This is a genomic window from Streptomyces sp. 4N124 (assembly GCF_052245395.1).
Taxonomy (GTDB): Bacteria; Actinomycetota; Actinomycetes; order Streptomycetales; family Streptomycetaceae; genus Streptomyces.
The window spans coordinates 1-56,929 of record NZ_JBQQBS010000026.1 but is presented as its reverse complement, the minus strand read 5'-3'; the positions used below and the strand labels follow the sequence as shown (position 1 = coordinate 56,929).

General features: G+C 70.6%; 50 protein-coding genes and 1 pseudogene (1 of these 51 cut by a window edge). 19 read left to right on the top strand and 32 right to left on the bottom strand.

Features of this window, described 5'->3' with window-relative positions:
- On the bottom strand, window positions 1–3,472 hold the 5' portion of the coding sequence (locus ACTWQO_RS25330) for a hypothetical protein (protein WP_443239649.1). Its footprint begins 1,607 nt before the window's first position; only the first 3,472 of its 5,079 coding nucleotides appear in the window; the start codon lies at window positions 3,470–3,472; the stop codon falls past the left edge of the window.
- A gap of 221 nt (window positions 3,473–3,693) precedes the next feature.
- Between ACTWQO_RS25330 and ACTWQO_RS25325 the strand changes: the two genes are divergently transcribed.
- From ACTWQO_RS25325 to ACTWQO_RS25305, 5 genes are all read left to right on the top strand, one after another.
- On the top strand, window positions 3,694–4,608 hold the full coding sequence (locus ACTWQO_RS25325) for a TIGR03619 family F420-dependent LLM class oxidoreductase (RefSeq protein WP_443239648.1): 915 nt from the start codon (window positions 3,694–3,696) through the stop codon (window positions 4,606–4,608).
- A gap of 17 nt (window positions 4,609–4,625) precedes the next feature.
- Window positions 4,626–5,396 (top strand): SDR family NAD(P)-dependent oxidoreductase, encoded by a 771-nt coding sequence (locus ACTWQO_RS25320; RefSeq protein WP_443239647.1) that lies wholly within the window; start codon window positions 4,626–4,628, stop codon window positions 5,394–5,396.
- Between the two features lie 104 nt (window positions 5,397–5,500).
- Window positions 5,501–6,619, top strand: a complete 1,119-nt coding sequence (locus ACTWQO_RS25315) for an LLM class flavin-dependent oxidoreductase (protein WP_443239646.1) — start codon at window positions 5,501–5,503, stop codon at window positions 6,617–6,619.
- A 95-nt stretch (window positions 6,620–6,714) separates the two neighbouring features.
- Complete coding sequence (locus ACTWQO_RS25310; protein WP_443239645.1) at window positions 6,715–8,445, top strand: N-acyl-D-amino-acid deacylase family protein; 1,731 nt, start codon at window positions 6,715–6,717, stop codon at window positions 8,443–8,445.
- Window positions 8,442–9,893 carry an aldehyde dehydrogenase family protein gene (locus ACTWQO_RS25305; RefSeq protein ID WP_443239644.1) on the top strand — a complete coding sequence of 484 codons (1,452 nt, stop codon included), beginning with the start codon at window positions 8,442–8,444 and terminating at the stop codon, window positions 9,891–9,893. The genes ACTWQO_RS25310 and ACTWQO_RS25305 overlap by 4 nt, the downstream gene beginning before the upstream one ends.
- 6 nt (window positions 9,894–9,899) lie before the next feature.
- Here the strand turns inward: ACTWQO_RS25305 and ACTWQO_RS25300 are convergent, their stop codons facing one another.
- The 3 genes from ACTWQO_RS25300 to ACTWQO_RS25290 all read right to left on the bottom strand — a co-directional run bounded on the left by ACTWQO_RS25300 (window position 9,900) and on the right by ACTWQO_RS25290 (window position 13,116).
- A complete protein-coding gene (locus ACTWQO_RS25300) occupies window positions 9,900–12,254 on the bottom strand; it encodes a caspase, EACC1-associated type (RefSeq protein ID WP_443239643.1) in 2,355 nt (784 codons plus the stop codon).
- Entirely contained in the window at window positions 12,238–12,615 is a 378-nt protein-coding gene (locus ACTWQO_RS25295; RefSeq protein ID WP_443239642.1) for an effector-associated constant component EACC1, read from the bottom strand. The genes ACTWQO_RS25300 and ACTWQO_RS25295 overlap by 17 nt, the downstream gene beginning before the upstream one ends.
- A gap of 108 nt (window positions 12,616–12,723) precedes the next feature.
- Window positions 12,724–13,116 carry a nitroreductase/quinone reductase family protein gene (locus tag ACTWQO_RS25290; protein ID WP_443239641.1) on the bottom strand — a complete coding sequence of 131 codons (393 nt, stop codon included), beginning with the start codon at window positions 13,114–13,116 and terminating at the stop codon, window positions 12,724–12,726.
- Between the two features lie 91 nt (window positions 13,117–13,207).
- On the opposite strand from ACTWQO_RS25290, the gene ACTWQO_RS25285 reads away from it, so the two are divergent.
- Both ACTWQO_RS25285 and ACTWQO_RS25280 read left to right on the top strand, forming a co-directional pair.
- Entirely contained in the window at window positions 13,208–14,029 is an 822-nt protein-coding gene (locus tag ACTWQO_RS25285; RefSeq protein ID WP_443239640.1) for an endonuclease/exonuclease/phosphatase family protein, read from the top strand.
- A gap of 55 nt (window positions 14,030–14,084) precedes the next feature.
- The gene (locus tag ACTWQO_RS25280) at window positions 14,085–14,954 is read left to right on the top strand and encodes an NmrA family NAD(P)-binding protein (protein ID WP_443239639.1); all 870 of its coding nucleotides are present in this window, start codon (window positions 14,085–14,087) and stop codon (window positions 14,952–14,954) included.
- An 83-nt stretch (window positions 14,955–15,037) separates the two neighbouring features.
- Here the strand turns inward: ACTWQO_RS25280 and ACTWQO_RS25275 are convergent.
- Window positions 15,038–15,466 (bottom strand): annotated as a pseudogene (locus ACTWQO_RS25275) (metal-dependent transcriptional regulator); the annotation flags it as partial.
- Window positions 15,467–15,474: 8 nt separating this feature from the next.
- Window positions 15,475–16,014, bottom strand: a complete 540-nt coding sequence (locus ACTWQO_RS25270; RefSeq protein ID WP_443239638.1) for a YbhB/YbcL family Raf kinase inhibitor-like protein — start codon at window positions 16,012–16,014, stop codon at window positions 15,475–15,477.
- Window positions 16,015–16,094: 80 nt separating this feature from the next.
- Between ACTWQO_RS25270 and ACTWQO_RS25265 the strand changes: the two genes are divergently transcribed.
- Entirely contained in the window at window positions 16,095–16,772 is a 678-nt protein-coding gene (locus ACTWQO_RS25265; RefSeq protein WP_443239637.1) for a GntR family transcriptional regulator, read from the top strand.
- A 90-nt stretch (window positions 16,773–16,862) separates the two neighbouring features.
- Here ACTWQO_RS25265 and ACTWQO_RS25260 read toward each other — a convergent pair whose 3' ends face one another.
- Window positions 16,863–18,374 (bottom strand): CehA/McbA family metallohydrolase, encoded by a 1,512-nt coding sequence (locus ACTWQO_RS25260; RefSeq protein WP_443239636.1) that lies wholly within the window; start codon window positions 18,372–18,374, stop codon window positions 16,863–16,865.
- A 133-nt stretch (window positions 18,375–18,507) separates the two neighbouring features.
- Between ACTWQO_RS25260 and ACTWQO_RS25255 the strand changes: the two genes are divergently transcribed.
- From ACTWQO_RS25255 to ACTWQO_RS25245, 3 genes are all read left to right on the top strand, one after another.
- Window positions 18,508–19,353 (top strand): LLM class F420-dependent oxidoreductase, encoded by an 846-nt coding sequence (locus ACTWQO_RS25255; protein WP_443239635.1) that lies wholly within the window; start codon window positions 18,508–18,510, stop codon window positions 19,351–19,353.
- Window positions 19,354–19,492: 139 nt separating this feature from the next.
- On the top strand, window positions 19,493–22,078 hold the full coding sequence (locus tag ACTWQO_RS25250; RefSeq protein WP_443239634.1) for a bifunctional FO biosynthesis protein CofGH: 2,586 nt from the start codon (window positions 19,493–19,495) through the stop codon (window positions 22,076–22,078).
- A 78-nt stretch (window positions 22,079–22,156) separates the two neighbouring features.
- Window positions 22,157–22,708, top strand: a complete 552-nt coding sequence (locus ACTWQO_RS25245) for a hypothetical protein (RefSeq protein WP_443239633.1) — start codon at window positions 22,157–22,159, stop codon at window positions 22,706–22,708.
- A 9-nt stretch (window positions 22,709–22,717) separates the two neighbouring features.
- Here ACTWQO_RS25245 and ACTWQO_RS25240 read toward each other — a convergent pair whose 3' ends face one another.
- The gene (locus ACTWQO_RS25240; protein ID WP_443239632.1) at window positions 22,718–23,032 is read right to left on the bottom strand and encodes a hypothetical protein; all 315 of its coding nucleotides are present in this window, start codon (window positions 23,030–23,032) and stop codon (window positions 22,718–22,720) included.
- Between the two features lie 190 nt (window positions 23,033–23,222).
- Window positions 23,223–23,723, bottom strand: a complete 501-nt coding sequence (locus tag ACTWQO_RS25235; RefSeq protein ID WP_443239631.1) for a DUF2165 domain-containing protein — start codon at window positions 23,721–23,723, stop codon at window positions 23,223–23,225.
- A gap of 661 nt (window positions 23,724–24,384) precedes the next feature.
- On the opposite strand from ACTWQO_RS25235, the gene ACTWQO_RS25230 reads away from it, so the two are divergent.
- Complete coding sequence (locus tag ACTWQO_RS25230) at window positions 24,385–25,500, top strand: ADP-ribosylglycohydrolase family protein (RefSeq protein WP_443239630.1); 1,116 nt, start codon at window positions 24,385–24,387, stop codon at window positions 25,498–25,500.
- Window positions 25,501–25,508: 8 nt separating this feature from the next.
- Here the strand turns inward: ACTWQO_RS25230 and ACTWQO_RS25225 are convergent, their stop codons facing one another.
- Both ACTWQO_RS25225 and ACTWQO_RS25220 read right to left on the bottom strand, forming a co-directional pair.
- A complete protein-coding gene (locus ACTWQO_RS25225) occupies window positions 25,509–27,083 on the bottom strand; it encodes a sodium:solute symporter family protein (RefSeq protein WP_443239629.1) in 1,575 nt (524 codons plus the stop codon).
- 147 nt (window positions 27,084–27,230) lie between these two features.
- Entirely contained in the window at window positions 27,231–28,016 is a 786-nt protein-coding gene (locus ACTWQO_RS25220; RefSeq protein WP_443239628.1) for an SDR family oxidoreductase, read from the bottom strand.
- Between the two features lie 75 nt (window positions 28,017–28,091).
- Between ACTWQO_RS25220 and ACTWQO_RS25215 the strand changes: the two genes are divergently transcribed.
- Window positions 28,092–28,931, top strand: a complete 840-nt coding sequence (locus tag ACTWQO_RS25215; protein WP_443239627.1) for a hypothetical protein — start codon at window positions 28,092–28,094, stop codon at window positions 28,929–28,931.
- A gap of 108 nt (window positions 28,932–29,039) precedes the next feature.
- Here ACTWQO_RS25215 and ACTWQO_RS25210 read toward each other — a convergent pair whose 3' ends face one another.
- The 4 genes from ACTWQO_RS25210 to ACTWQO_RS25195 all read right to left on the bottom strand — a co-directional run bounded on the left by ACTWQO_RS25210 (window position 29,040) and on the right by ACTWQO_RS25195 (window position 31,411).
- Entirely contained in the window at window positions 29,040–29,249 is a 210-nt protein-coding gene (locus ACTWQO_RS25210; protein WP_155056542.1) for a DUF397 domain-containing protein, read from the bottom strand.
- Between the two features lie 209 nt (window positions 29,250–29,458).
- On the bottom strand, window positions 29,459–30,316 hold the full coding sequence (locus ACTWQO_RS25205) for a helix-turn-helix domain-containing protein (RefSeq protein ID WP_443239626.1): 858 nt from the start codon (window positions 30,314–30,316) through the stop codon (window positions 29,459–29,461).
- Between the two features lie 218 nt (window positions 30,317–30,534).
- Complete coding sequence (locus ACTWQO_RS25200; protein ID WP_443239625.1) at window positions 30,535–30,672, bottom strand: hypothetical protein; 138 nt, start codon at window positions 30,670–30,672, stop codon at window positions 30,535–30,537.
- A complete protein-coding gene (locus ACTWQO_RS25195; protein ID WP_301981770.1) occupies window positions 30,656–31,411 on the bottom strand; it encodes a GOLPH3/VPS74 family protein in 756 nt (251 codons plus the stop codon). The genes ACTWQO_RS25200 and ACTWQO_RS25195 overlap by 17 nt, the downstream gene beginning before the upstream one ends.
- 216 nt (window positions 31,412–31,627) lie before the next feature.
- Here ACTWQO_RS25195 and ACTWQO_RS25190 point away from each other — a divergent pair, with 216 nt between their 5' ends.
- On the top strand, window positions 31,628–34,579 hold the full coding sequence (locus ACTWQO_RS25190) for a D-alanyl-D-alanine carboxypeptidase (protein ID WP_443239624.1): 2,952 nt from the start codon (window positions 31,628–31,630) through the stop codon (window positions 34,577–34,579).
- A gap of 206 nt (window positions 34,580–34,785) precedes the next feature.
- Window positions 34,786–36,630 carry an MFS transporter gene (locus ACTWQO_RS25185; protein WP_443239623.1) on the top strand — a complete coding sequence of 615 codons (1,845 nt, stop codon included), beginning with the start codon at window positions 34,786–34,788 and terminating at the stop codon, window positions 36,628–36,630.
- Here the strand turns inward: ACTWQO_RS25185 and ACTWQO_RS25180 are convergent, their stop codons facing one another.
- From ACTWQO_RS25180 to ACTWQO_RS25170, 3 genes are all read right to left on the bottom strand, one after another.
- Window positions 36,631–37,488 carry a MerR family transcriptional regulator gene (locus ACTWQO_RS25180; RefSeq protein ID WP_443239710.1) on the bottom strand — a complete coding sequence of 286 codons (858 nt, stop codon included), beginning with the start codon at window positions 37,486–37,488 and terminating at the stop codon, window positions 36,631–36,633.
- A gap of 120 nt (window positions 37,489–37,608) precedes the next feature.
- Window positions 37,609–38,115, bottom strand: coding sequence for a glutathione peroxidase (locus tag ACTWQO_RS25175; RefSeq protein WP_443239622.1), 507 nt, complete (start codon window positions 38,113–38,115; stop codon window positions 37,609–37,611).
- Window positions 38,116–38,124: 9 nt separating this feature from the next.
- Window positions 38,125–39,102 carry a winged helix-turn-helix domain-containing protein gene (locus ACTWQO_RS25170; protein WP_443239621.1) on the bottom strand — a complete coding sequence of 326 codons (978 nt, stop codon included), beginning with the start codon at window positions 39,100–39,102 and terminating at the stop codon, window positions 38,125–38,127.
- 70 nt (window positions 39,103–39,172) lie between these two features.
- Here ACTWQO_RS25170 and ACTWQO_RS25165 point away from each other — a divergent pair, with 70 nt between their 5' ends.
- A complete protein-coding gene (locus ACTWQO_RS25165) occupies window positions 39,173–40,366 on the top strand; it encodes an MFS transporter (protein ID WP_443239620.1) in 1,194 nt (397 codons plus the stop codon).
- Here the strand turns inward: ACTWQO_RS25165 and ACTWQO_RS25160 are convergent.
- Window positions 40,339–41,151, bottom strand: coding sequence for an SAM-dependent methyltransferase (locus ACTWQO_RS25160; RefSeq protein ID WP_443239619.1), 813 nt, complete (start codon window positions 41,149–41,151; stop codon window positions 40,339–40,341). The genes ACTWQO_RS25165 and ACTWQO_RS25160 overlap by 28 nt on opposite strands.
- Window positions 41,152–41,358: 207 nt before the next feature.
- Between ACTWQO_RS25160 and ACTWQO_RS25155 the strand changes: the two genes are divergently transcribed.
- Window positions 41,359–43,014: a cellulase family glycosylhydrolase gene (locus ACTWQO_RS25155; protein WP_443239618.1), complete on the top strand. Its 1,656-nt coding sequence runs from the start codon at window positions 41,359–41,361 to the stop codon at window positions 43,012–43,014.
- Between the two features lie 26 nt (window positions 43,015–43,040).
- Here the strand turns inward: ACTWQO_RS25155 and ACTWQO_RS25150 are convergent, their stop codons facing one another.
- From ACTWQO_RS25150 to ACTWQO_RS25140, 3 genes are all read right to left on the bottom strand, one after another.
- Window positions 43,041–43,874: a hypothetical protein gene (locus ACTWQO_RS25150; protein WP_443239617.1), complete on the bottom strand. Its 834-nt coding sequence runs from the start codon at window positions 43,872–43,874 to the stop codon at window positions 43,041–43,043.
- 925 nt (window positions 43,875–44,799) lie between these two features.
- Window positions 44,800–45,552 (bottom strand): PP2C family protein-serine/threonine phosphatase, encoded by a 753-nt coding sequence (locus tag ACTWQO_RS25145; RefSeq protein ID WP_443239616.1) that lies wholly within the window; start codon window positions 45,550–45,552, stop codon window positions 44,800–44,802.
- 43 nt (window positions 45,553–45,595) lie between these two features.
- Complete coding sequence (locus ACTWQO_RS25140; RefSeq protein WP_443239615.1) at window positions 45,596–46,027, bottom strand: SRPBCC family protein; 432 nt, start codon at window positions 46,025–46,027, stop codon at window positions 45,596–45,598.
- A 208-nt stretch (window positions 46,028–46,235) separates the two neighbouring features.
- Here ACTWQO_RS25140 and ACTWQO_RS25135 point away from each other — a divergent pair, with 208 nt between their 5' ends.
- A complete protein-coding gene (locus ACTWQO_RS25135) occupies window positions 46,236–46,514 on the top strand; it encodes a hypothetical protein (protein ID WP_443239614.1) in 279 nt (92 codons plus the stop codon).
- Between the two features lie 109 nt (window positions 46,515–46,623).
- Here the strand turns inward: ACTWQO_RS25135 and ACTWQO_RS25130 are convergent, their stop codons facing one another.
- The 10 genes from ACTWQO_RS25130 to ACTWQO_RS25085 all read right to left on the bottom strand — a co-directional run bounded on the left by ACTWQO_RS25130 (window position 46,624) and on the right by ACTWQO_RS25085 (window position 56,064).
- A complete protein-coding gene (locus ACTWQO_RS25130) occupies window positions 46,624–48,204 on the bottom strand; it encodes a phosphodiester glycosidase family protein (protein ID WP_443239613.1) in 1,581 nt (526 codons plus the stop codon).
- 186 nt (window positions 48,205–48,390) lie between these two features.
- Window positions 48,391–48,897, bottom strand: coding sequence for a MarR family winged helix-turn-helix transcriptional regulator (locus tag ACTWQO_RS25125; RefSeq protein ID WP_443239612.1), 507 nt, complete (start codon window positions 48,895–48,897; stop codon window positions 48,391–48,393).
- Between the two features lie 45 nt (window positions 48,898–48,942).
- Window positions 48,943–49,989 carry a branched-chain amino acid ABC transporter permease gene (locus tag ACTWQO_RS25120; RefSeq protein WP_443239611.1) on the bottom strand — a complete coding sequence of 349 codons (1,047 nt, stop codon included), beginning with the start codon at window positions 49,987–49,989 and terminating at the stop codon, window positions 48,943–48,945.
- Window positions 49,986–50,858, bottom strand: coding sequence for a branched-chain amino acid ABC transporter permease (locus tag ACTWQO_RS25115; RefSeq protein ID WP_443239610.1), 873 nt, complete (start codon window positions 50,856–50,858; stop codon window positions 49,986–49,988). The genes ACTWQO_RS25120 and ACTWQO_RS25115 overlap by 4 nt, the downstream gene beginning before the upstream one ends.
- Window positions 50,855–51,592 carry an ABC transporter ATP-binding protein gene (locus tag ACTWQO_RS25110; RefSeq protein ID WP_443239609.1) on the bottom strand — a complete coding sequence of 246 codons (738 nt, stop codon included), beginning with the start codon at window positions 51,590–51,592 and terminating at the stop codon, window positions 50,855–50,857. Before ACTWQO_RS25110 ends, ACTWQO_RS25115 begins: the two co-directional genes overlap by 4 nt.
- Window positions 51,589–52,389: an ABC transporter ATP-binding protein gene (locus ACTWQO_RS25105; RefSeq protein WP_443239608.1), complete on the bottom strand. Its 801-nt coding sequence runs from the start codon at window positions 52,387–52,389 to the stop codon at window positions 51,589–51,591. The genes ACTWQO_RS25110 and ACTWQO_RS25105 overlap by 4 nt, the downstream gene beginning before the upstream one ends.
- On the bottom strand, window positions 52,373–53,689 hold the full coding sequence (locus ACTWQO_RS25100; protein ID WP_443239607.1) for an ABC transporter substrate-binding protein: 1,317 nt from the start codon (window positions 53,687–53,689) through the stop codon (window positions 52,373–52,375). Before ACTWQO_RS25100 ends, ACTWQO_RS25105 begins: the two co-directional genes overlap by 17 nt.
- Window positions 53,690–54,283: 594 nt before the next feature.
- A complete protein-coding gene (locus ACTWQO_RS25095; RefSeq protein WP_443239606.1) occupies window positions 54,284–54,634 on the bottom strand; it encodes a hypothetical protein in 351 nt (116 codons plus the stop codon).
- A 525-nt stretch (window positions 54,635–55,159) separates the two neighbouring features.
- Window positions 55,160–55,699: a helix-turn-helix domain-containing protein gene (locus tag ACTWQO_RS25090; RefSeq protein WP_443239709.1), complete on the bottom strand. Its 540-nt coding sequence runs from the start codon at window positions 55,697–55,699 to the stop codon at window positions 55,160–55,162.
- Window positions 55,582–56,064, bottom strand: a complete 483-nt coding sequence (locus ACTWQO_RS25085; protein ID WP_443239605.1) for a hypothetical protein — start codon at window positions 56,062–56,064, stop codon at window positions 55,582–55,584. Before ACTWQO_RS25085 ends, ACTWQO_RS25090 begins: the two co-directional genes overlap by 118 nt.
- A 76-nt stretch (window positions 56,065–56,140) precedes the next feature.
- Between ACTWQO_RS25085 and ACTWQO_RS25080 the strand changes: the two genes are divergently transcribed.
- Window positions 56,141–56,929 (top strand): ABC transporter transmembrane domain-containing protein (locus tag ACTWQO_RS25080; RefSeq protein ID WP_443239604.1); only part of this gene is annotated, 789 nt, incomplete at its 3' end.

Below are 56,929 nucleotides of genomic sequence, written 5' to 3'. Positions count from 1 at the left end.
TGGCCGCCGTGTCCGTGGCGGCGGCCCGCTCGGCGGCCATACGGGAACTCTCCGCCGGGCTCTCCTCCTGCGCGCCGGAGGACGCCTTGGCCGGTGCGGGGGCGTCCAGCCCCAGCTCCCGCCGGATCTCCGCCGGCAGCTGCGCCTCCGTCAGCCACACGCCCGCCGCGGCGGGCAGCGTCTGGGCGCCCTTCGCCACGTAGGGGCCGCCGCCGGTGACCTTGACCTCCGCGATCATGTCGACCAGCACATCGCACTGGACGAGATAGAGCGGGGCCTTCTTCGGAGTGTGGGCGTTGCGCTCGACCGTGCCGGACACGGCCTGGGACCGGGCGTCGCCCTCGCTCGACGTACGGATCGCCGTCAGGCCCTGGCCGGCCCGCCAGAAGGTGCCCTGCTCCGAGCCCATGACGCCGAACTGCCAGGTGCTGGTGGTGCCCTCGCCGACCTGCCCCGCGGACTGGTGGCCGCCCAGCACGAAGGTCTCGGTGCCCGGGCCCGCGCCCCTGTGCACGAACTTCGGGTTGGCCAGCGCGAGCCGGGTGCCGACGGCGCCCTTGAGGGCCGCGAGGCGGCGCGGATAGCGGAGGTTCTTCACGACCCAGCCGGAGGACGCGGCCTGCCGCAGCGCCGCCTGGACCGCCCGTTCACCGAACCGCTCCTCGATCGCCTGCCGTGGGGCGAGCCCCTCGGTCGCCAGCGCCGGGTCCTCGCGCATGGTCTTGTTGCGGGCGGCGGCCTGGGACAGCAGCGCGAAGGCGAGCTCCCGGACGGGCGCCGCCTCGACGGTCTCCACCAGCTGCCAGTCCCGCACCAGGGACCCGGTGGCCGGCTGCGGGACGAGCGTGGCCAGGTCGCCGATGCCCTCGGCGGCGAGGTCGGCGGTGGCGGGCGCCGGCTCCCCGCGGCCCCCGACCACCGCGTCCAGCCGGTCCTTCCCCTCCTGGTCCAGCGTGAACTCCGTCGGCGTGGTCAGCCGTACGTCCTGGCTGCCCATGTTCATGTACGTCACCGTCTCGGCCTCCGGCACGTCCCGGCCCGGCTTGCCGGGGGTGAGGCCACGGGCGAGTTTGCGGGGCCGGGAGGTCATGGTGGCCTCCACGTCGAGCTGCAGGGCGGCCCGGAAGGCGCTGGCCGTGTCGGAGCCGTTGGACACGACGTCCGTACGGCCCGTCGTGCCGGCCTGGTTGCGGTGGGCGCCGGTGCTGTGCCGTTCGTAGCGGGCCGAGCCGGTCAGGACGCCGGGGACGATCCGGGCCTGGCCGAGGACCAGGCCGCCGATCGACCGCTGGCTGCTGCGCCCGCTCTGGGCGTTGCCGGTGACGCCGGAGTGGCTGCGCACCGACCAGTCCTTGATGTCGCCCTCGTAGGCGGTGTCGCTCAGTCTGCCCTTGACGAGGAGCTGCACGTCGTGGGCGTGCATGGTCGTCTTGCGGCGCAGCCGCACCCGGATGCCGGTGGACAGCAACTGGTCCTTGTTCACCCGGAGGTTGGTCTCCGACAGCGCGGTCATCAGCTCGCGGTAGTTGTGCCGCTGGGCCTCGTCCTCCTCGTTGCTGACGTGACCGGCCGGCGCGGCGGTGCCGAAGGCGGGGAGGTAACCGGCCAGCCGGGGATCGGTGGCGAACATCTCGCGCACCGCCCGCACCATGGGCCCGGTGTCGACCCGGCTCAGCGCGACGCCGGCTCCCTTCCCGTCGTAGGGAAGATGGCGCTCGACCTCCTGCTCCTCGCCGTTCTCGTCGACCCGCGCCGGCTTCTTGACGAAGTCCTCGGCGGTCATGCCGGGCGGCAGCGGCAGCCCGAAGGACGCCGCCTCGTCGGCCCGCAGGCTGATCCACACGTTCATCGAGTGCCGGGCGACCCGGGTCTCGGGGTGCAGGATCGCCTGCGCCGAGCGCGGGCCCGTCCCCTCCACGGTGAAGACCACCGTTCCGACGTAGAGGGCCTTCTCGCCGCGGATCTCCGCGCCCTGCCGGCTGGCGACGCTCTGCTCGGTCGCGGTGAAGCGCGCCTTGCGGGCGGCGCCGACCGGCATGGCGGTGCCCCGCACGACCGCCGCGCCCGCGACCGCGCCGACGCCGATCGCCGGGCCCACGCCGCCCGCGACGGACCGCCCCTTGCCCGCGCTCTCCGTGACCGACGTCTGGCTCTGCTGGTGGGTGCGCAGCTGGGTCTCGCCGGTGCCCCAGGCCGGGGAGAGGCCGGTGATCGCGGCACGCAGGTGGTAACTGCCCGCCGTCTTGTCGTCCTTGGAGTGCAGGTCCTCGCCGACCACGCCGTCCCGCAGCAGCCGCGGCATGTCCTCCAGGACGGTCGCCGTGGAGGTCGCCTGGTACAGCCGGCTCCGGCCCGGCGCGCCGGGTGCGGTGAGCGAGGGGTGCAGTACGGAGGCGACGGCGTCGAAGAGCCCGCCGCCGCCCTCGTGCGGGGCGGCGGCGTCGGCCACGGCGAGCGGAGCCAGGGAGTCGGCGAGCGAGACGTTCCGGGCGGTGTCCGCGCTCACGGGCCGCGGCGGGGCGGGTGCCGCGATGCCGGCGGGGACCAGGTGCTCGGTCGGCACGCGCTGGGTGAGCGCGCCGGAGTCCTGGTACGTCTGCGCGTCCTCGGTGCTGCCGTGCAGTTTGGCCCGTACCTCGAAGCGCACCTTGCGCCGCACCTCGACGGTGCCGTCCTTGCTCCGCAGCACGCGCGGCTCGGCCACGTTCCGCTGGTGGCGGGACTCCCGGGAGGACTGCCAGGGCTGCGCGTTGACCATGCCGGCGCCGCCCAGCCACAGACCGGGGACGACGGGCGCGAGCCCGAAGGTGAGGCCGCCGGCGCCGTGGCTGGAGTTCCCGCCGCCCTGGGAGCTGACGGTGGCGGCCGTGTTGTGGTGGACGTCGAGCTTGGTGTCCTTGCCCACCGGGTCCTCCAGCCGGGCCTTCGGCACACCGTCGGTCTGCGGCGCGGCGTCGGCCAGGTCGTTCTGCAGGAACACGGGGGGTCTGTCGTCGGGGGCCCGGGAGATGGTGACGGTGATGTCCCACCACTCCTTGCCCGTACGGCCCTCGACGGCGAAGGCACGGCCCCGCCCGAAGAAGCTCTCCGGCCGTCCGGTCAGTTCGCCGGTGATGTCGGCGACCGTGCCGTCCGCGTGCCCGACGACCGCGGACACCGCATGCCGCACGAACTCGTGCCCGGTCAGTGCGTACGTCGAGGAGAGGCCGCCCGCCTGGAGGTTCATCAGGTACGACGGCAGCTCGAACTCGACTTCCGGGCTCTCGTCGACAACCGGCAGCTTCGGCCGGGCGCTTCCGTTCCGTGCGCGTTGCACCGCCCGCGACGTGGCCGCGTTGCCCGCGGACTGCTGGAAGGCGAGGAGGGCGGGTGGAGCGGCATCGGAGACGGGTGGCCTGGCGTTGCGGGGCGCCTGGGACGACTGCTGGGAGTCGCCGGTTCTGCCGCTCCCCGGCTGCTGCTGAGTCCGCACGGCCTCAACGTAGCCAGCGCGGGGACGGTTCGAGATCATTCCGCCGACTCCTGGCACAGTTGCCGCCCGTGCTGCACCGGTGCGCCAACTCCGGTACACCCATAGGCCATTTAGGGCCCCGGCACCTCTTTGCGGCCGGGGACATTCCACCGACCCCTTGCCTGACGGGCCATCAGCTCCGACCATGCATGTGACGACCCGTCAGATAATGGAGGACCAGCGTGTCCTACGGCATCCAGCTCCCGGTCCAGTCCCAGAGCACCCTCTACACCGAGCCCTGGGAAGCGGCCGCCGGCCCCGACGACCTGGTGGCCGTCGCCCGGGCCGCCGACCGCGCGGGCTTCTCCTACGTCGCCTGCTGCGACCACGTGGCCATCCCGCGCCGCCTCGCGCCCGCGATGAGCACGATCTGGTACGACCCCGTCGCCACCCTCGCCTTCCTCGCGGCGGCCACAGAGAGGGTGCGGCTGCTCAGTCATGTCGCGGTCGTGGGCCTCCGCCACCCCCTCCTCACCGCCAAGCAGTACGCCACCCTCGATCACCTCAGCGGGGGCCGCCTGATCCTCGGGGTCGGAGCCGGGCATGTGCGCGAGGAGTTCGAGGTGCTTGGCGTCGACTTCGAGCGGCGGGGGCTTGTGCTGGACGAGACGCTCGACGCCCTGCGCGCCGCCCTCGGCCCTGAGGAGTTCCCCGAACACCACGGCAAGCTCCACGACTTCGAGGGGCTCGGGCAGCGCCCGCGTCCGGCTCAGGAGCGCGTCCCGGTCTGGGTCGGCGGATCATCGCCGGCCGCTGTGCGCAGGGCGGCGCTGAAGGGGGACGGGTGGCTGCCGCAGGGGGATCCGCGAGATCGGCTGCCCGCGCAGATCGCGCGGATACGGCAGCTGAGGCAAGAAGCGGGAATCGAGGGGTCGTTCACTGTGGGCGCCCTCACCGAGCCCCTGTACGTCGGGACGCCTGCCTGGGACGTCGGGCGCCGGACCCTCACCGGCCCTCCCGACTCCCTCGCCGAGTCCCTCCGGGCCTACCGCGCGATGGGCGTGGACCAGATCCAGGTGCGTTTCCGCAGTCGCGGCCGCACCGAACTCATCGACCAGATCGCGGCGTTCGGCGCCGACATAGCACCCCACCTCTGAGGACCCGAGGAGACGCCATGGGCAAGCTGGACGGACGCGTCGTCATCATCACCGGCGCGGCACGCGGACAGGGCGAGCAGGAGGCCCGGCTGTTCAGGGCGGAGGGCGCGGCGGTCGTCGTGGCCGACGTGCTGGACGACCAGGGGGAGTCCCTCGCCAAGGAGATCGGGGCGACGTATGTCCACCTGGACGTCGGCGAGGAGGCCGACTGGCAGGCAGCCGTGACCGCCGCGAAGGAGGCGCACGGCCATCTCGACGGGCTGGTCAACAACGCCGGGATCCTGCGGTTCAACGCGCTCGCGGACACGCCGCTCGACGAGTTCATGCAGGTGGTGCGGGTCAACCAGGTCGGCTGTTTCCTGGGGATCAAATCGGTGGCCCCCGAACTGGCCGACGGCGGCACGATCGTCAACACCGCCTCGTACACCGGGGTGACCGGCATGGCGGCCGTGGGCGCCTACGCCGCCACCAAGCACGCCATCCTCGGCCTGACCCGCGTCGCCGCGCTGGAGCTGGCCCACCGGGGCATTCGGGTCAACGCCATGTGCCCGGGCGCCATCGACACGGCGATGTCCAACCCGGCCCAGTTGGACCCGAACGCGGACGCCGCGGAGATGACGGACGCGCTGGACGCGCTCTACCGCAAGCTCGTGCCGCTGGGCCGGATCGGGCGGCCGGAGGAGGTGGCACGGCTGGCGCTGTTCCTCACGTGCGCAGACTCGTCGTACATCACGGGGCAGCCGTTCGTGATCGACGGCGGGTGGCTCGCGGGGGTCTCGGTTGTCTGACTGACCGTCAGCTATTGACGCTTCATGCGTACGGTGCCACAGTCAGCGATCTGACGCACCATCAGATAATCCACAGCACTCCAGACCGGGGACGGTGAACCTCCTTGGAATTCGGGCTCTTTGTACAGGGATATGTGGGCAAGCGCGCCGAGACCGACCCGCTGGCCGAGCACAAGGCGCTGATGGAGGAGACCGAGTACGTCATCCAGGCGGACAAGTCCGGCTTCAAGTACGCCTGGGCCTCCGAGCACCACTTCCTGGAGGAGTACTCGCACCTCTCCGCCAACGACGTGTTCTTGGGGTACCTCGCCCACGCGACGGAACGCATCCATCTCGGCTCCGGGATCTTCAATCCCCTCGCCCAGGTCAACCACCCGGTCAAGGTCGCCGAGAAGGTCGCCATGCTCGACCATCTCTCCGGCAACCGCTTCGAGTTCGGCAGCGGACGGGGCGCCGGGTCGCACGAGATCCTCGGGTTCCTCCCCGGGATCACCGACATGAACTACACCAAGGAGATCTGGGAAGAGACCATCGCCGAGTTCCCGAAGATGTGGCTCCAGGAGGAGTACGCCGGGTTCCAGGGCAAGCACTGGTCGCTGCCGCCGCGGAAGATCCTGCCGAAGCCGTACGGGAAGTCCCACCCCGCGATGTGGTACGCGGCGGGGTCGCCGCCGTCGTACGCGATGGCGGCGAAGAAGGGGCTCGGTGTGCTCGGGTTCAGCGTGCAGAAGGTCTCCGACATGGAGTGGGTGCTGGAGCAGTACAAGACGGCGGTGGTGGATGCGGAACCCGTCGGGGATTTCGTGAACGACAACGTGATGGTGACGACCACGGCGATCTGTGCGCCTACGCATGCCGAGGCGATCGACATCGCTGTGCGCGGAGGGCTGCACTATCTGCCCTCGCTGGTGTTCCGGTACCACGACACGTTTCCGCGGCCGGAAGGGTTTCCGGTGTGGCCGGAGACGTTGCCGGAGTACACGGCGGAGTTCGTCGAGGTCCTCATCGAGGAGGAGCTGCTGATCTGTGGGGATCCGGATGAGGTGCTCACGCAGTGCAAGCGGTGGGAGCAGGCGGGGGCGGATCAGTTGAGTTTCGGGTTGCCGGTGGGGGTGCCGAAGGAGGAGACGTTGCAGACGATTCGGCTCATTGGGGAGCACGTGATTCCGAAGATCGACACGGATCCGGTGCATCGGACTACGCGGTTCCGGAGGGCTGCCTGAGGTTCGTTGGCGTCTGCGGGTCCGTTGTGGCTGGTCGCGCAGTTCCCCGCGCCCCTAGGTAAGTCAGGTCACCGTAGCTCCAGGAGGTGAGCCCCATGCTTGATCACGTCATCAAAGGTGCGGCCGTCGTCGATGGGACCGGTGCGGCTGCTTTCACTGCCGATGTCGGCATACGAGACGGTCGTATCGCCGTCATCGGTACCGTCACCGAGGAGGCGCGGACCAGTGAGGATGCTGCTGGGCTCGTTCTCGCGCCCGGGTTTGTCGATCCTCACACGCACTACGACGCCCAGTTGTTCTGGGATCCGTACGCCACCCCGTCCCTGAACCACGGGGTGACCACGGTCGCGGCCGGCAACTGCGGATTCACGCTCGCTCCCCTCAACCCCGACCGGCCGGACGACGCGGACTACACGCGTCGGATGATGTCCAAGGTCGAGGGGATGTCGCTGATCGCGCTCGAAGAAGGCGCGCCTTGGAGTTGGAGTTCCTTCGGGGAGTACCTCGATGCGCTCGAAGGTCGTATCGCCGTCAACGCGGGCTTCATGGTGGGGCACTGTGCGCTGCGGCGGTATGTGATGGGGCCGGATGCGGTGGGCGGGCAGCCGTCCGAGGAGCAGCTCGCCGCCATGATCCGCCTGTTCCACGAGGCGATGGATGCGGGTGCGTGGGGATTCTCGACCACCCAGTCGTCCACCCACTCCGACGGGGACGGGCAGCCGGTTGCCTCCCGGCATGCGAAACCTGCCGAACTGCTGGCGCTCTCCCAGGCGGTCGGGGAGCACGAGGGGACGCAGATCGAGGCGATCGTGGCCGGGTGTCTGGATCAGTTCAGTGATGCCGAGATCGATCTGTTCGTGGAGATGAGCGCGGCGGCGGGGCGGCCGTTGAACTGGAATGTGCTGACGATCGACTCGTCCGTCCCGGAGCGCGTGCCGAGGCAGTTGGTCGCGAGTGAGCGGGCGCGGAAGGCGGGCGGGCGGGTGGTGGCGTTGACGATGCCCATCCTCACGCCGATGAACATGTCCCTCGGAACCTTCTGCGCGCTGAACCTCATCCCAGGGTGGGGGCCGATTCTGGGGCTGCCGGTGCCGGAGCGGATCGCGCGGCTCAGGGATGCCGATGTGCGGGCGGAGATGCTGGAGCGGGCGGGCAGCAAGGAGGCGGGGGTCTTCCGGCGGCTGACGAACTTCGGGCGGTACGTCATCGGCGACACGTACAGCGAGGCGAACCGTGGGCTGAGCGGGCGGGTCGTGGAGGACATCGCGGCGGAACGCGGGCAGGACTCCTTCCAGTGCCTGGTGGAGATCTGTGCGGCGGACGAACTGCGTACGGTGCTCTGGCCGATGCCACCCGACAACGACCCGGCGTCCTGGGCGATGCGGGCCGAGGCCTGGCAGCACGAGGACGTGATGCTCGGGGGGTCGGACGCCGGGGCGCATCTGGACCGGATGTGCGGGGCGCCGTACACGACCCGGTTCCTCGGGGACTGTCTGCGCGGCCGGAAGCTGACCGGGCTTGAGCAGGCGGTGAAGATGCTGACCGACGATCCGGCGCGGTTGTTCGGACTGCGGGAGCGGGGCCGGGTGGCGGAGGGATTCCATGCGGACCTCGTCCTCTTCGACCCGGAACGGATCGACGCCGGCACGGCCACCCTGGTGCACGACCTGCCGGGTGACAGTCCGCGGCTGGACTCCAAGGCGATCGGGGTGCGGGCCGTGTGGGTCAACGGAGTCGAGGCGATCCGGGACGACGTGGTGACGGGGGCGGTGCCGGGGCAGGTGCTGCGGTCCGGGCGGGACACGAGCACGGTGAGCACCAAGTGACCGATCGGCAGCGGCTGTTCATCGGTGGCCGGTGGGTCGAGCCGGACGGCGGCCACTACGCGGTGATCGACCCGGCGTCGGAGGAGACCGTCGGGTGGGCGCCGGAGGCCTCGCGGGATCAGGTGCACGCGGCCGCTGCCGCGGCCCGCGAGGCCTTCGGTCCGTGGTCGCGTACGACGCCGGAGGAGCGGGCGGTCGTGCTGGGCCGGGCGGCGGACATCATCCGCGGGCACCTGGAGCCGTATGCCCGGCTGGCGCAGGCGGAGACGGGGGCGACGACCGGGACGGCGTACGGCATGCAGGTCGGGGTCGGTGCGGCCCGCTTCCGGCGGTACGCGAAGGCCGAACCGGCGGAGTGGGCGATCCCGCCGCAGATCAACGAGGCGGGCCCGATGGGCAAGGCGGCGGTGATGGGTGCCCTCGCCGTACGCCAGCCCGTCGGCGTCGTCACCTGCGTCACCTCCTACAACAACCCCTGGGCGAACCCCGCCGGAAAGATCGCCCCCGCGCTGGCCATGGGCAACACGGTCGTCGTCAAACCCGCCCCGCAGGACCCCCTGTCGGTGTTCCGGATGGCCGAGGCGCTGGAGGCGGCGGGCGTTCCGGCGGGCGTCGTGAACGTGGTCTGCGGCCGGTCGGTGGAGGTCGGCGAGGCGGCCGTCTCGTCCCCCGACGTCGACATGGTCAGCTTCACCGGCTCCACCGCCGTAGGACAGCGCATCGCCGAGGTGTGCGGGCGCGACATGAAACGACAGTTGATGGAGCTGGGCGGGAAGGGCGCGGCGCTCGTCTTCGACGACGCGGACCTCGGCTCGGCCGTGGCCGGCATCGGGACCACCTTCTCCTTCTACAGCGGCCAGATCTGCACGGCACCGACGCGGGTGCTGGCGCAGCGCGGGGTGTATGACCGGTTGGTCGAGCAACTGGTGGGCTATGCGGAGCGGTTGAAGGTCGGGGACCCGAGGGAGCCCGGGACGGTGGTCGGGCCGGTGATCTCGGCTGAGCACCGGGAACGGGTGGAGTCGTACGTCGAGTTGGGCCGCAAGGAGGGGGCCACGGTGGTGACGGGCGGCGAACGTCCCCCGTACGACCGGGGCTTCTACGTCTCCCCGACCCTCCTGGCGGACTGCACTTCCCCGATGCGCGTGACCCGGGAGGAGATCTTCGGCCCGGTCGTGTGCGTCATCCCCTTCGAGGACGAGGAAGAGGGGATCACCCTCGCCAACGACAGCGACTACGGCCTGATCGACTACGTCTGGTCGTCGGACGTGGCCCGGGCATTCCGTGTGGCCCGGCAACTGCGGGCCGGCGGGGTCGGCGTGAACACCGTCGGGCGGAACATGGAGGCGCCGTTCGGGGGGTTCAAGAGGAGCGGGGTGGGCCGGGACGTGGGCTCATACGCCCTGCACGCTTACAGCGAGGTGCAGGCGATCGTGTGGCCGGGGTGACGGCGGTCATGGTGACTGTGTGAGCCGGTAGGCCTCCTGCTGGGCGCGGGCGGTGTGTGCTTCCCAGCGGTGGGCGGTTGCCCTGCCCGCATGCAGGCCCGCGAACACGCAGCCGGCGAGGACGGGCACCAGAAGCAGCGAGACGAGGATGTCCCAGCCGGAGGGCGAATAGGAGTTGGAGCCCACCAGCTTCAGGAAGGTGCTCAGGTCGGTCTCGCGCAGCAGGTCGGAGTCGGCCTTGAGGCTGCCCGAGCGGAGGGACGTGTTGCTGCTGATCAGGCCGAAGACCAGCAGCAGCGTGCCGGCGACGAGCGCGCCGCGGGGCGCCGGCAGCCAGGACCAGGGCATACGCAGTCGGGGACGGAAGGTGCCGCCGAGCTGTGCGGCGCACGGGATCAGCATGATCATGGCCGAGAAGCTCGCGACGACGGCCAGCACGGACAGGGTCTGCGCCGCGTCGAACTCGTAACTGGAGAACCACCAGCTGAGCCAGATGAGGACGAGCGGAAGCAGGGCCCAGCCGAGGCCGAGGGCCAGTGCGCGGAGTATGGCCAGTGCGCGGGCGGCGGGCCGCACCTGGGCGGCCGCGGCTGCCTTCCACTCCCGCTCCCGCTGCCGCCGCCGCTCCTCCTCCCGGGCCTCCTTGAGCCGCCGCTGACGTTCCTCCTCCTCGGCGCGCCGCCGCTGCTCCTGCCGTCTCCGCTCCTCCGCCCGACGCCGTTCCTCCTCTTCCTGCTCCTGCTTGAGCCGCCGCTTGTGCGCCAGCTCTTCGGCCCGGCGCCGCAGCTCACGCTTCTCGGCCTCGGCGAGTGCCTCCCCCTCCGCCCGCTCGGACCAGTCGGCCTCTGCCAGTTGGCCGAGCAGGGTGTGGCGGCCCCCGGCGGCCTGCAGCAGGCGGTCGTACCACACCGTGCTCGTGTCCGGCGGCTGCGCCTCGCCGACCTGCCGCCGGGGCCGTACTTCCGCCAGGTGCTCCGGCGGCAGCAGGGCGGCCAGCAGTGCACCGGGGCCCACGTCGGAAGCCCAGTCCCGCACTTCCGGCGGCCACCACGTGGTGTCGGTGGCCTGCCATGCCTTCAGCGCCTTGGCCCACTGCCGGTGGACGCCTCGCAGCTGGTCGAGCGTGGTGAACCCGGCCAGAGTGTCGAGCAGGCGGTGCTGCTGGGACAGTTCCTTGAGCAGTTCCGCGTCGCGCTTGCCGCCGCCGACGTAGCGGTGCAGGCAGACAGCGGTCAGCGTGTCGTAGGTGATCGGCCGTCCGCGGTAGACGACCGGGCCGTCCGGGTCGAGCCAGCGCAGCAGGTGCAGCAGCTTGTGGTGCGGGGGAAGGGCGGGGTTGGTCAGGCAGCGGTCGATGAGGACGATCCGGCCCTCGACGTCATCGGTCCGGGGATCGTTGAACTGCCGTAGCCAGGAGCGGAGTTCGGCCCAGCTCTCGGTGGGGTGCGCCTCGCTGCCCATGTGCCCGAAGAATCGGTCGGCGGCGGTCGACCAGTGCGTGCGGACCGTCTCCGCCAGGCCCTTCTTCGTGGCGTGCGGGGTCCCCGCGAAGACGAGCGCGCGGGACACGTAGGCGTGCTGGACCGAGGGCCGGGGCGGGGGCGGCACTGTCGGCGGGGGCGGGGCGTCCCTGGTGGGCGCGGCGGGGTTGCGGGCGAGCGCGATGTGCTGGGTGGTGCCGCGGAACTGCTGCTCCGGGACGGGCAGTTCCCGGCGTCGGGCGCTGCGGCGCAGTTCCTCGGCGAGGGTGCCGAGGGAGAGCAGGGGCCCGGCTTCCGGGATGCCGTGCCGCAGCAGGTGGAGCAGTTCGCCGGTGAAGGTCGTGTACGGCTTTCCCGGCGGGGCCAGGGCCTGTTCATTCGCGGTGGTGGCGGTCAGGAGGCAGCTGCCCTCGATGTCCAGGTCCTGTGCGACGCCGCTCATGCCCTGGATGGCCCGCCCGCTGAAGCAGCTGTCCACGATCACGATCTTGTTGGTCGCCCGGGACGAGTTCACGATGTCGCGCAGCAGGTCGTAGTCGAAACCGCTGACCGCCGCGTTGGCCGACTGCGTGTGCGGAAGGCCGAGATACAGGCCCCCGCGCAGTTTGCGCAGGCCATGCCCCGCGAAGTAGATCAGGAGGGTGTCGGTGGCCGCGGTGGCGTGGTGCCGCAGCGCGTCGTAGACGGGGATCGCGCCGGCCGGATCGAGGAGCACGGCGCAGCGCTCGGCGGCGAAGGCGCCCAGGGGAGAGGCCAGGGCGGTGCGCAGGTCCTCGAGATTGTTGGCCACGGCCGGCAGGTCGGCCAGGTCGTCGGCTTCGTAGGTGGCGGTACCGAACAGGAATGCGCGGGAGGCCTCCGGATCAGGCAGCCGGATCATCACTGTCGCCGAGGTGCTGGAGGAGAGCCGTGGCCACGCGCGTCAGCTCCGCCGGATCCTCGTGCTTGATCTCGCACTGTCCACCGCCGGGCACGCTGATCGTGACGCTCCCGACGGGCGCGGCAGCCTGGGTCGAGCGATACGTCAGCCATGCGCCGATCGCCGCCAAAAGGGTGTTGATGCCCGCGAGCCCCAGCTCCGCCACCTGGACGGCGATCTCCACCCCGGACCCCATGGTGCCCTCCGCGGCGGGCGGAGTCTCCCATCGCATGCGCCCCCGCAGCTCACGCTCGGCGCCCAGCCACTCCCACAGGTCCTCCAGCGCGTCGTCGTCCCCCACGACGTCGATCCGTACGGACATGCGGCCCCCAGCGCGTGCGTCAGTGGTGTGAGGTGTTTATTCCAGTGAACGCGTGATGGCCTGTCAAGCGAAGCTGAAACCTGGACAGTTGAGGCTGCTTTCGACCACTCAGCTGTCCAGATCCACCCGCACCGTGAGCAACCCCGCCCCCACCACCCGTACCGCCGCACTGTTCATCCGGGGCAGGCTCCGCAGCCGGGCCACCGCGTCGTCGTCCGGGAGGAGGTGGGCGGTTCCCTCGTGCCAGCGCCCGCGGATCCGGACGCGGACCCGTGGGTCGGCCTTGATGTTGCGGACGTACTGCGACCGCTCCCCGAACTCCGAGACCAGCCAGAAGGAGTCGCCGACGCGCCGACCGCCGATGGGGGTGCGGCGGGGGAGACCGGAGGTGCGGCCGGTGGTCTCCAGGAGGGTGTGGGCCGGCAGGCGGCGCATGACGCGGTTGAGGTGACGCTGGACCGCGGTGACGGCCCGGTATTTGCGTTCGGAGTGGCGGGGCATTGTTTCCGGGTCTCCTGTGTCGGGTCGGCGACGGGACTCCATCATTGCCTTGAGGAGACGGGCGGCAGGGCGTAGGGGCGGTGGTGGGGTCGTGCGCGTCATGACTTGGAACCTGTGGTGGCGGTTCGGGCCTTGGGAGGAGAGGCAGAAGGCGATCCTCGGCGTCTTGCGTGAACTGCGCCCCGATGTCGTCGGTTTGCAGGAGGTCTGGGCGAGCGACGACGGGGAGAACCTCGCCGAGTGGCTGGCCAGGGAGCTCGGTATGCACTGGGCGTGGGGTCCTTCCCCCGCGCCCGGGCGCTGGCAGCGCAGGATCGGGGACACGAGCGTCGGGATCGGGAACGCGGTACTCAGCCGTTGGCCGGTGACCGACCACGCCGTACTGCCCCTCCCCGCCCCCACCGACGTCGCCGACGGCCGCCTCGCCCTGTACGCCCGCCTGGCCACCCCCTCCTACGACGTCCCCTTCTTCACCACCCACCTCACCTCCGTCCCCCATGCGTCGGCGGTGCGTTGCCGCCAGGTCAGAGCGCTGGCCGAGTTCGTCGCCGAGCACCGGGACGGCACACCCTTCCCGCCCGTCGTCACCGGCGACTTCAACGCCTGGCCTGATTCGGACGAGATCCGCCTCCTCGGCGGCTACCGCACCGCCCCGGCCGTCCCCCGGCAAGTCCTCTACGACGCCTGGGAGTACGCCGAGCCGGGCGCGCCCTCCTTCACCTGGGACGCGGCGAACCCCTACGCCGCCGCCGGTCTGGGCCCCAGCGCCCGCATCGACTACATCCACGTGGGACCTCCGGGCGCCGGTGGCCTCGGCCACGTACGCGGCGTACGGCGTGCGGGCGACGGGCCGGTGGACGGGGTTTGGGCCTCCGACCATGCGGCGGTCGTGGCGGACCTCAGCGCGGGGTGACGTGTGCGGGTTGATGCGGACAGAAGCTGACCGCAAGGCTTCCTACGGTCGTTTCATGACGCAGAACAGCACGCAGACGCAGAAGATCCTTGTCACCGGCGCCACGGGAACCGTCGGCCGTCAGGTCGTCGCCGAACTGCTCGCCCGTGGCCATGCGGTCCGCGCCCTCACCCGGGACCCGGCCAGGGCCGCCTTCCCGGTCGGTGTCGAGGTCGTTCAGGGCGATCTGACCGAGCCGGACAGCCTGCTTCCGGCCCTGGAGGGCGTCACCGGCCTCCATCTGATCACCTTCGGCGGGGCCTACTTCGCTCCGTTGGAGACCGGCCCGCGGATCCTGGAGCTGGCCCGCGGCGCCGGTGTAAGGCGGGTCACCGTGTTGCACGGCGGTGGGCCGTCGCTGCTGGAGGACGCCGTGCGCGCCGACGGCGGTGTGGACTGGACCGTGCTCATGCCGGTCGAGTTCATGGCCAACGCCCTGGAGTGGGCGGACGGGATCATGGCCTCGGGCGTGGTGCACGAGCCGTTCGTCTCCCGGCTGAGCGCCATGGTGCACGAGGGCGACATCGGCGCCGTCGCCGCGGTCGCGCTCACCGAGGAGGGGCACGGGGGCAAGGAGTACGTGATCACCGGCCCCGAGCTGCTGACCGTCGGCGACAAGGTGGCGCAGCTTGCCGCGGCCCGTGGCCGGGAGATCGCCCTGGTCGAGCTGACCGAGGAGGAGGCAGTCGCCCAGTGGCGGGCGGCGGGCCACCCGGAGGACGTCATCGGCTTCCTGATCGAGGCGTACGGGAACACCCCGGAGGTGGGCCGCACGGTCGTCGACACCGTCGAGAAGGTCACCGGCCACCCGGCCCGCACCTTCGGCCAGTGGGCCGCGGAGCACGCGGACGCCTTCACGGCCCAGTCCTCCGTGGCAACGGCATAGCCCCCGAGCAGTGGGCGGGCAGGACGTGGAAGATCCGCATCGCGCAGCTCCGGTGACCACCGCGTCCTTGCCCGCACTGTTCAGCCGGCCTCCGTGACAAGCTCGTCCAAGCCGGGGATGACGTTGCCGCACGGGCACCGGTCCGGATGGCCGAGCAGTTCGTAGAGGTGCCGCTCCGCGGACTCGGAGATCACGTGCTCCCAGCGGCACGCCTCGATGTGCACCTCTTCCCATGGCATCCGGATCACGCTGACGAGCAGGCACTCGGCCAGCCTGTGCTTGCGCGTCACCCGGGTGGCCAGCGTCCTGCCCGCCCCGGTGAGCACCAGCCGCCGGTCGCGGGCCACATGCAGCAGGCCGTCCCGCTGCATCCTGGCGACCGTCTGGCTGACCGTCGGGCCCGACTGGGCAAGCCGCTCCGCTATCCGCGCCCGCAGCGGGACGATGCCCTCTTCCTCGAGTTCGAGCACCGTACGGAGGTACATCTCCGTGGTGTCGATGAGTCGGGACATGCCGGTCGTCAGGCGGGCGTCTCGGCGGTGGCGGTCAGGACCGCGCGGCCGAGGATGTGGCTCGCCATGGTGAAGCCGAGGACGGCCGGGGTGGCGTCGGCCGCGACGCCGATGGTCTCGGTGTCGAGGGCGTGTATGACGACGTAGTAGCGGTGCGGGCCGTGTCCGGCCGGCGGGGCGGCGCCGATGAAGCGGGCCAGGCGGGCGTCGTTGGGCAACTGGAAGGAACCCTCGGGCAGGCCCGAGCCGGTGTCGTCGCCGGCGCCCTCGGGCAGCTCGGTGACGGTGGCGGGGATGTCGGCGACGGCCCAGTGCCAGAACCCGGACCCGGTGGGGGCGTCGGGGTCGTAGACGGTGACGGCGTAGCTCTTGGTGCCCTCAGGGGCGCCGCTCCAGGACAGCTGTGGGGAGACGTCCTTCCCGCCGGGGACGCCGAAGATGCCGGAGAACTGCTCGGGCGACCAGGCCGTGCCGTCGGTGACGGTGGTGCTGGTGACGGTGAAGGAAGCCGCCTCGGGGAGGCGGGCGAACGGGTCGTTGGCGCTCATTGCGTCGTTCCTCTCTGTCGACCGTGGATCGACCATAACACGGATAATCGATTATCTGCGGGATCGTCTATGCTCAGACCATGACGCAGACGGCCGACACCCCGACCTCCTCGGGGAAGCAGATGCTTTCCGAGCAGGTCTACGCGCACCTGCGCGACGCGATCATGCGCGGCGACTTCGCCCCCCGTGACGCCCTCAAACCGCAGGACCTCGCCAAGCAGCAGGGCGTGAGCCTGGCCGTCGTGCGCGAGGCGCTCGTGCGGCTGGTCGGCGAGGGTCTCGCCGACCGGCTGCCCAACCGCGGCTTCGCCGTCCCGGCCTCCTCCGACCGCCGCTGGCACGAGATCGCGGAGGCCCGCCGGACCATCGAACCGGTCGTGCTGCGCATGGCCGTCGAGCGCGGCGACCTCGACTGGGAGGCCCGCGTACGAGCCGCTCACCACCGCCTGGCCCGCACCCCGCCGTATCTGCCGGAGGAGGGCGAGTACTACACCGGCGCCTGGGCCGAGGCCCACCGCGCCTTCCACCGCACCCTGCTGGAGGGCTGCGGCAACCCCGTCCTGCTGGAGACCTGCGACCGGCTGTGGACCGTGAGCGAGCTGGCCCGCCGCTGGTCGGCGCACCGCAACCCCGACCGGGACGGCCTCCGCGAGCACCGCCGCCTGGAGGAAGCGGCACTCGCCCGGGACGCCGACGGCGCGGCCGAGACACTGGCCCAGCACCTCACGCTGACCGCGGCGGGACTGACCGGGTCCTGATCCGCCGAAGCGCTCCGCCGGCATATGCGGTTCGTTCGCCGCGGGCCGGTGGGGGCTGGTCGCGCAGTTCCCCGCGCCCCTTCGGGGCGCTCAGCCCCGTCCCAGGAAGATCGGGTTCGTGAACGCCGCCAGCGCCCCCGGCAACGGTCCGATCACCGTTTCGTGCCGCAGCTCCACCCGCACGTAGGCCGCATACGACGGCGTGGTCCGCCACTCCACACTCCCCGCCCCCGACACCGGCAACGGCGCGCTCGTGAACAGCACTCCCTGGTCGGTGACGATCCGGACCGTGCAGCGCGGGGCGCCGGTGACGTCCACGCGGACGGTGACCGGGGTGTCGTGGCCGACCTCCAGCCGCTCGCCGATCCCCGCGTGCTCACCGCGCCCGCCGGACGCGCTGAAGGCCACCGAGACATGCCGGGACTCGGCGACGTACGAGCGCCCCGCCCGGATGCCCGCCTGGATCGCCCCCCGGCTCAGCTCGTCGGCCAGCACGACGGTCTGCGGGTGCCCGACCACGTCCGGATCCCGGTGCGCGTCACTGTTCCCCATCGCCGGGATCCACCCCCGGCCCTCGGACCGCACGGACGCCACCAGCATCCCGTCCCAGTCCGCCAGCGCCACCTCGTCGTCCGGCGTCCACGGCCCGTTCCACACCTCCACCGCGTCCGCCTCACCGAACCCGAACTTCCAGGTGCAGCCGATGCAGGTGGCATGCGGATGGGCGGGCACGACCAGACCGCCCGCCCGGCGGATCTGCCGGGCGAACCGGCCGAACCGGTTGTCGCGGGCGCGATAGCGCCAGTCGACGAAGGTGCCCGGATCCGTTCCCAGCGCGACGAGATGCCCGTTCCGCGTCGTCACCTCCTCGCCCAGCAAGATCAGCAGGTCGTCGCCCGCCTCCCTGGCCCAATGCGCGTGCGCCGCATGCGTGTTGTGCTCCGACGTGTTGATGAAGTCCAGCCCCGCCGCCCGCGCGAGCGCCGCGATCTGAGCCGGGGTGCGGCGGCCGTCGGAGTACCAGGAGTGCAGATGGCAGTCCCCGCGGTACCAGGCCCGGCCCCGCCCCTTCGCGCGCGAGGGCGGGTACGCCGGCTCGACGACGGCGCCCGGTTCGCCATAGGACAGCGTGATCGTGATCTCGTACGGCAGACCCTGCGGCGCCACCGTGTACGGGCCGAGCGCGATGTGCCAGGTGCCGGGGCGGATCGGGCCCGGGATGTAGCCGGGCGTGGCGTCGTCCGCGCGGAGGAAGAACTCCGTGCGCGCCCCGCCCGACCAGCCCCGGAAGCCACGACCGCCCAGCTCGGTGCCGCGTTCGTCGAAGATGCCGATGTCGAGGGCGTTGCCGGGGGTGCCGGCCGGGACGGAGGGCTTGTCGTAGGTGTACGCGACCTTGATCTCCCGTACGCCGGACGGGACTTCGAGCGGCAGGTAGACGAAGTCGGGCGATCCGGTGGGCAGGGTGCCGCGTACCGTCTTCGTCTCCTGGGTCCGGCCGTCCGCGGCCGAGGCGAAGCTCACGCTTCCCAACGTAAGCGCGGCGGCCGCTCCCGTCACGAACAGCGCGCGTCTGCGGATGCCGTGGTCGTCTTCGCACATGCGCAGAACTCTGGTCTTCGGACGTGAACTGCCGTACAAGGAAGAGGAATCCGCGAACATCCGACAGTGGGACCTGCGCGGATGCCGACTGGTCGGTATGGACATTCAAGGTCCGTCGCGGTAGAGATGGGCCATGCGCCTCTCCGTCACGATCTTCCTCACCGACGAGACGATCACCCCGACCCGGCTCGCCCGCGAGCTGGAGCAGCGGGGCTACGCCGGGCTGTATCTGCCCGAGCACACGCACATCCCCGTCGAGCGGGTCACCCCGTACCCGGCGGGCGGGGAACTGCCGCCCGAGTACGGCCGCACGCTCGACCCCTTCGTCGCGCTCGGCCAGGCCGCCGCCGTGACGGACCGCCTGGGCCTCGGCACCGGCATCACGCTCGTGGCCCAGCACGACCCGATCGACCTGGCCAAGCAGATCGCCACACTCGACCATCTGTCGGGCGGCCGGTTCACGCTCGGGCTCGGCTTCGGCTGGAACGTGGAGGAGGCCGCCGACCACGGGGTGGAGTGGCGGACGCGTCGCGAGCTGGTCCGGGACCGGATGGCGTTGATGCGGGCGCTGTGGGCGGAGGAACCGACCGCGTACGAGGGCGAGTTCGGGGGTGTGCGGGCGAGTCACGCCTACCCCAAGCCCGTGCAGAAGCCGCGCGGCCCGGTGGTCGGTCCGCGCACGCTGGTCGGGGGCGCGGCGGGCCCGAAGCTCTTCACGCACATCTGCGAGTACGCCGATGGGTGGATGCCGATCGGGGGGCGGGGTCTGTCGGAGTCGATGCCGCGGCTGCGGGCCGCCTGGGCGGACGCGGGGCGGGACCCGGCGGGGCTGCAGGTCGTGCCGTACGCGGTCTATCCGAACCCGGGCAAGCTGGCGCACTATGCCGACCTCGGCATCGAGGAGGTCGTCGTCCAACTCCCGCCGGCGGGGGAGGCAGAGGTGCTTGGGATGCTGGACGGCTACGCCGAGTACCTGTAGCCGAGGGGATGGCTGCCAACCCAGGGGCGCGGGGAACTGCGCGACCAGCCACAACGAGCCCGCACCCGGCAACGCACCGCAGCCTCCCAGGACCCCCCGACCCCGCTGAACCGGCGGAGCCCCTCCGTATGCTCGAAGGATGACGACCACCGTGAGCTCCGGAACCGGTCCCACCGAGAACTCCATGCGTCGCGCCCTCAAACGCGCCCGGGACGGCGTCGCGCTCGACGTCAACGAGGCGGCGGTGCTGCTCCAGGCCCGCGGTGAGGCTCTCGACGACCTCACCGCGTCCGCCGCCCGGGTGCGGGACGCGGGCCTTGAGGCGGGCGGCCGCCCCGGGGTCATCACCTACTCGAAGAGCGTCTTCATCCCCCTCACCCGGCTGTGCCGGGACAAATGCCACTACTGCACGTTCGTGACCGTCCCCGGCAAGCTGCGCCGGGCCGGGCACGGGATGTTCATGTCCCCGGACGAGGTCCTCGACATCGCCCGCCGGGGCGCCGCCCTCGGCTGCAAGGAAGCGCTCATCACCCTGGGCGACAAGCCCGAGGAGCGGTGGCCGGAGGCGCGGGAATGGCTCGACGCGCACGGTTACGACGACACGATCGCGTACGTCCGGGCCATATCGATCCGCATCCTGGAGGAGACGGGGCTGCTGCCCCACCTCAATCCCGGGGTCATGTCATGGACCGACTTCCAGCGGCTGAAGCCGGTCGCCCCGTCCATGGGCATGATGCTGGAGACGACGGCCACCAGGCTCTGGTCCGAGCCGGGCGGGCCGCACTACGGCTCCCCGGACAAGGAACCCGCCGTACGTCTGCGGGTCCTGGAGGACGCGGGCCGCTCCTCCGTCCCCTTCACGTCGGGACTCCTCATCGGCATCGGCGAGACGTACGAGGAGCGCGCCGAGTCGCTGTTCGCGCTGCGCCGCGTCTCGCGGTCGTACCACGGCATCCAGGAACTGATCATCCAGAACTTCCGCGCCAAGCCGGACACCGCGATGCGGGGCATGCCGGACGCGGAGCTGGACGAGCTGGTCGCGACGGTGGCGGTGGCCCGGCACATCATGGGCCCGGCGGCCTGTCTGCAGGCCCCGCCGAACCTGGTCGACTCCGAGTACGAGCGGCTGATCGGCGCCGGAATCGACGACTGGGGTGGGGTGTCGCCCCTGACCATCGACCACGTCAACCCGGAACGCCCCTGGCCGCAGATCGAGGAACTGACCGAGCGCTCGCGTGCCGCCGGCTTCGAGCTGCGTGAACGCCTCTGCGTCTACCCGGAGTTCGTGCAGCGCGGCGAGCCCTGGCTGGACCCGCGGCTGCGCCCGCACGTCCGCGCGCTGGCCGACCCGGAGACGGGGCTGGCGCGCCCGGACGCCGTGGTCGAGGGGCACCCGTGGCAGGAGCCCGAGGAGGTGTTCGTCCCCTCCGGCCGTACGGATCTGCACACCTCCATCGACACCGAGGGCCGTACGTCCGACCGCCGCGACGACTTCGACGAGGTGTACGGCGACTGGGGCGCCCTGCGCGAGGCGGCGGCGCCGGGCATGGTGCCGTCCCGGATCGACACGGACGTACGCGCCGCTCTGGCGACGGCGGCGGACGACCCGACGAAGCTGACCGACGAGGAGGCGCTGGCGCTGCTGCACGCGGAGGGGCCGGCGCTGGACGCGCTGTGCCGGGTCGCCGACGACGTACGCAAGTCGGTGGTCGGCGACGACGTCACCTACATCGTCACCCGGAACATCAACTTCACCAACGTCTGTTACACGGGCTGCCGTTTCTGCGCCTTCGCGCAGCGCCGCTCGGACGCGGACGCGTACACGCTCTCGCTGGAACAGGTCGCCGACCGGGCGCAGCAGGCGTGGGACGTGGGGGCGGTGGAGGTCTGCATGCAGGGCGGCATCCACCCGGACCTGCCCGGCACGGCGTACTTCGACATCGCGAAGGCGGTGAAGGCGCGGGTGCCGGGGATGCATGTGCACGCCTTCTCGCCGATGGAGGTGGTCAACGGCGCGACCCGGACCGGGCTTTCGATCCGCGAGTGGCTGACGGCGGCGAAGGAAGCGGGCCTCGACTCCGTCCCCGGCACGGCGGCGGAGATCCTCGACGACGAGGTCCGCTGGGTCCTGACGAAGGGCAAGCTGCCGACGGCGACCTGGATCGAGGTGATCACGACGGCCCACGAGGTCGGCATCCGGTCCTCGTCGACGATGATGTACGGCCACGTGGATCAACCGCGTCACTGGCTGGGCCACCTGCGGACGCTGGCCGGGATCCAGCAACGGACGGGCGGCTTCACGGAGTTCGTGACCTTGCCGTTCATCCACACCAATGCGCCGGTGTACTTGGCGGGCATCGCGCGCCCGGGCCCGACGATGCGGGACAACCGAGCGGTGACGGCGATGGCGCGACTGCTCCTGCACCCTTGGATTCCCAACATCCAGACGAGCTGGGTGAAGCTGGGGACGGACGGCGCGGCCGAGATGCTCCGCTCCGGCGCGAACGACCTCGGCGGCACGCTGATGGAGGAGACGATCTCGCGGATGGCGGGATCGTCGTACGGCTCGTACAAGTCGGTACGTGACCTGGTGGCCGTGGCGGAGGCGGCGGGCCGCCCGGCGAGGCCGCGTACGACGCTCTACGGGGAGGTGCCTCAGGAGCGGCAGCGGGCGGCTCAGGCCTCGGACGGGCATCTGCCGGAGCTGTTGCCGGTGCTGGACTGACCGGTGCTGGACCGAGGGGACTGAGGGCTCGCAGTACGATGATCCGACCCTGTCGGTGAGCTGAGGAGATGCGTACCCGTGCCAGCCCCGAAGGTCTGGGTGACCGGTCTGACGGTGGGAGCGATAGCAGTGGTCGCCGCCCTGGCCGTCCAGGCCGACAAGGGCCCGCGTCCCACGGCGACGGCCCGTCCGAGCGCGTCGGCGTCGGCTTCGGGGGGCGGGCAGCCCAGCCCCACCGCCTCCGCACCGGCCGCGGTACCGGACGCCTCCGGTACCGGCCGGCGCATCGTCTACTCCCTCGGGCAGCGGCGGGTGTGGCTGGTCGACGAGAGCGACGCCGCCCGCCGCACGTTCGCCGTGTGGCCGGGGACGGTCGCCCCCGACCCCGGCAGCTACTCCGTCGTCTCCCGCCGCGACGCGACGACGGGCTCGGACGGGGTGGCGATCGAGAACATCGTCTACTTCGCCACCAAGTCCGGCCTCAACATCGCCTTCTCCAACGCCGTCGACGGCTCCTCACCCCCGCCGGCCTCGGGCACCCAGACCGGCGGCATCCGGATGCGCAAGGCCGACGGGTCGGCGGTGTGGACGTTCGGCTCGACGGGGACGACGGTGGTGGTCGTCAACTAGCCCCTTCAGTCACTCCACTTTGATCAGCGTGACCTGCATGGAGGTCCGGTAGGTGGTCCCGTCGTCCGTCCGCTCGTGCAGAACCGTCTGGACGCGATGGCCGTCGCTGAACTCCACGGTGGAGCGGGTCGTGTCGCCCTGGTAGGTCCAGGTGTCGCCGTCCGCGACGAGCCGGCTGACGGTCACATTGCCCTGACTGTCGAAGAAGTGCGACCGGTAGGCGCCGCTCGTCTCGTCGTAGCCGATGATCTCCGTGCCACCGACGTCGAACTCCCCGATCCGCCCGTAGGCGGAGTGGACGAGGAAGACCCCACCGGGACCCATTCATAGACGTCGGAGGTCGTGATCGTCGCCCCCGCGCTGCCGTCCTCATTGATCACGTGACCTTGGTTGATCCACCGTCCCACCCAGGCGTCGAGCGCCCGGCGCCGAGGCCCCGGCCCGGCCGGCGGGCTGCCGGCGGCCTGCTCGGTGCCGCGGTTGACGGCCACCACACGTGGTGTCGTCCCGTCCGTCACGACTCACTCCGTCCGCCGGTCAGCTGCACGACGAGCAGCACGATCCCGCTGAACACGAAAGCACGTGTCGCCGCGTCGAGCCCGTTCCAGTCAGCCGACTGCCACATCGAGAACCACTCACCGCCGATCGCGATGAACCCGGCGCCGAAGAGCAGCAGGACCATCAGCAGGCCGTACGTCGAGAATCGCCGGGCACGGGAGTCGTCGCGGCGGAACCAGAGCCACGTGCCGTACAGCAGCACCAGCGCGGCGACCGTCTCCCAGACGATGATCACCACATACGCCGTGTCCTGAAGTCCCTTACTGGTGATCGCTCTCCACATCAGGTCGTCGTCCTTGAACGTCGTATCCATCGCCAGGACGTGCCGCACGAACTGCTGGTTCGTCCCGAAGTCGGTGATGTTCCCGAAGGCGACGAGCGCTATGTAGAGCGCGACGCTCGCGGTGAGGAGGGTGGCGGTGAGGTGAAGTGCGTTTCGTGGGGATGTAGTTGGCATGGTGGTCATCTTCCCGGGACGGGCCGGGTGTGTTCCAGATCAATCGAGCCGGAAACGACCTCCCCTGAACTGGAGTTGGGGCAACCCGGACGAACTACTCGGTGTCCTTGGGGTGGCGGGTGGATGCGTACACGAGATGGACAGTGCGGCGCTCGTCGTCGACGAGGTAACGCACGCGACCGCCCGCCGTCACCTCGTACTCCCATTGGGGTGACGTCGTCGCCGCGCTTAGGGTTCACGGGGCCGTCACCTCGCCGTGGTCCTCGTCCGGCAGCCGACGGGTGAGCTGCGCTCGGCCACGAACTGCTGCAACTCGTCCGCCGGCAGATGACGGACCCATGGGAAGACCGAAGGCAGAGCACGCAGTATCGCCCGCTCACCGGCATCGCTGCGGACGAGGGCGGGCTGTGCGAGTTCGACATCCTTGGTGGCCGCGGCTTCATCAGTTTTCTGGCCGTGCCCCGCCATGAGTGCGTCTACGTCTGCAATGTCACTTGGTACGGCTAATTGCCGTCCATGACCCCGAAACCTCGCTCATAACTGACCAAACCGTACAAACCAGGCCACACCCCGTATACCGATCCGCCCCCTGAACCCACCGTCCCCGTTCGATTACAGTGCTGAGCTGTCGTACGTGCGGGCGATACCAACGGAGGTCTTGGTGGGTGCGGCAGCCGGGGCCGTCTGGGGACGTGCCGAGCAGCAGGACTTCCGTAGCCGGGTGCGTGGGACGCTGCTCGGTGCGGCGCTGGGGGATGCGCTGGGCGCGCCCGTCGACGGGCTCGGGAGTGATGAGATCCGGGAGGCGTACGGCGCCGAGGGGCTCGTGGATCTGGCCGTCGGGTACGGGCGGCGGGGCGCCGTCACGCATCTCACCCAGCTCACCCTGTTCTCCGTCGACGGGCTGATACGCGCCCAGGTGCGCCGCGACACCGGCGCCTGGCATCCGCCGACCGATCTGCACCGGGCGTATCTGCGATGGGCGGCGACCCAGCGGGACTGGGGGCCCGACGAGCGGCGGAAGGACGATGGGTGGCTGGCCCGGGAGGAGTGGCTGTACGCCCGGCGGGATCCGGCGCGCTCGCTGCTCGTCGGGTTCGGGGACGAGGCCATAGGGACGCTCGACGCGCCCAAGAATCCCGGCGAGACCGGGCCGGAGGCCGCCGCCCGTTCCGCGCCGTTCGGGCTGCTCGTGGGGTGGGAGCCGCAGCTGGTCGTGCAGCTCGCCGTGGAATGCGCGGCGCAGACGCACGGTCATCCGGCCGCCTTTCTGTCCGCGGGCGCGTACGCCGTGATCGTGCACTCCCTGGCCCGCGGCGAGACCCTCGACGGCGCCGTGCAGCGGGCCCTGGCGCTGCTCGCCGCCCGGCCCGGGCACCAGCCCGTCTCCGACTCGCTCCAGCACGCCCTGGGCGCCGTACGGCAGGGCATGCCCTCGACGGCGCGGGTGGAGGAGCTGGCGGGGGACGGGACGGCGGACGGGCTGCTGGCCGCGTCCGTGTACTGCGCGCTGGTGGGGGAGGACGTACGGCACGGTCTCTGCCTCGCCGTGAACCAGGCCGGGCCCTCGGGTGCGGCCGGCGCGCTGACCGGCGGGCTGCTGGGCGCCCTGCACGGCGAAACGGCCCTCCCCCCGGCCTGGCTGGCCGAGCTGGAGGGCCGTCCCACGATCCTGGAACTCGCCGACGACTTCGCCATGGAGATGACGCAGGGACCTGCCCTGCACGGTCCGGCCGGCTCGGCCCCGGGCTGGATCGCCCGCTATCCGAGGGCCTGAGCAGCGGCTCAGTCCTTCGCCGTCGTACGCACCACGTCGTCCCCCGCTCCCGCCGGAGCCGGCACCGCGGCGGCCGCCGCCCCGTCCCCGTCCGTGTTGATCTTCTCGATGATCGCGAGCCGTTCCGGGGTGTCCTCCGGCTTCACGAAGCCGATGAGGATGTACAGGACCAGCGACACCGCCAGCGGGATCGACACCTGGTACTGGAGCGGGACGCCGCCCTCGACGTTCCAGTTGATCGGGTAGTTGACCAGCCAGAAGGCGAACAGGCCCATGGCCCAGCTGGTGAGCGCGGCGGTCGGTCCCGAGCGGCGGAACGGGCGCAGCAGGCCCAGCATCATCGGGATCGCCATCGGGCCCATCAGACCGGCCACCCACTTGATGACGACCGTGATGATGTCCTCGAAGGTCGGGGAGTTGACCTGGGTGGCCGCCGCCATGGAGAGGCCCAGGAAGACGACCGTGGCCACGCGGGCCACGCGCAGCCCCTGACCCTGGCTCCAGGTCCGTGCCCTGCGCCAGATCACCGGCGCGCAGTCACGGGTGAAGACGGCCGCGATCGCGTTGGCGTCGGAGGAGCACATGGCCATGGTGTGCGAGAAGAAGCCGACGATGACCAGGCCCAACAGGCCGTGCGGGAGGAGTTGTTCGGTCATCAGCCCGTAGGAGTCGGAACCGTCCGGCTTCTGCGACTCGACCAGCAGCGGCGACATCCACATGGGGAAGAACAGGACCAGCGGCCACACCAGCCAGAGGATCGCCGACAGCCGTGCCGAGCGCTCGGCCTCGTGTGCGTTGCGCGTGGCCATGTAGCGCTGGGCCTGGTTGAGCATGCCGCCGTTGTACTCGAAGAGCTTGATGAAGAGGAAGGCGAGCAGGAAGACCGTGCCGTACGGTCCGACCAGCGGCTTGTCGTGGCCCTGGAGCGCCGGCTCGTCCCAGGCGCCGAAGAACCCGATGCCCTTGTTGTCGAGTTCGACGATCACCGCGACGAACATCGCGACACCGGCCAGGAGTTGGATGACGAACTGCCCGAGCTCGGTCAGCGCGTCCGCCCACAGGCCGCCGATGGTGCAGTAGACGGCGGTGATGGAACCGGTGATGAGGATGCCCTGGTTCAGCGACACACCCGTGAACACCGACAGCAGCGTCGCGATCGCGGCCCACTTCGCGCCCACGTCCACGATCTTCAGCAGCATCCCGGACCAGGCCAGCGCCTGCTGGGTCTTGAGGTCGTAGCGGTTCTTCAAGTACTCGAGCGGGGAGGCGACGTGCAGCCGGGAGCGCAGCCGGTTGATGCGCGGCGCGAACAGCTTCGACCCGATGGCGATACCGAGGGCGATCGGGAAGGACCAGGTGACGAAGGATGTGACGCCGTAGGTGTAGGCGATGCCCGCGTACCCGGTGAACATCACCGCGCTGTAGCCCGACATGTGGTGCGAGATGCCGGAGAGCCACCAGGGCATCTTGCCGCCGGCCGTGAAGAAGTCGCTGACGTTGTCCACGCGCTTGTGCGACCAGACGCCGATGGCGACCATCACACCGAAATAGCCGATGAGCACGGCCCAGTCGAGACTGTTCATGTGCCCCCTTCCAGGGTCCGCCATGTGAACGGCCCGCTCATCGTGAGTGCGTTTACACGAGCACGACAAGCAAGCGTCAGGTCAAGGGAGAGTAAAAATGTTCTCCTTGATGACCTGCGTTCACAGACATGAACCCCAGAAAACGGCTCAGCGCATCAGCTCCCCCGCGTTGACCAGCAACGACTGCCCCGTGATCGCCCGTGCCCGGTCCGACGCCAGGAAAACCGCCGCGTCGGCCACGTCCCCGTCCGTGGCCAGCTCCGGCAGCGCCATCCGATCCGCCAGCCGCTTCAGTACGTCCGCCTCCGGCACCGCCTCGGTCTGCGCGGCGAATTGCACGTACGCCCGTACCGGCGGCCCCCACATCCACCCCGGCAGCACGGTGTTCACCCGGATCCGATGCGGCCCCAGCTCCCGCGCCAGCGAGTACATCGCGCTCGTCAGCGCTCCCTTGGAGGCTGCGTACGCCGCCTGCCGCACCTCCGAGGGCGCCGCCACCGCCGACTGCGTCCCGATGAACACCACCGAGCCCCCGTCCGTCTTCAGCGCCGGAAGACAGGCCCGGGTCATCCGCAGCGACCCCAGCAGATTCACATCGATCACCGACTGCCACGTCACGAAGTCGGCATCCTCCAGACCGCCGAAGTAGCCGTCCCAGGCGGCCACATGGACGACCGCGTCGATCCGCCCGAACCGCTCCCGCGCCAGCCCGGCGAGGGCCTCGCACTGCGCCTCGTCGGTGATGTCGGTCGCCCGGTACGCCGTGTGCGCCCCGTCCGGATCGATCTCGGCGGCGCTCTTGGCGAGATTCGCCTCCGTCCGTGCCCCCAGCACGGCATTGCCCCCGTCCCGTACGACGGCCGCCGCGACCTGATGCCCGAGTCCGGCCCCGACTCCCGACACGACGACCGTCTTGCCCGCGAGCACTGACATCCCGATGCCTCCCGCCTCTTCCGCTCTATCTGACGGAGCGTCAGAGTATGGGCGACCGCAGGAAAGGGGAACCGCATGAGCGACGACACCCGCAGCGACACGTACGCCGAGCTGGCCGCCGTAGGCCCGTACGGTGTCCACCCGGGCCACGCCCTGATCACCATGGTCGAACCGCATCCGGGCCACGAGTACGCGTACAACCGCTGGTACGAGGACGACCACTACTACGCCGGCGCCATGGCCATGCCCTGGATGTACGCCGGGCGCCGCTGGGTGGCCACCCGCGACCTCCAGCTCCTCCGCTACCCCGAGAAGTCGGCGATCGCCCAGCCGGTCACCGTCGGCTGCTACATCTCGACGTACTGGATCACCGACGGCCGCTACGACGACCACATGAGGTGGACCGTCGGCATCAACAAGCGCCTCAACCGCGACGGCCGCGTCTACCAGGACCGCACGCACGTCTTCACGGCGTTCCAGGACCACGAGGCGACGGTCTACCGGGACGGTGCGGCCGGGCCCCGGGACTATCACGCCCTCGATCACCCCTACGCCGGACTGGTCGTGGAGGTCGTCGACGCCGAATCGGCCGGGCAGCGGGCCGAGTTGCTGGAATGGCTGCGTTCACGCCATCTGCCGAAGCGGCTCGCGGGCTCCCCGGCAGCGATGGTCACCGTCTTCCGGCCGACCCCGCTGCCGGGGGATCGCATGTCGTACGTGAAGCAGGTCGAGGGCGTCGATACGCGGCTGACCCTGCTGTGGTTCCTTCAGGCGGACCCGCGGGAGTGCTGGGAGGAGTACTTCACCGGGCTGGACACGGCGGTCGGGGAGACGGGACTGGGGAGGGTGGAACTGGTGGCGCCGTTCGTGCCGACCGTGCCGGGGACGGACATGTACGTGGACCGGCTGAGGTAGCGGGGAGGGGGCGCGGGACCATAAGCCGAGCCCCCTCGGCAAGGACGGCGGGCTAGTCGAGAGGGCTCTTCCTGTGGTGCTTATGGAGTTGTGGGAGACGGTGCAGCATCAGCCGAGGTCGAATGCTCCCCGGCCGGCCTGAGCCACGAAGGCGTTCCACGCGTCCGCCGGGAAGGCCAGCGTGGGCCCTTCGGGGACCTTGGAGTCCCGGACGGCCATGGCCGCGAGAACCGGTGACTTGATCTCGACGCACGCGCCGTTTCCCGTGGAGTACGAGGACTTGGTCCACGTGTCCGTGGCGCCCTGACGAATTGCCATGTTTGCTCCGCGTTGCCAGTTGATGAGTTGCTGAGATTGCGCCAACGGTGTTGCTCGATGGCGTGATCGACGCTACTCGCCAACATCGGCTGATGAAGCGACCATTCACTCGACCGGATGGCATATTCCATTGGATCTTCCATCTGGGCCGGGCGAAGGTGTACCGTGCGCCTCCTTCTGCCCAGGGGGCGGAATTCAGGGCATCGGCCCTACCGCGCGTACTCCTTCGCGATGTCCGCGATGAACTGCCGGGACTGATCCACATTCAGGGCCTGCGCTCGCAAATGCTCGTACATCACCGCGTACTTCTGGACGTCGTTCGCCTTCTCCAGATACAGATCGCTGGTGACGCCCTCGATGTAGACCACGCTGGAATCCGCCGCGTCCGGGAACTCCAGGATCGCGTACTGCCCGTTCAGGCCGGGATGGGCGCCCATGTCGAAGGGGATCACCTGCACGGTGACGTGCGGGAGCTGGGACTGCTCGACCAGGTGCTCCAACTGCTCGCGCATCAGGGTGCGGTTGCCGACCACCCGGCGCAGAGCGGCCTCGTCCAGGACGGACCACAGGCGCAGCGGGTTGTCCGGGGCGGTGATTCGTTCCTGCCGGCGCAGCCGCACCTGGACACGCTTCTCGACCTCGGCGGCCGCGGTCTCCGGCAGCGCGCCCGCGATCAGCGCCTCCGCGTAGGTCCGGGTCTGCAGCAGACCGGGGACGACCTGAGGGTCGTACACCCGAAGGCTCGCCGCGTCCGTCTCCAGGCCGATGTAGACGCTGTACGGGATGTCACCGAACGAATGCCACCAGCCCTGCTGGCGGGAGTCCTTGGCCATTTGCATCAGCGAGTCGACGATCCGGTGGTCCTCCACCTCGTAGACCCCGCACAGATCGCGGACATCACGCTGGCTGATACTGCGCCGGCCGTTCTCCAGCCGACTGATCTTCGACTGCGACACCAGCAGCCGTTCCGCAACTTCCTCGGCTGTCATGCCCTTGAGCTCGCGAAGCCTGCGCAGCTCCTGGCCCAGCCGGCGCCGCCTGACGGTGGGATTGACATTGGACGCCACGGGACGTGCACCTCCGGCTGCGTGCCTTGATTGCCACTTTGCGTATCTGCTGCTGAGCAGACTGCCACCAAGGTGCTTCTTACCGCTGGGAAACGGTGGATATACGGCGGGTACGCGCCAGTTCGGACGCGGGTGGCGCCGGGTGGCGCGGCATGAAGGCGCCGCTACGCACGGCCGCGCGGGGCGGTGAGGCCGCGTCGTCGTCCGGACGTACGGCCTCATTGCCCCGCGCGGTCCAGCGGCTCCCGTACCGGGTCCGGGGGATGCGGTGCGGCGCTGATGTGCGTGGTGCGGTTGTGCGGCGGTTCGGTGGTGCTGCTCGTGTCGAGGGACTGCGGCTCAGTGGGCCACGACACGCGTCATGGAACCGCGACGCGGTTGCATCGGAACACCGCGGGCGGGTTCCGGTGCGGCCCTGCCACCGGGGGCGGCCTGGCGGCCGGCCGATGCCGGGCTGCGGCGCGGCTGGGCCGCCACGCCGTTCTGGACGTCCATCACGGCGTGCGCCACGAGGCCGCCCATGGGGTCGTGCCTGATCAGATCCCGTAGCCGGGAGCGGGACGAGCGTCCCTCATTACCCGGATACAGGTGCTTGCCGAGGCCGACCGCGTGCGCCAGTGCGGCGAGCGCCGCGGTCCGCGGGTCCGGCGGGACGCCGGTGCGGATCGCGGAGTCCAGCCGGGCCCTGATCTCCCGGCTGATCTCGGTCTGACTCGCCTGGTAGCGAGTCGTCGGCAATACCCCGCACATCTGGCCCGCCACGGCATGCACCATGCCGCACCGCTCCAGATGCGAGAGATAGGTCTGGCGCAGCCCCAGTCGTGGCCCGCCAATCCAGTGGACTGCCCGCACCGGGGCGCCGCGCCTTCGCAGCAACTCCAACGCGCAGTCCAGAGTCGGATCTCCAGTCGGCCGTGGGGACACCACGGCGATACGATCCCCGTCAGGGGCTATCCGTCCGGCCAGCGCCAGCTCCACTAGCTGTGCTCCGGCCAGACCAAGGTCGAGCGACTGCGGCTGTGCGGTGGTACCCGTGGTCGGGTCCAACGCCAGCAGCAGAAGCTCCTCCGGAAGTGTTCTGCGGCTCCTGCCCATCCATGCCTCCCCGCGTGGATGAATGACAGGGTGACCCCTCTCACATTGGTCTGTCGAGAGCGCGTGACCGGAATGTAGTGGAACCAGTAGGTATGTCGTTCTCGTCTACCGCAGGGGTTAAGCCCGCACACAGGACACTGGTACATGGTTCGGACAGGGGTAGGGATGCTGTGTCCGGGCGGCGATTCACGGTTCGGTACGCGCACGGAAGGCTCCGTGCGGCGCATGGAGGAGGCATCGGTGGCGGGCGAGTCCCCCGACAGGTCGAAGAAGCGCGAGTCGTCGGCAGAACCGACGTCGGGGAGCGCGGCTCCGGTTCCCGAAGCCAGAAGCGAGGCCGCGGATCCGCGCCTCGCGGTGGCACGGGACGCGGGGTCGTCCTCGTCGTCCGAGGCACGTGGTGGGGTGGATACGGCGACGAAGGTCTTCTCCGTACGAGACCTCCCGAAGGATGTGCGGGACGCCGCCGCGGGTGAGGGCGACAGCGACGGTGCGGCGGACTCCGCCGTGCCGGAGGACTCTTCCGGCGAGGACGCCGCGGACGCCGCCGGTGGCGAGGAGAACGCCGGGGGTGACGACCGGCTTCGGGCTGCTGTGGCCGCCTGGGTGGCCAGCGCGGACGAGGAGCCGTCGGAGGGGGACGCGGAGGCCGAGGGGGCGGTGACGTCCGAGGGCGACGAGGACGCCGACGGAGACGCGGCGACGTCCGAGGCCGCCGATGAGGGCGCGGAGGGCGGTGACGAGGCTGCGGGGGAGGTTGAGCCGGCTGCCGAGGCCGACGCCGAGCCGGACGCCGACGCCGAGACTGGCGTCGCCTCCCAGGGCGACGCGGACGCCGACGCTGATGCTGAGGCGGCTGACGCCGGGACCGAGGCCGGCAGTGAGGCAGGAGCCGCTTCCGGGGCTGACTCCGAGCTTGAGGGCGACGCGGATGCCGGCGGCGACGCGGAGGCTGAGGCGGAGGCCGACAGTGATGCCGGAGCCGATTCCGAGGCTGAAGCGGAGCCGGAGGGCGACGTCGACGCCGGGAGGCGTGCTGGCTCTGCGGGTGAGGCGGATGCCGACGCTGCCGCGGAGGCCGAGGCCGACAGTGAAGCCGGGGCCGATTCCGAGGCTGAGCCGGAGGCCAAGCCTGGTTCCGGGGCCGGCGCCGAGTCGGAGACCGACGTCGATGCCGAGACGGGTGCCGACTCCGAGGCCGATGTCGATGTCGACGCGGGGGCCGAGGCCGGCAGTGAGGCCGGGGCTGATTCCGTGGCTGACGCCGAGCCTGAGGGCGACGCCGATGGTGAGGCGCTGGCTGACTCCGAGGCTGAGCCTGACGCCGAGCCTGAAGGCGACGCCGACAGTCAGACCGCGGCCGACTCCGACTCCGAGCCCGTGGCTGACGCCGAGCCTGAGGGCGACGCCGACGATGACGCCGCGGCCGGCTCCGAGCCCGGGGCTGACGTCGAGCCTGAGGGCGATGCCGACGACGAGGCCGTGGCTGACTCCGAGCCCGAGGTCGAGCCGGAGGCTGACGCTGAGGCTGACGCCGGGTCCGTCGGCGATGACGACTCCGACGCCGGCGGCTCTCCCAAGGCCGACAAGCCCCCCGTAGACCAGCCCACCGCTGTCTTCAAGGCCGTACGGCCCTCCGCGCCCGCCGTCGATCAGCCGACCACCATGCTGAAGCTGGGTGGGGCGGCCAAGCCGGAGTCCAAGGACGCCGACAAGGCCGACAAGCCGGACGCAGGCCAGTCGCGCAAGCCCGTGGCCGACGTCGAGCGCACCAGTAGGTTCGTCGCGCTCAAGCCGCTGGACGAGCCGCGGCCCGCCAGGCCGGAGGCCACCTCGCCCGTGCCGCAGGTCGGGCCGGAGCGGACGACGCAGCAGCCGTTGCCGCCGAAGCCGCCGCTGGATCTGCTGGCGGAGCTGACGAACACGCCGCCGCCCCCGCAGACGCCGCTGCGCACGGCCGCGCGGCGGGTCAAGATCTGGACGCCGCTGGTCCTGCTGCTGGCGATTGTCTTCGGGGTCGTGCAGAGTGTGCGCCCGCTCCCGACGCCCACCCTCGACCTCACTGCGAAGGACGCCTTCACCTTCGAGGGCGGCAAGGTCGACATCCCGTGGCCCGCCGACGGACAGGCTGCCCTCAACGTCCAGGGCATCGGCACCTTCGGCAGCTCCGGCGACCAGAAGCCCGTCCCCATCGCCAGCGTCGCCAAGGTCATGACGGCGTACGTCATCCTCAAGGAGCACCCGCTCAAGAGCGGCGATGACGGTCCGAAGATCAAGATCGACCAGACCGCACAGGATCAGTCCGACGCCGGCCAGGAGTCCACCGTCGACGTCACCGCGGGCGACTCGATCACCCAGCGCGAGGCACTGGAAAGCATCCTCATCGCATCCGCGAACAACGTCGCCCGTCTCCTCGCCCGCTGGGACGCCGGCTCGGAGAAGGCGTTCGTGGAGAAGATGAACGCCGCGGCCGAGGACCTCGGCATGACCAACACGACGTACACCGATCCGTCCGGGCTCAACAACACCACTGTCAGCACCGCCGTGGACCAGGTGAAGCTCGCCGAGGCCGCCATGGGGGCACCCGCCTTCCGCGAGGTCGCCGCGATGATGTCCTACGACGACCACAAGGGCGTCAACCACTCGAACTGGAACCAGCTCGTCGGCAAGAACAACGTCGTCGGCATCAAGACCGGCACCACCACCTCCGCCCTCGGCAACCTCGTCTTCGCCGCGACGAAGGACATCGGCGGCGAGACCCGCACCATCATCGGCGCGGTCATCCGGCAGCCCGCCGGCGGCCCCGAGAACACCATCCTCAGCGCCGCACTCGACGGCGGCGACAAGCTGATCCGCGCTGCCCAGGACGCCCTGCAGGCCGCGACGATCATAAAGAAGGGGGAGGTCGTCGGTTACGTCGACGACGGCCTCGGCGGCCGCACCCCGGTCGTCGCCGCCAAGGACGTCACCGCCGTCGGCTGGTCCAGCCTGAAGGTCAGTCTGGACTTCGCCGCCGACGCCGTACCGCACACCGCGAAGGCCAGCACCAAGGTCGGCACGCTCACCGTCGGCGACGGCAGCACGGCCGGTGCCGTGAAGGTGCCCGTGGCGTTGCAGACCGACCTCAGCGAGCCGGGCTTCACGGACAAGCTGACGCGCCTCGCCTGATCCCGGGCGCGACGTTCCCAGCCGTCGCCCGCCGCTCGGCCCTCACCCGGGAGCCGAGCGGCGGGCCACGTGTTAGCGTCGCGAATCGGGGCAGGTCACCGCTCAGCGGACGCGCCGCGAAAGCCGCAGGGACGCGGCAGGCAACGCGCGGCGAACGGGACGCGTCCTGAACAGAACAGAAGACGGGACACGGGGAGTGCCTTCAGGTGGCCACTGCGGAGCCGACACGCGCAGACGAAGCCGATCCGGACCCGGGATCAGGCCCGCGAATACGCGTGCCCGCACCGCAGGCCGACACTGAGCCCAGCGGTGCGGCGGCGGCGCTCAAGCGTGCCGTCCTGACCCTCCGTGAACGGTTCCTGCGCCACCCCGTCCTGTCCGTCGCCGCCCTCTCCGGCGCCCTGCACGTCGTTTGGTTCTTCACGTTCGCGAACAGTGGCGGCGACCTCGCGGCACAGGACGCCTGGGCCGAGTTCGTCGGCCGGCACCCGGACTCGGCGTACAACCTCGCCTGGTATGGCGGTATGCACCCGGTGTCGTACAGCGTGGTGTCGCCGTATCTGATGTCCGTCTTCGGCGTCCGTACGTCGATGATGATCGCGGGGACGATCTCGGCCGGCCTGCTGACGCTGATCCTGCTGCGCAGCCGGTCCGTGAAGAACCCCTTGTGGGCCGCGCTCGCGGGAGTGTTCGCGTTCCTGTGCAATGCCGCGTCGGGGCGGGTGACCTTCGGGCTGGGCACGGTGTTCGCGCTGGGTGCGGTCGCGGTGGTGTTCTGCTGGCCGTACCGCTGGCGCTACAAACGCTGGGCGAAGGCGCTGTGCGCGGCCCCGCTGGCCGCGCTCGCCACCATGGCGTCGCCGGTCGCGGGCCTGTTCGTGGGCCTGGTGGCGGTGGCACTGTTCCTGCAGAAGCGCCGGCCGGGCGCCTGGGCGCTGGGGCTCGCGCCCGCGGCCGTGGTCGCCGTCTCCGCCTGGCTGTTCCCCTTCTCCGGCACCCAGCCGATGTCCGTCGGCTCGGCCTCGCTGCCGCTGCTGTACTCGGTGTTCGTCCTCGCCGCCGTACCGCGCGAGTGGAAGACCGTACGGATCACGGCCGCCGTGTACGGCCTCTCGGTCCTGCTGGTGTGGCTGATCAGCTCGCAGATCGGCTCCAACATCACCCGGCTGCCGATGCTGTTCGCGGGGGTGGCACTCGTCGCCGCGCTGCCGTTCACGGTGCCGCGCTCCCGCAAGTGGTACGCGCTCGTCGTGGTCATCGTCGGCTTCAACGCGTGGATCGGCTTCAAGTCCGTGGACGACGTCGTGAACACGACCCCGACCGCCTCCTGGGCCCGCGAGCTGGCGCCGCTCGTCAACGAACTCCAGGAGGTCGGCGCCGAGAAGGGCCGCGTCGAGGTGGTCCCGGCCAGCTCCCACCGCGAGGCCTCCGCGCTCGCCCCCTACGTCAACCTGGCCCGCGGCTGGAACCGCCAGGCCGACATGGGACGCAACCCCCTCTTCTACGACGACACCCTCAACTCCGCGAACTACTACGAGTGGCTCAGGCGCTGGGCCGTCCACTTCGTCGTGCTGCCCAAGGGCAAGGCGGACGGCGACGGCGGTGAGCGCGAGCGGGAGCTGGTCCAGCGCGGCATGCCGTATCTGAAGCAGATCTGGGGCGATGCCAACTGGCAGCTGTTCCGCGTCACCGATCCGACGCCGCTCGCCGAGCCCAACGCCGTCGTCGAGCGCATCGAGCAGACCGAGCTGAGGATGAGGGTCACCGTGCCGGGCCGCATCCTCGTCCGCATCCCGTACTCGCCGTGGCTGAGCATCGTCGACGCCGAGGGCAAGAAGCTCAAGCCCCCGCAGGAGACGGAGGCCTCCAAGGACCGCCCCGACGGCACTCCGAAGTCGTACGACAATGTCAACGGCTGCCTGATGGAGGCCGAGGAGGACGCGGACGGCGACAAGTGGACGGTCCTGCTGGCGCCGAAGGCGGGGACCTACCGGCTGGGAGCGCCGTACGGGGTGCCGCGCGGGACGCCGTGCCCGGAGGAGCTGAGGTAGTCAGCGGAGCCGTACCGGAAAGGCGATGTCGCACGCCGGATCCTCCGCCCCCGCCGCATCCCAGTCGGCGAAGTACACCTCACGGCAAGGGCCCGCCTGCTCCAGCCCCTGCGCCGCGATCCACTCCTCCACCGCCTCGAACGCGGCGATGATCTGCGGGTGGGCCACCTGCGCCTTGGTGATCCGGGTGTAGGCGAACCGCTGTGCGGGATCCACCCGGACCCGGGTCTCCCAGGCCTTCCCGTGTGCCTCGGCCCATGCCCGGGCCGCGGCTTCGTCGGCGACGGGGACGCAGGCCTCGGCGGGCCCGTCGCTCTCCATCGACACCTCGGAGTGGTACACGACGAACGGCGGTGCCGTGATGCCCCCGCACTCCCGTGAGGCCGTCTCCAGGCGCCCCAGCGAGGCCCCGATCCACGCCGGCAGCTCGTCCGCCAGCGTGTGCCTGGTCTCGGTGATCACCACCTGTGCCGGTACGTCCACCGTCTCGACCTCGAACTTCCCGTACATCTCGGAGCTCCTCCCCGACAGTCGTGCACGGAGGTACGTGGCGAGCGTCCGCTGTCCGGCCATCCGCGCCTCTACGTCCGCCCAGTACGCGGCGAGCAGCCGCGCGGCCTCGTCCCCGTCGGCCGCCTCGACGATCTCGGCGATCCGGGCGAGCGGCATGTCCAACTGCCGCAGCAGGGCCACGAGCCGGGCGCGTTCAGCCTGGTCGGCGAGGTAGTAGCGGTAGCCGCTGGCCTCGTCCACATGGGCCGGGGTCAGCAGTCCGAGCCGGTCGTACAGCCGCAGGGCCTTGGCCGAGAGCCGGGCCTTGGCGGCGAACGCCCCGATGGTGAGCAGGTTGTCGTCCACCACGTCAGCCCCTCTTTTGGTCGGCGCGCCCCTTCGGCTCGCTCATCCTCCGTCACCGGGCGCCTTCCGCCCGGTGACAAGGACGCTCACCCTTGCCCCAAGGGCAAGGTCAAGAACCCGCTAGCCCAGCTGTGCCTCCACCGCCGCCACGACCTCCGCCGACTCCGGCTCGGTCTGCGGCGAGAAGCGGGCGGCGACCTCGCCGTCCCGGCCGATCAGGAACTTCTCGAAGTTCCAGCGGATGTCGCCGGTGTGCCCCTCGGCGTCGGCGAAGCCGGTCAGGCGCTGGTACAGCGCATGCCGTCCGTCCCCGTTGACCTCGACCTTCTCGGTCATCGGGAAGGTCACGCCGTACGTCGCCGAGCAGAACTCGGCGATCTCCTCGGAGCTGCCGGGCTCCTGGCCCATGAACTGGTTGCAGGGCACGCCGAGCACGGTGAAGCCCTGCGCGGCATAACGCTCCTGGAGCCGCTCCAGGCCCGCGTACTGCGGGGTCAGCCCGCACTTGGAGGCCACGTTCACGATGAGGACGGCCTTGCCCTTGTACTGGCCGAGGTCCGCCGCACCGCCCTGAAGCGCATCGATGTTCACGTCGAGTACGGAGTTGCCGGTGGTGTCAGTAGTCATAAGCGGATGCTAACTCCGGTAGGTGTCGGCACCGTTCTGAGCCTCGACGAGAACCTGCCCCGCCGCCGTCCGCGAGTACAGCACCGACCGCCCCGCCCTGCGTCGCTCCACCAGCCCCGCGTCCAGCAGGATCTTCACATGGCGGCCGACCGAGCCGAGGCCCTGGCCGGTCAGGGCGACGAGCTGGGTCGTGCTCAGCGGGGAGTCCAGCAGGAAGAGCAGCGCGGCTCGCGCGGTGCCGAGCAGCGCGCCGAGGCTCGCGGGCGGGGGCCTGTCCGATACGTCGGCCAGGGCGCCCGTGCACGGATAGATCACCGCGTATCGGCGCTCGGGTTCCGCCCAGGACACCCAGCCCGCCTTCGGAGTCACCGGCACGAACACCAGCTCCGCGCCGGAGATCTCGCGGGGCGGATATTCGTGCAGGTTGACCTGGAACCGGCTGTCGCCGAGCCAGCGTGTCCCGGGCCGCAGTCCGTCCAGTACGGCTGCCCAGCCGCCCCGGCTCACCTGGGCGAGCCGGGCGATCACATCGGCCTCCAGGATGCGTCGGCGCCGGGGCCAGTACGGCCGTACGGTCTCGGTCCAGACGTAGGACAGGAGGTCGGCCGCGCGGTCGGGCAGGTCGTCGCGGTCGAGCGCGGCGGGGAGGGGACCGGTGAGGGAGACCTTCAGGTGCGCGCGGGCGTCCTCCGGGCGGGCCGCGCGGACGCGGGCGAGGCCCTCCTCGAAGGTCTCGCCGTCGCGCGGGGTGGGGGTGAGGAAGTCGGCGATCCAGCTGCGGCCGAGTCCGGAGCGGACGAGGAGTGCGGTGACGGGGTCCAACTGCTGCCGGTAGGCCGGGAGATGGGCTTGCAGCCAGTCCCGTTCGCCGGGGTGCGCGGCCGTGCCCGCGTGCAGCAGCTTCAGGCTCGCGAAGGTCTCGGCGAGCGGGGAGAGGACGAAGCGGCTGCGGGCGAGGGTGTCGGCGTTGATCTGCCACCAGCCCATGGACGTATGCCACCTTTCGCGTCTGCGCGAAACAATAACTCCCGCGTCCTGGGCGCCCGAGACTCCGCGCATGACCAACAGCTACAAGTCCCTGTTCCGGACACCGGAGTTCACTCCGCTCTTCCTCACCTCCGCCGCGAATGCCGGCGCCCGGACGGTGGGCGGGCTGGCGCTCGGCACGCTCGTGTACCGGGCGACCGAGTCGCCGCTGCTGTCGGCGGTGAGCATGTTCGGCCCGTCGCTGGCGCAGGTGCTGGGCGCGACGCTGCTGCTGTCGGGCGCGGACCGGCTGCCGCCGAGGGCGACGCTGGCGGGGATCTCGGTCGCCTTCGCGGTGGGTACGGCGGTGCCGGCGGTACCGGGGCTGCCGATCTGGGCGGTCTTCGTCGTCGTACTCGTGCAGGGGCTGATCGCGTCGCTGGGCGGGGGAGTCCGCTGGGGGCTGCTGAACGAGATCCTGGCCAAGGACGGCTATCTGCTGGGGCGTTCGGTCTTCAACATGATGAACGGGCTCATGCAGATCACCGGATACGCGGCGGGTGGCGTCCTGCTGACGGTGCTGTCCCCACGGTCGGCGCTGCTGCTCTCGGCGGCGCTGTACGCCCTGGCCGCGGTCGGGGTCCGGCTGGGTCTGACGGCCAGGCCGCCCCGCTCGTCGGGCCGGCCCTCGGTGACGGCGACCTGGCGCACGAACGCCCTGCTGTGGTCGTCCCGCCCACGCCGGTACGTCTTTCTGGCCCTGTGGATTCCCAACGGCCTGGTGGTCGGCTGCGAGTCGCTGTTCGTCTCCTACGAACCCGCCGACGCGGGCACCCTGTTCGCCTGCGCGGCGCTGGGGATGTTCGTCGGGGACGTGACGGTCGGCCGGCTGCTGCCGCGGCGGGTGCGGGGGCGGCTCGGGGTGCCGCTGCTGGTGCTGCTGGCGTTGCCGTACGCCTTCTTCGCGCTGCGTCCGGCCGTCCCGCTCGCGGCGGTCGCGGTGGCCGTGGCCTCGGTGGGCTTCGGCGCGAGTCTGGTGCAGCAGGAGCGGCTGATGTCCCTCACGCCGGACGAACTGGCGGGCCACGCCCTGGGGTTGCACTCCGCCGGGATGCTCACGATGCAGGGGGTGGGCGCGGCGCTGGCCGGGTCCGTGGCCCAACTGACCTCTCCCGCAACCGCGATGACGGTCATGGCGCTGGCGTCGCTCGGGGTGACGGCGGCACTGGCGCCCGGGTTGCGGGAGAGGCGTGAGCGCTACGACTTGCGCCCCACCCCGCAGTAGGCGTCGACGACGACCGGTTCACCGGACTCCGTGCGCCACTCGGTGACCTGGACGACGCCGGGCTCCACGAGTTCGAGGCCGTCGAAGAACCCGGCGATCTCATCCACGCTGCGTACGTAGTACGGCACCGCGCCGCTCGCGTTGTACGCCGCCGACGCGGCGATCATGCCCTCGCTGGTGGCGGTGCTGTCGCTGATCACCAGGTAGCTGCCCGCCGGCAGGCCCGCCATGAGCTCACGCACCAGCCCGCGTGCCCGCTCGTACTCGGCGACATGGCCGAGGGTGTTGAGGATCATCAGGGCGACCGGCTGGGAGAAGTCGAGCGTGCCCGCGGCGGCCTCCAGGACGGCCTTCGGGTCGTACAGGTCGGCGTCCAGATACGCGGTCCTGCCCTCGGGTGTGCTGGTGAGCAGGGCGTTGGCGTGGGTCAGCACGATCGGGTCGTTGTCGACGTACACGATCCGGGCGTCCGGTGCCACGCGCTGGGCCACCTCGTGCGTGTTGTCGGCGGTGGGCAGCCCGGTGCCGATGTCCAGGAACTGCCGTATGCCCTGCTCACCGGCGAGGTGGCGGACGGCACGCCCCAGGAAGTGCCGGCTGGTGACCGCCACGTCGACGAGGCCGGGGAAGATCTCCTTGATCTGGTCCCCGATCTCCCGGTCGACCGGGTAGTGGTCCTTGCCGCCGACGAAGTAGTTCCAGAACCTGGCCGAATGCGGCTTGGTCGTGTCGATCCGGTTGCGTATCTCCGCGGCGGTGGCGACGTCGGGGGTGGAGTCCGACACGGCAGAGCCTCCTGGTCATGGGTGTGGGTGATCGGGACACCAACTTAGGCCAACGCGGCGTGATGGCAGGCGTGTTCGGGAAGCGCGTTCGGGAAAGCGCTTGCACACTGTCTTGACGTGTCCCTGCCCTCGTGGGTTTATGGGAGCGCTCCCACGTTTCTGTCGATGCTCAAGTTGCTCACGCTCATTCATTCACCTGGAGTCGCAGTGAGAACTACGAGAAGCAGCACGAAGAGCGCAAAGAGTCCCGTCACCGCGTTACTCACCCTCCTGATGGGGCTGGTCGTCCTCGGCGCCCTGGCCGCGGCGCCCGCCCACGCGGAGCCGCCCAGCGCCCGGGCCACCGGCCTCCACATCAGCGACGGCCGTCTGCTCGAAGGCAACGGCAACGACTTCGTCATGCGCGGCGTGAACCACGCCCACACCTGGTACCCCGGCGAGACGCAGTCCCTGGCGGACATCAAGGCGTTCGGCGCCAACACCGTCCGGGTCGTCCTCTCCAACGGCCACCGCTGGACGCGCAACAGCGCCGCGGACGTGGCCGCGGTCGTCGCCGACTGCAAGGCCAACCGGCTGATCTGCGTGCTGGAGGTGCACGACACCACCGGCTACGGCGAGGAGGCCGCGGCCGCCACGCTCGACTCGGCGGCCGACTACTGGATCGGCCTGAAAGACGTCCTGGCCGGCCAGGAGAACTACGTCATCATCAACATCGGCAACGAGCCCTGGGGCAACACCAACCCCGCAGGCTGGACCGCCCCGACCGTCGCCGCCGTACAGAAGCTGCGCTCCGCCGGATTCGAGCACACGATCATGGTGGACGCGCCCAACTGGGGCCAGGACTGGCAGGGCGTGATGCGCGCGAATGCCCAGACCGTGTACGACGCCGACCCCACCGGCAACCTGATCTTCTCCATCCACATGTACAGCGTCTTCGACACGGCACAGGAGATCACCGACTACCTGAACGCCTTCGTGACGGCCCGACTGCCCATCCTGATAGGCGAGTTCGGCGGGCCGCCCGACCAGTACGGCGACCCCGACGAGGACACGATGATGGCCGCGGCCGAACAACTCGACCTCGGCTATCTGGCCTGGTCCTGGAGCGGCAACACCGACCCGATCCTCGACCTGGCGATCGACTTCGACCCGGCTCGGCTCAGCTCCTGGGGCCAGCGCGTCTTCCACGGCGCGAACGGCATCGTCCAGACGTCGAAGGAGGCCACGATCTTCGGCGGCACGGCGCCCGACACCCAGGCCCCGACGGCTCCCGGCACCCCGACGGCGTCCTCCGTGACCTCCACGTCGGCCACCCTCACCTGGCCCGCCGCCACGGACAACTTCGCCGTCACCGCGTACGACGTCGTCCGGGTCGCGGGAACCTCCGATGAGACGGTCGCTGCCTCCACCACGAACACCGTCACCCTGACCGGTCTCACCCCCGACACGACGTACACCTTCGCCGTCCACGCCCGCGACGCCGCCGGCAACCGCTCGGCACGCTCGGCGACGGTGAGCGTCACGACGGACGAGGCGACGGGGGTGGGCTGCTCAGTGGGCTACCGGGCGGTCAACGAGTGGCCGGGCGGCTTCCAGGGCGAGATCGTGATCCGCAACACCGGCACGACGCCCCTGAGCGGGTGGAGCCTGGCCTTCACGTTCGCCGACGGGCAGACCGTCACCAACATGTGGGGCGGAACGGCGACTCAGAACGCGGGCGCGGTGACGGTTTCGCCCGCGTCGTACACGTCCACCATCCCGGCGGCGGGTTCGGTGACGGTCGGGTTCACGGGGAGCAGGGGGGCCACGAATACGGCGCCGGTGTCCTTCAGGCTCGATGGGGCGGTCTGCGCCGGAGCCTGACCCCTGAGGGTGGAGCGCAGCGAGCGTCAGCCGCCCGCACCTCGCCGGTGATCGGGCAGGGCGCGGATCTCGTCGCCGAGGTCGTTGGAGAGGACATCGTGGCCTCGGGCGAAGCTCTTGAGTGTCGCCGGGCCCGAGTCCCGGTCGGCCCTCGAGGCATAGCAGACCTCCATCTGCCGGCACTGCTGACAGAACAGACTGGCCACGAAGGGGGAGAGGGAGACCGGGCCCTCGGGGCTCAGCACGTAGACCATGCCGTCGGCCACCGGCTCGGTCCACGTGAACTCCCGGCGTTCGAAGTCCGGGTGGTCGCCCATCACATGGTGGGCGACCACGTCGAACGTGTGTGATCGCGGCCGGTAAGCGCAGGAGACGGTGAGCAGCCAGGGCGTCCGCGTCAGGAACTCGGCCTGTCCCAGAGCCTTTTCGAGATGGGGAACGCGCTCTGCCACCCGAAGGGCGGACTCGTCGACGCTCTGGGGCCGGTCACCGTGCGCGGCACGATTCCGTTCCCCGCGCAACGCGTTGAGGTGGCCGACCAGGGCCGGGGCCTCCGGTTCGTCGTGCAATGCCTCCCGGAGTCCGGGAACGACATCGGGGCGGTCCGCGGCGAGCCGGCGCAGACCATCGAGCCAGTTGGTCCATGTGCCGAACGTGGCACCTCCCCCGGAGAGAAAGGCGCTGCGGAGCGCGGACAGGTTGCGCAGGCCCACTCCCTGACCCGGGCCGTCCGTCCCCCGCAGCAGGGCGGCCGCCGTCACGCTGACGCAGATCGCGAGAATCTCGGCGGCATCGAGCAGCGCCTCGTACTGATCCTTGCCGGTGTGCGCTTGCTGGAGGGTGCGAACGGCACGGGCCACGGGGTGGGGCATCGTGTTCCGTGCGGCTGCCAGCACGTCTGAGGAGGACGGGGACGCGCTGCCCGCGCCAGGGGCGGGCCGCCGGGGGCGTGATGGTGGGGCGGGTGGTTGTGGGGGCGGTGCCTGGACAGGCGGGGAAGGCCGTGCGGCAGGCGTGGTGGGGGTGGTGTCCCGGACCGAAGGGCGCGGTGTCCCGACGGCGGGCGGTGGTGCGCCGTAGTTCCTGCGCCACAGCCAGCGCCGGACGAGCAACCGGAGCCAGGTTGGAAACACCCCGAAAAGGACGACGAACGTCAGCACAGCGAGCAGCGTGTCCAGCCAGACGGGCAGCGAGCTGGGCTGATCGCTGTTGGGAATGGCGGCAGCCGTGATGCCCCCCAGTTCATGGTCATCCAGAACGCCCAGTCACGATGGACCGGACTGTCGTACAGCGCCAGCACAGCATTGCGCCGCTTGGCGCGAGGCGTCGGCGGTGCAGGCGACGGAAACCTGGCGTCATGAGTCATGCGCGTATGGTGCCCTGGGCAACGCCCACCACAACCAGCTTTCTGTGCACACCGGTTGACGCGGCTCCCGACCGCTCCCGGTCTTCGGCGGCTCAGCGCTGAAGCCGCCCAGGCGATCCAGATCCCCTGCTCACCCCGGAGCCTCCGCCCCGCTCCGCGCATCATCAGAATTTCATGAGCATTGCAGCGTCTGCCGCCACGGTTTGCAGGTGCGGGCGGCGGCCGTGTGCGGAGGGAATGGCCGCCGCCCGTTCGAGAAGCGCAGGTCCCTTCCGAGACCGGGACCTGGTCCGCGTACGCCCGGGTCCGCCCCGGCCGCATCTTCGCCGACGACCGGGTGTCGGCCGGGTTGCCGAGCCTGGCGGAGGCGGTGCGGGCGGTGGTGGACCATGCGCGGTACGGGAATGCGCCGCTCGTGTCTACTCGTCGTCCCCGACCCGCACGACCGCCAGCGTGATGTTGTCGGGGCCGCCGGCCTCGATCGCGGCCTTCCACAGTTCGAACGCGGCCCGTCCGTCGTCGTGTTCCCGCATCACCTTGTCGAGAACGTCGGTCGGCACCGGGTCGGTCAGGCCGTCCGTGCAGATGAGGTAGCGGTCGCCGGGTGACAGGGGCAGGGACGTCACATGGGGGTGGATGGCGCGGTAGGTCGGGCTGCCGCCCAGGCACTGGGTGACGAGGGACGTGGTGCGCTGCCCGGGTTCGAGTGGCCCGCTGTCGTCGACGCTCACCTGACGCAGCCCGTCGGGGGAGGCGGCGAAGACGCGACTGTCGCCCACGTTGAACACGAGCAGCGAATCGGCCTGTACGACGGCGCCGGCCACCGTCGTTCCCATCGTGGCGAGTTCGCCGCCCTCGTCGCCGCCGGCCGCCTCGTACACGGCGCGATTGCAGGCGCTCAGGGCGCTGCGTACGGCGTCCTCGTCGCTCAGTGCCGCACCGACCGCCGCGAGTCGGCGTACGACCAGAGAGCTGGCCACCTCGCCGCCGGGATGCCCGCCGAGTCCGTCGGCGACGGCGACGACGAGCGGTGTGCCCAGTGGGAAGGCCAGGGTCTGCGGATTCTCGGTGACCGTGGCACACAGGGTCCACGGGCCGACGACGAGACTGTCCTCGTTGCGGTCCCTGAGCAGCCCGGGATGACTCAGCGCACTCACGGCGACGTACGGCATACGACACCGTCACCGCCCGCCGTGTCCACCGCTGTCCTGTCGCTCACTGCTCCCGTTCCACGTACTCCTTGAAGGACTCCAGGTCACTGCGGACGAGCCGCTCGATCGCGTTCGCCTGCGCGAATCCCTTCGGCCCGCCGAAGATCTCCCTGATGGTGCCGGGATCGTACTCGACCCGCGCCTGAACCCGGGTGTGGTCCTGGTCGATCGGCTGCAGCGAGAAGGAACCCGTCAGCTCCGCGGCACCCGTGGTGTGCCACTCCATCACACGTTCGTCGCCGTGGTCGGAGACCTCGGCCGCGAGCTCCCGGGCCCGCCCGCCGGCGTCGACGTCGAGATGTGCCCGCCCCTCTGCCTCCGGACGGGCGCCCCGCACTCCCGCCACGAAGCGCGGATAGTCCTCCACCCGGTGCAGCCTGTCCCAGGCCCTGTCCACCGGGACGCCGACATCGATGTGCTCTTCGAGGGTGCTCATGGCCCACCTCCGGGTTCGGCTCATGACGCACGGTCTTTGTGTCTCCAGTGTGCGCCCGGCTTGGGGCTGTCCGGGTGCTTCCCTACTGGATCGCAGATCACGGCGCGTCGCTGGGTTTCTATGGTCATTTTTCATACTAATCTCCCGTAACTGTACGAAGTCGATCTGTCGCGGATCGCACACACCACACCTCACTTCCGGAGATGACATGCACAAGCTTCACAAGGCTGCCGTCGTGGTCGTCGCTCTCGGCAGCGTCGGCATCCTCAGCGCAGGCACCGCCACCGCCAACGGTAAGGACGGGCACGGCGGCAAGAGCGTCATGCAGAGCTCGCACTGCAAGTCGCACGACCTGAACGTCGACGTCCTCGGCCAGGTCGGCATCCTCAACGGCGTACTGGGCAACGCGCTCAACGGCGAGGGCAACTCGGGCGGCCAGGACACCCACGTGGGCTCGACGATGGGCTGCGACAACAGCGCCTTCTAAGCCGCGCCTCTTCGGTGGAGTAGGGGGCACGCGAAACCCCAGGGGCCTGATCCGCTTCCCGGATCAGGCCCCTGAACCGTGCCGCCTGCGGCGCGAGAGGCGTTGCCCGTCAGCGGGTGAGCAACAACGCGTCGCCCACCGCCCGCTCGGTGCCGTCGGACGGCGAGTTGATCACCTTGCCGTTCACCACCGTGGTGACCGAACCACCGCCGTCGAGGGCCATGGCGCGCACCGCACCGAGCGACTTCATCAGCTCCGCCCCTTCGCCCAGGCCGAATCCGTCGCTGTAGCCGGGCTGGCGGCCGTCCGCGGTCACCAGGAGCACACGGCCCTGCCGGTCGACGCCCAGGAGCATGCGCGGGTTGCGCTTGATGCCCCAGGTGTACGCGAAGGACGCGTCGCCGATCCGCTCGATGCCGTCGGCTGCGTAGTTCACCGCGACCTTTCCGTCGCGCACCAGCTCGGGGCCGCCGTTGACGATGTCGTCCCGCGGGCCGAGTGCGAGCTCGTGGCCGCGCTCGTCCAGGATCCGCTGCCGTACCTTCAGTTGGCTGCCCGGCGTCGCGTGCGTACGCAGCCAGGAGGCTCCTTCGCCGATGCCGGCCAGGACGCTGCCGCCCTCCGGCACCGTGCCGCCGCGCGGACGCACCTCCCGCACCCGGCCGCTCGCGTCGAGCACTGCCTCGACGCCGTCACCGGCCGGCGTGCTCGCGCCCAACTCGTCGGTGAATTCGACGATCTCGTCGGGATCGGTGCAGGTCACATCGTGCTGCGGCACCTCGGTCGGGGAGTCGCCGCCGACGCCACCGCAGTTGCGGACCAGGCCGGGCACGCGGTTGATGCCGTCCACGATGACGGACGCCGCGCCCGCTCGGACCGTGAGCTGCGTGCGGAGCTTCTTGAACTCCGGGCGCAGACCGTCGCCGCGCAGCACCGCCGCGATCCGGCCGTTGGTCGCCGCGCTCTGCAGTTCCCCGTCGTACGCGGCGATACCGGCAGAGGCGCCCGGCACGCCGTCCTTGCCCTCCATGACGAAGAAGCCCGCGTTGACGCCGAGCAGAGTGTCGTCGCCGGCGGCCATGTCGCTCACCTTCTCCCGGCCGGCGACACCCGTGCCGTACGTGGCGTCCAGCGCGCCGCCATAGCGCTTCGGGTCGATGACCACCACCTTGACCTGGGCGAGACCGGTGCCGGGCACACCGTCTGCGCCGGTCCACTCGCTGATCGCGTCGAACCCCGCGTCCGCGAGGACCTGACGCTGCGCGTCGGCCTCGGTCCGGGCGGCGTACTCCCCGACCCGGACCCGCACACCGACCAGCCCCGTGCGGTCCGAACCCCGCGGCCACTCGACCCGCTCACTACGAGCGCCGAACCCGGCGCCACGCAGCCGCTCCGCCAGTGCCTGAGCGCCCTGCTCGGTCGCGAGGTGAGAGCCGTTGGCGCGCACCGTGACCGTCCAGTGGTCCGCACCGGGACGGCCCGAGATCTTCCCCTGGTACAGATCGACTCCGGAGGCGAGGCGGTCGTGCTGCCAGTCGGCGATCGGCCGAGGAACGGCTGTCGCTGAAGCGGCGAGTGCGGGGTCGTCGTGCTGGTCGACAACAGCACCGGGGGCGACAAGTCCCGCCGTGGCGACGGCAACCACCGACGCCTTCACGGCAACTCGGAACGAACGGCGTGCGAGGGCCACAGGCACTCCTAGGTCGCGGACGAGCATCGCGTGCACCGCTGACTCACAGGTGCAACTCCTTGCGAGCGAACGCGATTTCTCGAGCAACGACTGAACCCATGAGTGAATGCCGGAGGTCCGACCAGTGAACTTGCTTCAGGCCGGCCATGGGTCCGTCGTACTCGCCGTATTTCTGGGGCTGCGTCGTCAGCCGTGGGGCCGCCCCGTCAAGGAGGCGAGCCCGTCCTCCAGGCCCTGACGGAACGCGGACCGCCGCTTCTCCGGCATGTCGAGCAGCAACCGGTCCTCCAGCTTCTGCACCGCCGGCGCGCACGCCGCCAGCAGTTCCTCCCCCTCCCGCGTCAGCCGGGCCTCCATGATCCGCCGGTTCCCCGGGGCATGGGCGCGCTCGATCAGCCCGCGCTCCTCCAGCGCGCGCACGATCTCGTGCATCGTCTGGGGTCTGACGAAGGAGCGGCGGGCCAACTGGGCGGAGGAGAGCCTGCCTCGGTGCTGAAGCACGGTCAGGGCCGTGTACTGGAACGTCGTGAGCCCGTACGGCCGCAGGGCCTCGTCCATGAAGGAACGGATGGCCAGTTCGAGTTGCTTGACGAGATAGATCGTCAGCGGGCCCTTGTGGCCCTCGGGGTCCGGATCGGGATCCGCACCCGGAGCCGGACCCGGAGTCGGATCCCGATCGGCTGCCTCCGCCATCGTGCGCACCTCTTGGTCGGTCGTCGGGGAGGTCGGTCGAGGCCGTCATCGAGGTCGGACGACCGGTGTCTTCACCCGATAGCCGACAGGTAGGAGTTCCAGGTCACGTCGGCGAGCCACGGTACCCCACAGCCCATGGGGCATCCACAGCGTCATCCCGATGGCGAGGGCACCGAGCCCGATCAGGTACCAAGTGCCTCCGTTGGCCCCGAACCAGTCCTGCACCAGGAAGAACACGATCGCTCCGATGATCGGTCCCTCGAAGGTGCCGAGGCCGCCGATGACCACCATGAAGATCATGTACGCGGACCAGTGGACCCCGAAGATGGAGTCCGGCTGCACCCGCAGGGTGCTCGCGAGGGTGAGTCCACCGGCCGCGGCACCGCCCACCGCCGCCAGGACGAAGACCAGCCGTTTCGCCGAGGTGACCCGTACCCCGACGGACGCCGCGCCGACCGGGTCGTCGCGGATCGCCTCCAGCGAAGCCCCCAGCCTGCTGCGCAGCAGCACGAACACGGCCAGCAGCAGCGCACTCATCAGCGCCAGAGCGAGCCAGTACACCTGGGCCTGCCGCACCGCCGGATCGGTGGCCGACAGATCGGTGAGCGAGCGGCCGGAACCGCCCCCCAGCGAAGGCGTGTTCACCACGACCAGCCGGAAGAACTCCGCGATCGCCCACATGCCGATCGCGAACTGCCCGCCGGTGAGCCGGAACGCGAGCAGTGAGGTGGGTACGGCGACGGCACCCGCGAGCAGGGCCGCCAGGACGACCGCGAGAAAGGGGCTGACGCCTCGGTCGACGAAGAGGAACACTCCGTAGGCGCCGAGGCCGATGAAGCCCTGCTGGCCGACGGAGACCAGACCGGCGTAGCCCGCCAGCGCGTTCCACATGGCCGCGATGATGACGAGGACGAACAGGGTCGTCAGCTTCGCGGTCGCTTCGGGCGCGAAGACGAAGGGCGCGAAGGCCAGGGCGAGCAGCAGGGCGGCCAGGGCACCGGACGCCGTGCGGGAGACGGGGGTCCACCGGTGGATGGTGGCGGTGGCGGGGGGCATCGGTGCTGCGGTGGTCACCGGTGATGCGGTGGTCATGTGCGGCTCCTTCTCATGCCGAGCAGGCCCTGCGGACGGAAGGCCAGGACCGCGAGGAACACCGCGTGTCCGGCGATGATGGAGAAGCGCGGATCCACCTGCGCGCCGACCGTCTGGGCGACGCCGAGGACCATGCCCCCGACGAGCGTCCCCCACAGGGAACCGAGCCCTCCGATCACGACGACCTCGAAGGCGAACAGCAGCTGGGTCGGCCCCATGGACGGGCTGAACGACGACCGCATCGCGAAGAACGCTCCCGCGAGACCCGCGGTCGCGACGGCGATGGCGGCGGCCCGGGCGTACACCCGGCGGCTGTCGATCCCGACCAGTTCGGCCGTGTCCGCGTCGGCGGCGGTGGCGCGGATCGCCCGGCCGATTCCCGTACGGGCGAGCAGCAGTTGCAGCCCGCCGAGCAGCGCGACCGCCACCGCCACGGTGAGCAGGCCGAGGTACGGGATGCTCACCGACGATCCGAGCTGGAGACCGGCCGTGGACACCGAACCGACGTCCAGGGAGCGGGAGTCGGCGCTGAAGGTCTCCAGCAGTACGTTCTGCAGCACGATGGCGAGACCGAAGGTGGCCAGCATCGACGACATCTCGCCGGTGCGCAGCGCCCTGCTGAGGATGCCCCGCTGCAACGCCACTCCGACCAGGCCCATCACGGGCAGGACCAGCAGTACCGCGAAGAACGGGCTGATTCCGACGGCGGCGGCCAGCACCGCGACCAGGAACGCGCCGAGGACCGCGAGGTCGCCGTGGCTCAGGTTGACGGTCCGCATCACGCCGAACATCAGGGAGAGGCCGCAGGCGAAGAGCGCGTAGACACCGCCGAGCATGACGCCCTGCACGATGGCGTTGATCCAGTTCATGCCGGCTCCTCCTGCACGGTTGCGGCTGCGGCGCGGCTCAGCCCGAAGTACGCCCCGACGACCTGTTCGCGGGTGACCTTGCCTGCGGCTTCGTCCAGGACGACGCGGCCTTCGAGCATGCACAGCACGCGCCGGGCCACCCCCAGGGCGCGGCCGAGGTCCTGCTCCACCAGCAGCACCGTCGTACCGCCGGAGAGGACGGTGCCGAGTGAGTCGTAGAGGGTGTCGACCATGATGGGCGCGAGGCCCAGCGAGACCTCGTCCAGCAGCAGCAGCCGGGGGTTGGTCATCAGCGCCCTGCCGATGGCCACGGCCTGCTGCTCGCCGCCCGACAGGTTGCCTGCGCGCCGCTTCAGCAGCCCGTCGAGCAGCGGGAAGGCGGCCACGACGGCTGCCAGATCCCATGGTCCGGGGCGCCGTACCCGGGACGCGACGAGCAGGTTCTCCTCCACGGTGAGGTCGGCGAAGAGCCGCCGCCCCTCCGGGACCAGTGCGATCCCGGCGGCTACACGGTCGTGGGCCCGTCGGGCCGTCACATCCACACCGTCCAGGCCGATACGGCCCTCGGCCGGCTGGTGTGCTCCGGCGACGGCGCGCATCAGGGTGGACTTTCCGGCACCGTTGGCCCCGACCACCGCCACGACCTCGCCCTCGTCCACGGTGAAGGAGACTTCGCGGACGGCGCGCAGCAGACCGTGCCGTACTTCGAGATTCTCGACCGAGAGCAGACTCATGCCGCGCTCCCGAGGTAGGCCTCGACGACCCGGGGATCGGACATGACGGCGTCCGGTTCGCCCTCGGCCAGGACCCGGCCCTGCGCGAGACAGACCAGCCGGTCGATCACCCGCAGCAGCGCGTGAATGACATGCTCGATCCAGACGATGGCGATGCCGTCGGCACGCAACTGCTGGATGGTGGCGATCAGTTCGTCCGTCTCGGCGTCGGTGAGACCACCGGCGATCTCGTCAAGCAGCAGCACCTGCGGATCGGTCGCCAGCGCCCGCGCCATCTCCAGCCGCTTGCGCTCCAGCAGGGTGAGCGCGGCCGCGGGCCGGTTGGCCTGGCCGAGCATGCCGCAGCGCTCGAGTACGCCGAGCGCGTGCTGCTGTGCGGCCCGGCGCCGGTGCGAACCGCCCTGCACCGACGCGACCAGCACGTTCTCGTAGGCCGTCATGCCGGTGAAGGGGCGCGGCACCTGATGGGAGCGCCCGATGCCGCTGCGGCAGCGGCGGTCGACCTTCCAGCGGGTCACGTCCTGACCGTGGAAGGTGACGCTGCCCTCGGAAGGGGCCTGGGCACCGGAGAGGATGTCGAGCAGGGTCGTCTTTCCGGCGCCGTTCGGGCCGACGATGCCCAGGGCCTCGCCGGGGGCGAGAGTGATGTCGATGCCTTCGAGGACGACCAGGCTGCCGAAGCGGCGGTGTATGCCGTTCGCCGCGAGCACCGGCGGGACCGGGGAGGCCGGGGAAGCCACCGGGGCGGCCTCCCCCGTCCCCGCGGTGCCGGTCACCGGCTCAGCGGAGGGGCTCAAGTTCGCCTCCGAGCGGGATGTCGCCGAAGGCGCCGTTGTCGACGATGACCGGCTCGACGGCGAACTTGCTGCCCCCCGTGGCCTTGCGCCACTGCGCCATGACCAGCGGCTCCGTGGACACGTTCTTCACCGGCCCGGACGTGAAGTCCAGCGGCCCGGCGACGGTGGTGAGCTTGGCCTTGCCGAGGGCGGCCGCCAGTTCAGCCCGGTCCTTGGGGTCGGAGGTCGCCTTCAGCGCGTGGACCGCGACCTCGAAGAGCGCCATGTTGGACCCGATGACCTGGTTCCACTGCTTGCCCGTCGACTTCTCGTAGTCGTCGGCCAGTTGCCGGGCGGTCTGGTCGGTGAGGGTGGACGTGAAGGGGAACTGCGGCGACCACCAGAAGCCGGCGCTGAGGCCGTGGCCGAGGGAGCCGAGCGCCTCGACCTGGGAGGGGAGGAGACCGGTCTTGGCGATGGACGCGATGCGCGGTCGATAGCCCTGCTGCCGGGCCTGCTTCCAGAAGGTGGCGAAGTCGGGCGGCAGCGGGAAGGTGTTGAAGATCTCCGCGTCCGCCTTCTTGAACGCCGCTATCTGTGCCGAGTAGTCGTTCGTCCCGTCCTCGTACGCCCCCGGGTCGACGATGGTGAACCCGCTCTTCTTCAGCTGCGGCCCGAGCCCCTCCCGGATCGCCTTGCCGTCGGGGTCGTTGGGCCACATGACGCCGACCCGCTTGTTGGTCTCCACCCCGCCCTTTGTCCACAGGGAGACGTACGCGGCATGGATCTCCGCCACGCCTATGAAGAAGTGGTACGTGTACGTGAACGACTTCTCGGGGGTGGCACCGCGGCCGAAGTACCAGGCCTCCCACGGCACGGCGGTCGACAGACACGGGACCTTGGCCGCCTCGCACGCGTCGGCGACGGGGTTGACCGTCTCCGGGGTCGAGGTGACGAGCATCAGATCGATCTTCTCGCTGTTGATCAGATCGGCCGCGACCTGTGCGGCGGTCTGCGGATTCGACTGACTGTCGCGGTCGACGATCTCGACGGAGTACTTCTTGCCGCCGATCTTCAGCCCGTCCTTGAAGGTGGCGCGCAGCTTCTTCAGCAGGAACGCGTTCGGCTCGCCGAAGCCCGCGGCCGGTCCCGTGCTGGGCGAGACGTAGCCGATCCGGAGCACCATGTCGGTCTGCGCCGCCGACTCCTTGATGCCGCCGCAAGCGGTGAGCAGACCGCCTGCGGTGAACAGCCCGGCGGCACCGGCCGTCCCCCGGATAATGGATCTTCGGGACAAATTGCCGTTCGCGGGTGTGCTCATGGGTGCGCTCATTGCATGCCTCCGGGCACGTCGAGGGAGCGGAACTGAGGGTGGCGAAGCTGCTGAGGAAGCCGGAACGGGCGGCTGAAGCCGCTGGGGGAAGCCGTAGCCGACAGCAGAAAGCGGTGGCGGGTTCCTTCGCGTCCCGGTAGGGCCAGGCAGCATGCCCGATATCAGGAACCCTGATGATGGCCACGATGATGCACGCGCCGACGCCGGATGACAAGGGTGTTGCCGAGACGTATCGGTCGGCGGAGGAGTTGCCGTGACGGCCTTGACGAGACCCGCTCGGCAGGCGTACTTCTTTCTCAGGTTTCCTGGCATTTGACCCGGGCGGACCGCGCTCGACGCACGCCTCGGCCTCTCAATCCCAGCCGAAGGATGCTGATCCGGTGGGAGGAATCTGGGGTCTGGCGAACCGTCCGCTCACGCAAACGGCCCCGGACGAGGAGTCCGAGGCCGAGCGGAGCGCCCTCCCTGGGGAGAACCTCAGGGTCAGCGGCTCAATGCAGTGCGCCCCGGCAGGATTCGAACCTGCGAGCGGAAGAAGGCCGAGGAGCCGGGCGGGTGGCTCGGCGCGCGGACCCGGGTGAGCTACTTGCCGAGGACGAGGGTGTTGTTGCACCCCAGGTGTGAGCCGATGTCGGTGGTTTGCGGGCCGGGTGAGACCTTGCCGTTGGACCAGTTGCCGTACGCGGACTGGCCCTGTACGTCGGTGTTCCTGTCGGTCGTACTGCACGATGTGCTCTGGGTGATGACGATCGTCTTGCGCTCCCCGCCGCGGTGCTTGTGCCCTTTGCCTTTCCCGTGCCCTTTCCCGTGCCCGTGCCCCTTTTCGTGCCCTTTCTCGTGCCCGTCCCCGTGGGCGTAGGCGGTGCCGGTGCCGAGGAAGCCGACGGTGCCGAGGAGGACGGCTACGACAGCCGTCTTGAGAGTCTTGCGCATGTCTTCTCCGAGCGTTGAAGCGGACGCGTATGCGATCCACCACGTCATAAGATGGCGAGAGGTTAATAAGCAAATGTCCGAAATTGACTCGTCGGCACGCCGGATCGTCTGATCAACGAGTGCGGGCGTCGGCTCGGTTGCCGGCTCAAGTTCCCTGTGCCGTCAAGGCATTACGGGGCCGAACGCGGGCGTGGGCGCTCCGCGCCGAACCACCCGTGTGGCCGCGCCGCGAGCGCGAGGCGGCGTGGGCCATTCGGCGCTGAACCAGGGGCACCGACGAAACTCCCGGGTGGTGTCGGCGAGTTCGCCGGGGAGCGATCTTCGATGGTGGCTCGTGCTCCACCGTCCACTCACGCATCACTCACACGTGGGGAGAAGAGCGCGGGCAAGGTCCGGATCCGGTACGACGAAGATGCCGTCCGTCACCAAGATCTTGCGGTCGTCGGTTCCCGTGACTCGAGCGCTCGCCCGCAACGGGATCTCCAGGGGGCACCGGCCCGTGGTAGCGCATCCGGAGTGAGATGGTCATGCCCGGGCTGCCGGCCGCGGCGCATGCCTGCTCCATCGTGCCGACAGGCGTGGCACGTGGTCCACCCACGCCATGTCGGCCGTCGCGATGAGTGACTGGCCGGCCACGGTCGCGGGGGTCACGCCGGTGAACGCCACGACGTCCCGGTGCAGATGCGACTGGTCGGCGTAGCCGCAGTCGGCCGCGACCCTGGCCGCCTCCTGGCCCCCGGCCAGGCGGGTGGCGGCCCAGTCGTAGCGGACGAGCTTCACGGCGCGTTTGGGCGGCAGGCCGAGCTGCGCGTGGAAGCGGGACCACAGGCGCTTGCGGCTCCAGCCCAGCTCGTCGGCCAGCCCTTCGACCCGCACCTGGCCGTGCCCGGCGACGATACGGTCCCAGGCCCAGGCCAGCTCCGGCTCGATGGCGGGCCCCGGGGCGGTCAGCCCGGCGAGGAGCGCTTCGACGAGTGCGAAGCGTTCCTCCCACGAGGCGGTCTGGGCCAGCTGCTCGCGCAGCCGGGCCGCCCGCCGCTCTCCCCACAGGTCGTCCAGGGCCACCACGGAGCTCTCCAGCTCAGCGGGGCCCACCCCAGCACGGCGCGCGCGATGGCGGGGGACAGGCGCACCTGCATCCACTCGACGTTCGCGGCCCGCACCCGCGCCGCACCGCCGGCGCCGAACCCGAGCCCGGTGACGAGGCTGCCGCGGTGCTGCCGCCCCGTCGACTCGTCGATGCCGAGCGCCGCCTCGCCGCAGGCCAGCGCCAGCGTCAGCACGGGGTGCGGGTCGAGCCGGTGGTCGACCGGAGCCGGGCCGAGGTCGCGCAGCCCCGCCAGGACGACGCCGGGTACGCGGCCGGGCCGGGCCGGGCGCGTGACCTGCCACACGGGGGCATCGACGCGCTGGCGCACGGCAGTTGACATGCGTCCATGCTACGGACCCGCCCGGGCGGAACATTTCTTCAATCCAACGGGCCGCAGCCACGGCGAAGGTGAGCGCATGACTTCCACCGGAACCACCGCGCCGCCACCACCGGGCGTGGCCCGTCTGTTGCGCCCGTACGCGGGCGGCTTCGCCGCCGTCGTCGTCCTGCAGGTCATCGGCGCCGTCGCCGGCCTGGCGCCGCTCCTCGCGGTCGTCGAGCTCGGCCGTACGCTGCTGGCGCCGGGGCCGGCCGACGACGGGCACGTGCGCGACGTCGTGATCGCGGGCGCGGCAGGGCTGCTCGTACGGCTGCTGTTCACGGCCGCCGCGTCCGGCGTCGGACACCTCCTCGACACCCGGGTGCAGCTGTCGCTGCGCCGGCAACTCGCCGCGCGGCTCGGGCGGGTGCCGATCGGCTGGCTGGCGCGGCGGCAGAGCGGGGAGCTGGCGAAGCTGGTGGGTGAGGACGTCAGCGCCGTGCACCCGCTCATCGCCCACACGCCGGGCGAGCTGGTCTCCGCCTTCGTGGTGCCGCTGGTCTCGCTCGGCTACCTCCTCACAGTGGACTGGCGGCTGACGCTGATCACGCTGGTCCCCGTGCTGCTGGCGGTCGCGCTGGTGCCGCTGATGATGACCCCCGCGCGGCTGCGCGAGCAGAAGGAGTTCGACGCCGCGATGGGGCGGATCTCGGCGTCGGTGGTCGAGTTCGTGCAGGGCATCGCGGTGGTGAAGGCGTTCGGCGGGTCGGAGCGGGCGCACGGCACGTTCCGTACCGCGGTGGGCGACTTCACCCGGAGCTTCTACCGGATGGTGCGCGGTCTCGCCGGGGTCGCCGCCGGGATGCAGGTGGCGCTGTCGCCGCCG

Bases quoted from the DNA above. Each gene is read 5' to 3' on its own strand.
- ACTWQO_RS25320 (WP_443239647.1), top strand. From the start codon at position 4,626: ATGGGCAAGCTGGACGGACGCGTCGTCATCATCACCGGCGCGGCACGC.
- ACTWQO_RS25310 (WP_443239645.1), top strand. From the start codon at position 6,715: ATGCTTGATCACGTCATCAAAGGTGCGGCCGTCGTCGATGGGACCGGT.
- ACTWQO_RS25300 (WP_443239643.1), bottom strand. From the start codon at position 12,254: ATGATCCGGCTGCCTGATCCGGAGGCCTCCCGCGCATTCCTGTTCGGT.
- ACTWQO_RS25295 (WP_443239642.1), bottom strand. From the start codon at position 12,615: ATGTCCGTACGGATCGACGTCGTGGGGGACGACGACGCGCTGGAGGAC.
- ACTWQO_RS25290 (WP_443239641.1), bottom strand. From the start codon at position 13,116: ATGCCCCGCCACTCCGAACGCAAATACCGGGCCGTCACCGCGGTCCAG.
- ACTWQO_RS25280 (WP_443239639.1), top strand. From the start codon at position 14,085: ATGACGCAGAACAGCACGCAGACGCAGAAGATCCTTGTCACCGGCGCC.
- ACTWQO_RS25270 (WP_443239638.1), bottom strand. From the start codon at position 16,014: ATGAGCGCCAACGACCCGTTCGCCCGCCTCCCCGAGGCGGCTTCCTTC.
- ACTWQO_RS25265 (WP_443239637.1), top strand. From the start codon at position 16,095: ATGACGCAGACGGCCGACACCCCGACCTCCTCGGGGAAGCAGATGCTT.
- ACTWQO_RS25260 (WP_443239636.1), bottom strand. From the start codon at position 18,374: ATGTGCGAAGACGACCACGGCATCCGCAGACGCGCGCTGTTCGTGACG.
- ACTWQO_RS25255 (WP_443239635.1), top strand. From the start codon at position 18,508: ATGCGCCTCTCCGTCACGATCTTCCTCACCGACGAGACGATCACCCCG.
- ACTWQO_RS25250 (WP_443239634.1), top strand. From the start codon at position 19,493: ATGACGACCACCGTGAGCTCCGGAACCGGTCCCACCGAGAACTCCATG.
- ACTWQO_RS25240 (WP_443239632.1), bottom strand. From the start codon at position 23,032: ATGGGTCCCGGTGGGGTCTTCCTCGTCCACTCCGCCTACGGGCGGATC.
- ACTWQO_RS25235 (WP_443239631.1), bottom strand. From the start codon at position 23,723: ATGCCAACTACATCCCCACGAAACGCACTTCACCTCACCGCCACCCTC.
- ACTWQO_RS25225 (WP_443239629.1), bottom strand. From the start codon at position 27,083: ATGAACAGTCTCGACTGGGCCGTGCTCATCGGCTATTTCGGTGTGATG.
- ACTWQO_RS25220 (WP_443239628.1), bottom strand. From the start codon at position 28,016: ATGTCAGTGCTCGCGGGCAAGACGGTCGTCGTGTCGGGAGTCGGGGCC.
- ACTWQO_RS25215 (WP_443239627.1), top strand. From the start codon at position 28,092: ATGAGCGACGACACCCGCAGCGACACGTACGCCGAGCTGGCCGCCGTA.
- ACTWQO_RS25210 (WP_155056542.1), bottom strand. From the start codon at position 29,249: ATGGCAATTCGTCAGGGCGCCACGGACACGTGGACCAAGTCCTCGTAC.
- ACTWQO_RS25195 (WP_301981770.1), bottom strand. From the start codon at position 31,411: ATGGGCAGGAGCCGCAGAACACTTCCGGAGGAGCTTCTGCTGCTGGCG.
- ACTWQO_RS25175 (WP_443239622.1), bottom strand. From the start codon at position 38,115: ATGACTACTGACACCACCGGCAACTCCGTACTCGACGTGAACATCGAT.
- ACTWQO_RS25170 (WP_443239621.1), bottom strand. From the start codon at position 39,102: ATGGGCTGGTGGCAGATCAACGCCGACACCCTCGCCCGCAGCCGCTTC.
- ACTWQO_RS25165 (WP_443239620.1), top strand. From the start codon at position 39,173: ATGACCAACAGCTACAAGTCCCTGTTCCGGACACCGGAGTTCACTCCG.
- ACTWQO_RS25145 (WP_443239616.1), bottom strand. From the start codon at position 45,552: ATGCCGTACGTCGCCGTGAGTGCGCTGAGTCATCCCGGGCTGCTCAGG.
- ACTWQO_RS25140 (WP_443239615.1), bottom strand. From the start codon at position 46,027: ATGAGCACCCTCGAAGAGCACATCGATGTCGGCGTCCCGGTGGACAGG.
- ACTWQO_RS25135 (WP_443239614.1), top strand. From the start codon at position 46,236: ATGCACAAGCTTCACAAGGCTGCCGTCGTGGTCGTCGCTCTCGGCAGC.
- ACTWQO_RS25125 (WP_443239612.1), bottom strand. From the start codon at position 48,897: ATGGCGGAGGCAGCCGATCGGGATCCGACTCCGGGTCCGGCTCCGGGT.
- ACTWQO_RS25120 (WP_443239611.1), bottom strand. From the start codon at position 49,989: ATGACCACCGCATCACCGGTGACCACCGCAGCACCGATGCCCCCCGCC.
- ACTWQO_RS25115 (WP_443239610.1), bottom strand. From the start codon at position 50,858: ATGAACTGGATCAACGCCATCGTGCAGGGCGTCATGCTCGGCGGTGTC.
- ACTWQO_RS25110 (WP_443239609.1), bottom strand. From the start codon at position 51,592: ATGAGTCTGCTCTCGGTCGAGAATCTCGAAGTACGGCACGGTCTGCTG.
- ACTWQO_RS25100 (WP_443239607.1), bottom strand. From the start codon at position 53,689: ATGAGCACACCCGCGAACGGCAATTTGTCCCGAAGATCCATTATCCGG.
- ACTWQO_RS25095 (WP_443239606.1), bottom strand. From the start codon at position 54,634: ATGCGCAAGACTCTCAAGACGGCTGTCGTAGCCGTCCTCCTCGGCACC.
- ACTWQO_RS25085 (WP_443239605.1), bottom strand. From the start codon at position 56,064: ATGTCAACTGCCGTGCGCCAGCGCGTCGATGCCCCCGTGTGGCAGGTC.